Origin of the sequence: Pseudomonas sp. FSL R10-2189, assembly GCF_009600325.1 — a bacterium.
GTDB lineage: Bacteria > Pseudomonadota > Gammaproteobacteria > Pseudomonadales > Pseudomonadaceae > Aquipseudomonas > Aquipseudomonas helleri.
Genome location: NZ_WIVZ01000001.1, coordinates 171,102 through 228,772, shown reverse-complemented (window position 1 = coordinate 228,772; position 57,671 = coordinate 171,102). Strand labels below are relative to the sequence as shown.

Here is a 57,671-nt window from a genome sequence, read left to right as displayed (position 1 = left end):
TTATGCCGGTGGAACAACACAGGGTTTAGTGTGGGCCTCCTTGGTTCAAGAACTTATTCAAGCAAGGTCATCGACACTCTCTGGCATTACTGTGAATAAAAAACACTATTAAAGGCGGTTTATAAAACGCGCTCTTGTCAGCGCATTTAAGCCTTTATCGACTTAGTGCCGCACATTTAATGAGGCTGGCACCTGCTTCGCTCAATATTTATCTGAACGCGAAGACACTCAAGCAACTGATAACAACAATGAAACATCACTTGAGGCATTGGAATGAATAGATTGAAACTTGCTGGGCTCACACTCGCCGCCACGTCCCTGATGGGTCTTGCCAATGGGGCCTCGGCGGGCGCCACGCTGGACGCCATCCAGAAGAAAGGGTTTATCCAATGCGGTGTCTCCGATGGTTTGCCGGGCTTCTCGGTACCGGATGCCCACGGCAAGATTTTGGGCATTGACGCTGACGTCTGCCGCGCGGTGGCGGCCGCCGTGTTTGGTGACGCCAGCAAGGTCAAATTCAGCCAGTTGAATGCCAAGGAGCGTTTCACTGCCCTGCAATCGGGCGAAATCGACATCTTGTCGCGCAACACCACCATGACCAGCTCCCGCGATGCAGGAATGGGCATGAAATTCCCCGGATTTATCGCCTATTACGACGGCGTTGGTTTTTTGGTCAACACAAAGCTCGGCGTAAAAAGTGCCAAGGAACTGGACGGTGCAACCCTGTGCATCCTCGCCGGGACCACCACCGAGTTGAACGTTTCGGACTACTTCCGCGCCAATAAGCTGAAGTACAGCCCGATCACCTTCGACACCTCCGATGAAAGCGCCAAGTCGCTGGAGTCCGGCCGCTGTGACGTACTGAGTTCCGACAAGTCCCAACTCTATGCACAGCGCAGCAAACTGGCCCACCCGGAGGAGTATGTCGTCCTGCCAGAAACCATTTCCAAAGAGCCCTTGGGCCCAATCGTGCGCAACGGTGACGACGACTGGCTGGCCATCGTGCGCTGGGTGGGCTACGCCATGCTCAACGCTGAGGAAGCGGGCATTACGTCGAAGAACGTGGAAGCTCAAGCCAAAACCAGCAAGAACCCCGACGTAGCCCGCCTGCTGGGTGCCGACGGCGAATACGGCAAAGACCTCAAGCTGCGCAAGGACTGGGTGGTGCAGATCGTCAAGCAGGTCGGCAACTACGGCGAAGTCTTTGAGAGAAACCTGGGCAAAGGCAGCCCTCAGCAAATCGACCGTGGGCTGAACGCACTGTGGAACAACGGCGGCATTCAATACGCACCGCCTGTGCGCTGATTGCTATGCGTGTTGTCGCCCGGCGGTTGATCGCCGGGCGATGTTCTGTTGCTTTTTTCCGGGGCATTCCATGCAAAACCTAATCGACGCACCCAAGCAGAAGCTGCGCTTCAGCGATCCCAAAGTGCGTGAGTGGCTGTTTCAGATCATTACGATTGTGGCGGTCGTTTCACTGGGCTGGTACCTGTTCAATAACACCCAGACCAACCTGCAACACCGAGGGATCACCTCGGGTTTCGAGTTTCTTGAGCGCAGTGCCGGTTTCGGTATCGCGCAGCATTTAATCGATTACAAAGAATCGGACAGCTATGCCAGAGTCTTTGTCATCGGCTTGCTCAACACCTTGCTGGTGACGGTGATTGGCGTGGTTCTGGCCACCCTCCTCGGCTTCATCATCGGCGTGGCGCGTTTGTCCCCCAACTGGATGATCAACAAGCTGGCGACGGTGTATGTGGAGGTGTTCCGTAACATTGCGCCGCTGCTGCAAATCCTGTTCTGGTACTTCGCCGTGTTCCTGAGCATGCCGGGGCCGCGCAATAGCCATCACTTCAATGACACCTTCTTTGTCAGCAGCCGTGGCCTGAACATGCCCGCGGCGCTGGCCGCTGACGGCTTTTGGCCCTTTGCATGCAGCGTGCTGCTTGCCCTCGTCGCTGTCGGGTTGATGGTGCGTTGGGCCAACCAACGCTTTGAAGCCACCGGCCAACTGTTTCATAAGTTCTGGGCCGGGCTGGGCATGCTGCTGGTGATTCCCGGGGCATGCGCGCTGATTTTTGGCGCGCCGCTGCAGTGGGAAATGCCCGAGCTCAAGGGTTTTAATTTTGTCGGTGGCTGGGTGCTGATCCCGGAACTGCTGGCGCTTACCCTGGCCCTGACGGTGTACACCGCAGCGTTTATCGCCGAGATCGTGCGCTCGGGCATCACCTCGGTCAGCCACGGCCAGACCGAAGCCGCACGCTCCCTGGGCCTGCGCCCCGGGCCGACGCTGCGCAAGGTGATCATCCCGCAATCCCTGCGGGTGATCATTCCGCCGCTGACCAGCCAATACCTCAACCTGGCAAAAAACTCGTCATTGGCGGCCGGGATCGGCTATCCGGAAATGGTCTCGTTGTTTGCCGGAACGGTGCTCAACCAGACCGGCCAGGCCATTGAAGTCATTGCGATCACCATGAGCGTGTACCTGGCGATCAGCATCAGCATTTCTTTGCTGATGAACGTTTACAACAAGCGCATTGCGCTGATCGAACGCTAAGGAGACGGCCATGGCGACTCATCATTTCAAACCCGACCTGCCGCCCCCGAACACAGTGTTCGGCCCCCTCGCATGGATGCGCACCCACTTGTTCAGCGGTGCTTTCAACACCCTGCTGACGTTGCTGGCGTTCTACTTGTTGTACCTGACAGTGCCGCCGCTGGTGCAGTGGGCCATCCTTGACGCGAACTGGACAGGCAGCACCCGCGCCGACTGCACCGGGTCAGGCGCCTGCTGGGTGTTCATTCAGCAGCGCTTCGGGCAGTTCATGTATGGCTACTACCCCGCTGACCTGCGCTGGCGCGTCGACCTGACCGTCTGGTTAGCCATCATCGGCGCAGCGCCGTTGTTTATCTCACGCTTTACGCACAAAGCCATTTACGGCCTGGGCTTTCTGGTGGTGTACCCGGTTCTGGCCTTCACCCTGCTGCATGGCGGCTATTGGGGCCTGACCAGCGTGTCGACCAGCCAGTGGGGCGGCCTGATGCTGACACTGGTGATCGCCACCGTCGGCATTGCAGGCGCGTTGCCTTTAGGCATCATGCTGGCATTGGGGCGCCGCTCGAACATGCCGGCGATCCGGGTGGTGTGCGTGACCTATATCGAGTTCTGGCGCGGCGTGCCATTGATCACGGTACTGTTTATGTCGTCGGTGATGCTGCCGCTGTTCCTGCCCGAAGGCATGAACTTCGACAAGCTGCTTAGGGCGCTGATCGGCGTGATTCTGTTCCAGTCAGCCTACGTGGCTGAAGTGGTGCGCGGCGGTCTGCAAGCCATCCCCAAAGGCCAGTACGAAGCAGCCGCGGCGATGGGCCTGGGTTACTGGCGCAGCATGGGCCTGGTGATTTTGCCGCAAGCCTTGAAGCTGGTGATTCCGGGCATCGTGAACACCTTTATTGCGCTGTTCAAGGACACCAGCCTGGTGATCATCATCGGTCTGTTTGACCTGCTCAACAGCGTCAAGCAAGCCGCCGCCGACCCTAAATGGCTGGGCATGGCCACCGAAGGCTATGTGTTTGCCGCCCTGGTGTTCTGGATGTTCTGTTTTGGCATGTCGCGCTACTCCATGCATTTGGAACGCAAGCTCGACACCGGTCATAAGCGTTAGGAGTTCTGCGATGAATGAAGCAATCAAACACCCTGTCAGCCCTGCCGGGATTATCCAGATGCAGGACGTCAACAAGTGGTACGCCCAGTTCCACGTGTTGAAAGACATCAGCCTGAACGTCAACCAGGGCGAGCGAATCGTGCTGTGCGGCCCGTCGGGTTCGGGTAAATCCACCACCATCCGCTGCCTTAACCGCCTTGAAGAGCACCAGCAAGGGCGCATCGTGGTCGATGGCGTGGAACTGACCAACGACCTCAAACAGATCGAAGCGATTCGCCGTGAAGTGGGCATGGTGTTCCAGCACTTCAACCTCTTCCCGCACCTGACCATTTTGCAAAACTGCACGCTGGCGCCGATGTGGGTGCGCAAGATGCCCAAGCGCCAGGCCGAAGAAATCGCCATGCATTATCTGGAGCGCGTGCGTATTCCGGAACAAGCCCACAAGTACCCCGGCCAGTTGTCTGGCGGTCAACAGCAGCGCGTGGCCATCGCCCGCGCCTTGTGCATGAAGCCCAAAATCATGCTGTTCGATGAGCCAACGTCAGCACTGGACCCGGAAATGGTCAAAGAGGTTCTGGACACCATGATCGGCCTGGCCGAAGACGGCATGACCATGCTCTGCGTCACCCATGAAATGGGCTTTGCCCGCACCGTGGCCGACCGGGTGATCTTCATGGACAAAGGTGAAATCGTCGAGCAGGCAGCGCCTGATGCCTTCTTCGATAACCCGCAAAATGAACGGACCCGGCTGTTCTTGAGCCAGATCTTGCATTGATTCCATAGGCTGCAGCCTGCTGTAGGAGCGAGCTTGCCTCGCGATCTTTTAAAGATCAAAAGATCGCGAGACAAGCTCGCTCCTACAAGGGCTCGGTCTATTTGACGTTTATAGGCTGACCAGCCGATAGCACAGTGCTACTTTTCGCATCACTGCCGCATAATCCTGCCCGATTTTGAGTCACGCCCTGATCGGGATGATCGTGTTCGGGCGCAAAAAAGTGCGCCCGTTTATACAGGAGCGACAAAGGCTTAATACAGTGCGCCAATCTGCCATACACGCCCAATAGAGGGCGCACATCCTGCAACAGGATAAATCGCTAAACCTCTAATAACTCCAAGGAAGACGTTGTGATCAAACCCCTCGCACTCGCTGTCAGCGTTGCCGGCGCCCTGCTGTCAACCCAAGGCCATGCCTATAACTACGGCGAACATGCCGCAACTACCCTCGATAAGCTGATTAACGAGTACCCTGGCCGCTACCGGGGCACGGCCAACTTTGCCGGTGCCGCCGACTGGATGCAAAGCCAGATGGGCGATGCGTACAGCATCAGCCGTCAGGATTTTTCCTGGGGGGCCGGTAACAGCCGCAGCTCGCAAAATGTGGTGGCCTACGCGGCGGGCACTAAACCGCAATACGTGGTGGTCGGTGCGCATTTCGACACGTACTTTGGCCGCCCGACCCTGCAAGGCCTGGATGACAACGGTTCTGGCGCCAGCGTGCTCACCGAAATCGCCCGTAACCTCAACGGCGTGCCGCTCGAATACGGCCTGCAAGTGATTGGCTTTGGTGCGGAAGAAGAAGGCCTGCAAGGCTCCAAAGCCTTCGTCAACAGCTTGAGCGCCAGCCAGCGCGAGAACATGCTGGCCATGATTAACCTCGACAGCCTGATTACCGGCGACATGATGTACGCCCACTCCGGCAAAAACAGCGTCAGCAATCCGGGCCTGGCCTCATTGCGTGAGCACGCGTTCAAGCTCGCCAAAGAACTCAACATCAACCTGTTCAGCAACCCTGGCCTCGATGCCGCTTACCCGGCTGGCACCGGTTGCTGCAGTGATGGCGAATCGTTTGAAAAGCTGAATATCCCGGTGCTCTACGTCGAGGCCACCAACTGGGAACTGGGGGATCTGGACGGTTACACCCAGACCGATAACCCGGCCATTCCTGGCGGTTCGACCTGGCATGACCCGAAGAAAGATAACGAAGCCGTGCTCACCAACGCCTTCGGCCAGGAACGCATCGACCAGCGCCTGCGCGACTATTCGCGACTGCTAAGCCGTCTGGTGCTGGAGTTGACCAACGCTGACTTGATGGCTTCCACCGCCTCGGGCGGCGCGGTCGCACGCGCTCAACAAGACAACCTGCAACGCCAGCATCAGGCCCAGGTCAATCTGCTGGATCGCCGCTGGTTGACGTTGCAAGCGGCCAGCCGCGACGTCGGCAGTTTTGATGGCGAAATCGGTATCGATGGCGAATATAGCGCAGACAGCGGCCCGTTCAACGAAGGTCGCCGTCTTGGCTTGCATGCGCTGGGCGACTACCAACTGACTTCCAGCCTGAGCGTAGGCGCCAGCCTGAGCTACCTGAACGGGCGCGACAAACTGGAACGCGGCGGCAAACTCGACAGCGAAAGCTGGCAGGCAGCGGTCTACGCCTTGCTCAACGATGGCGGCCCACTCTGGCTGGCCGGTGACTTGAGCGCTGGCACTACCCAGTTCGACAGCAAACGTAATCTGGTGATTCAGGCCAACGGCGGCCCTGTGCTGCTGAGCCAGAAACTGACCGGCAAGACGGACGCACTCAGCCTGGGTGCCCGCGTGATCGGCGGCTATGACTTTGATTTCGGCGCGCTCAAAAGCGGCCCGTTCGCAGGCCTGGATTACAGCCACTACCGCATCGACAAATTCCACGAAAAACAAGACCTGCGCACCGCCCTGAGCTACGAAGAGCAGAGCTTCGACTCTGTGCAAGCCAGCCTCGGTTGGCGTGCCCGTGGCACGTTCGACCTGCCGGCCGGTATGAGCCTGCAACCTTACGGCGACATCGCCTGGGTAAAGGAAATGGGCGACGGGCGTCTGGATGACATCCTCCTCACCAGCCGCGCCGACGGTCAGGCACGCGGCGCGCGCCTGGGCAGCGTCGACAAGAGCTATGGCCGTGCCCAGCTCGGCAGCCAACTCGCCATCACCCCGCAACTGGGCCTGTATGCCGAGATCAATGGCCGCCTGGGCAACGATGAAGGCAGCCAGACCGGCTACTCCATCGGCGCCCAATGGTTGTTCTGATCCATTGCGGTTAACCGGAGGCGCTCAGGCGCCTCCGGTTTGCAGGCCCGCGTTCGACCTCAAACGGCAATGACGCTACGCCCCAATAAATACGAATAGATCTCATGTGCATGAAGCGCCCTGACTGAGATAGACTGCGGCCCGCTAAACGTCGACAAACACTCGACCGGGCCTGTCTCTCGCACAAGGATCGTCATGTTCAAACGCGCATTCCCCTTCACGCTTGCTGGCCTGCTGCTGACGGGCTGCCAGTCCACTGCCACGGATACCCGCGCGACTACGCTCACTCCCACGCAGGAAAATGAACAGGCCCGGCAACGCGCACTGTACGAAGTGCTGATGACCAGGGTGCTGCGCCCTGCAGGCAATCTGGCCAATACCGAGGGCCGCACTGGCAGTTTTAATCTGAAAATCACCCTGGATGAACATAATCGGGTGATCGGTTGCGATACCCAGATCAACCGCAAATTCGACCCGAAACTCTACCCTTACAACGCAAAACTGGCCAAAGACCTGCTGCCAATCTGCTGGACGGCCGTACTCCCCGAATTGCCATCGTCATTAATCAACCCAAAGAAGCGCACGGCAACAGTGGTTGCGCCGATAGCGGTTGGCCCACTGACCGGGATGAGCGACGAGCAACGTCTCAAACGCGACGAGGCAGTGCTAGGCAAGGCGCAAGACGATTTTCTGTACCGGCAACTGTTCGCACCGCTGCCTGTCGACAGCATCGGTGTCGCAACCTTGATCGTCATGACCGACAACAGTGGCCATGTACAGGAATGCGCGGCCAGCCTTGCCCCTCATCTACTGCGCCGAGCCGAGTTCAAGCAGGACGATGTTTTACTCCGCGCCCTGATCGCCCGCTGCAAACAGACCGACATGAGCGCCATGCCGGGCTTCAAGGCCACGGATTTGACCAGCCTGGTGCACCGAATTGAATACACGTCCTGGAAGGCGGGCTTGAAAGCTGACACAAACCCTGTCGCGCACTAACACGCTAAAGCCATGGTCAGTGGCGCGTAGTGAGTCATCCGCTGCTGAACACCACAGTGTCGCCTCGGTGGCCCTTTACCAAGAGCCATAAGGCACCCCGTATTTTTCGATGTAGGCTTTTGACGTTTCGCCAAGCGGGAAATGATGGCCTTCGGACTTCCCGCCATAAGGTCCTTCTTTCACGACTTCGCCCTGAACCCTGGCCACTTCGATTGGGCTGACGCAAGGGCCAGTAATCCACACCTTGGCAATACCGCCGGGAGCCAGCCCTACGGTCACGCCTTTACGGTAACCGGTGATCCATTTGGTATCAAACTCACAAAAGGCTTTCTCCGGTTTGACCATGGCCTGCTGAATGGCCTCAGGGATCACGATATAAGCCTCGTAAGTTTGCGGCTCCACCAGTGATTGCCAGCGCACATAGATCAGGCGTGGTACAGCAGCCCCGTAAACATACTTGCCTGCGCCCCAACCGGGGTAGCTGGGCCAGCCACGAGGATTACCTTTGAGTTTTTTAGGCGTCTGAATAGCGGCTACTCCACTCATGGCTCGCCTGAATACACGGTCTCGCACATCCACCGCATCTGCGGTTTCGATCCACACTTCCATATAGTTGGGGGCGAACAGTCCAAGCCTCCAGCCATCATAGGGCAACCCGTTGTTGCCCTTGACACAGCCCACCATCAACCCAAATACACCGCACATCACTAGCAGCTTGAATTTACTCATTGGGATGCACCACCCGTGTGCGGCGGCCCTTTACCAAGAGCCATAAGGCACCCCGTATTTTTCGATGTAGGCTTTTGTTTCTGGCTCTAACGGCAAGGCATATTTGCCATTAGTCTGGCCGCCAGAAGGCCCTTCCTTAACGACTTCGCCCTGAACCCTCGCCACTTCGATTGGGCTGACGCAAGGGCCTGAAATCCACACTTTGGCAATACCGCTGGGTGCCAGTCCAACCGTCACACCTTTGCGATAATCAGTGATCCATTTGCCATCGAACTCGCAAAAGGCTTTCTCAGGCTTGACCATGGCCTGCTGAATGGCTGTGGGGATCACGATATAAGCCTCGTAGGTTTGTGGCTCTACCAATGATTGCCAGCGCACATAAATCAGGCGTGGTACAGCAGCCCCGTAAACATATTTACCTTTACCCCAACCGGGATAACTTGGCCAACCGCGAGGATTCCCTTTGAGGTTTTTAGGAGTCTGGATAGCGGCTACTCCGCTCATGGCTCGTTTGAATACACGGTCTCGCACATCCACCGCATCTGCGGTTTCGATCCACACTTCCATGTAGTTGGGAGCGAACAGTCCAAGCCGCCAGCCATCATAGGGCAACCCATTGCTGCCCTTGGCACAGCCCGCCATCAACCCAAGTACACCGCACACCCATAGCAGCTTGAATGTAGTCATTGGGATGCTCCGCACGTGTGCGGCGGCCCTTTACCAAGAGCCATAAGGCACCCCGTATTTTTCGATGTAGGCTTTTGACGTTTCGCCAAGCGGGAAATGATGGCCTTCGGACTTCCCGCCATAAGGTCCTTCTTTCACGATTTCTCCCTGAACCCTGGTCACTTCGATTGGGCTGACGCAAGGGCCCGAGATCCACACTTTGGCAATACCGCCGGGGGCCAGCCCTACCGTCACGCCTTTACGGTAACCGGTGATCCATTTGGCATCGGCGGCACAAAAGGCTTTTTCAGGCTTGACCATGGCCTGCTGAATGGCTTCGGGGATAACGATGTAAGCCTCGTAGGTTTGTGGCTCCACCAATGATTGCCAGCGCACATAAATCAGACGTGGTACTGCCGCCCCATAAACATACTTGCCTGCGCCCCAACCGGGGTAGCTGGGCCAGCCGCGCGGGTTGCCCTTGAGGTTTTTAGGAGTCTGGATAGCGGCTACTCCACTCATGGCTCGTTTGAATACACGGTCTCGCACATCCACCGCATCTGCGGTTTCGATCCACACTTCCATATAGTTGGGAGCGAACAGTCCAAGCCGCCAGCCATCATAGGGCAGCCCATTACTGCCCTTGGCACAGCCCACCATCAGCCCAAACACAGCGCACACCCATAGCAGCTTGAATTTACTCATTGGGATGCACCGCCCGTTTACCGCCCGCAGCCGGCCGATTGATAAACAGCACCTCAATGTCGCTGTTGTGCTTGCCCCAGGCGGCATTCCAATTGCCCGATAAGTGGACGTATTTGCGCTGTAGTAAGGCTATCTCTTCATGGGTCAGTCCGGGAAAGCTGTCGCCGACGGCATACGCTTGCAGCTTGATGGCAATGTCGTGCAGATCAGCAGGAAGAGCCAAGGCAGGGTTTCGATCATCAATGGATACGAAAGGAACCCCGTTTCGTATCCCCAGCTCGCGCATGGCCCGCAAGTAAATCAGTGACAACTGCCCATGCACTTGCCGCTCACTGCGAAGGGCGGCGTACACGCGTTTCTCGGCAAACATGTCACGGCGTTTGTTATAAGGCAGAACCACCGCCCATGTGTCGACACTCCAGCGCTGCAGATAGGGCTCCAGGTCTGGCAGCATAACTCCCAGCAACTGCCTGGCTCGGTCATAAGCGATCGTGGAGGTTTCCGGCATGTCGACAGGCACCTGACTGCTCTGGGGTTTACTCAGCAGCACTTTTTCAGTGGCCAAAGGCAAATAACCGCCACCAATATCGGAGTGGACGCCGGGCAGCTCGACGTCATTGTCGGTACGAACCAGTGAGAAGTTATGACGATATTCGTGGCGTGCCACAAATTGCACCACATGGCGTGCAATGCCGGGCGCAAGGTACAGGTCAAGGCCCGGGTTACTGGCGTTGTGCGGGCTAAAGTCGCCGCTTAAAGGGGCAACCACCCCAGGTACCGTATCAAACAGACCGATAAAGTTGAGATTGAAATCTGTTCGGTGGCGCCATTTGAAGCTGGCCACCAACAAGGGAGAACCGGCGGGCAAGGCTTTGGCCAGCAGACTGTCTGCCCCCTTTACCAAATCATTGGCGCAATGCCGTGCGGCAGCAGCGCCACGGCTGAAACCAAACAGGTCGAAGACGATTCGCCAAATGGTCAGACCGGGATTGTTGTCTTGTAGTGTTCGAAGCTGTTCCAAAATCAAGGCAGGTGCTTGCTCAATTCGCGCCACAATCCCTGAGCTGCCTTGACCGCTGCCCTGGCTATAGCGCGAGTCAGCCTGCCCGGTGACTGTACCGATACCTTCGAGATAGACCTTTAAAAAAGCCTCTTCCGCTTCCTGCGGCAATTGCGTATCCGCATGATCCGGATACAGCTCATAAAGCCGCGCCACATTGGTGACATCGTTGCCATAGCTGTTATCCGGCGAGTTCCCTTTACCGTCAAAACCAAAGCTCGCGCAATGCTGACGAATATCCGCGCCTTCCTGTTCACCTATGCCCAAGCTAATGGCCAGGCACCCTTTCGCCGCTTCGCTGTTGCCCTGGTTATTCCCGGTGCCATCGAAGAACAAGCCCACATGCAAGGTGATGCCGGACTCCAGTTCCTCTTCTTCGTCCTCTTCTTCCAGCTCGGGATTGGCACTGGCGGGGGCTGTTTTTTTAGGTGCCGGCGATTCGGGCCACTGAGCCAAATACTCCATGTAACTCTGCTGAGGCCCTCTGGCATCTCCCAACACTTGGCCTCTGATGTATTGGTCAGGGATCAGTCGCGGCGCAGGGCGGCAGAGGCACTGGCACAAGTCGCCTTCCAGCGCGGCTTGCCGCCCTCCCAGTGATTCATCATGGCGCGGACCGCACAGCACGATAACGCCTGTGCTACCACACACCGGGCACTCGATGCTGTCACCTTCGCGGGCCAGAATCTGGTCGTTGATTGTCATCAGCTCCCAGCCCGTCACCACCACGCCGCCCACCGTGGTCCTGGACCCGACGGTGATGTTCATGCGCTTCATACGCAGGCACCGGGCAAGTCGTTAGCGTTGTTGTGTAATAGAGGCATGTCGGCATCCTGGTGGAGGAAAGTTGAGTGCCCACTAACTGTCAAATTGCCAGTTAGCGGCGCCCAGCCAGTATGCCGAGGGGGTGGGGAACGGCCCTGTCAGAAGGATCCGTTTGGTTTGTAGTACGCGTAGCTTTCCGAAGATTTCCCCCCCAGCCATATGCCTGCATCCATGACTGATGGGTTTTCAACCGCCATAAAAAAACCCCGCGCTTCTTTCGAAGGCGGGGTTTTTCAAGCTTGGTGGCTTAGTGCGCGTAAGTCAGTAGCAACTCGGTCGGCACTTTGAAGTCCAGGGACATCATGACGCTCAGGGCGGTGATGGTGAAGATCGAGAACACGAACAGCTTGCGTGCCCAGACCTTGTCGTCGACGGCTTTGTAGCCGGTCCACGCCATGTACAGCCAGTACATGCCCATCGCAGCTGCCACGGCCATGTAGCTCATGCCGGCGTAACCGCCGAGAGTGAGCATCAGGGTCGCGATCAGGAACGCGAGGATATAAAGCAGGATGTGCTTCTTGGCCACTTTGATCCCGCGCTTCACTGGCAACACCGGAATCGATGCGGCCAGGTAATCATTGAAGCGGAAGATCGCGATAGCGTACGAATGCGGCATCTGCCACAGGCTGAACATCACCAGCAAAGTCAGTGCGGCCATGTCGAAGTGATTGCTCACGGCGACGTAACCAATAACCGGTGGCATTGCACCCGACAGACTGCCGATAAGCGTGCCGTGAACCGACTTGCGCTTAAAGTACAGGCTGTACAAACCAACGTAGATCACGAAGCCAATCGCGGCGAACAAGGCCGCCAGCGGGTTGGCCACGCGATACAGCAGCACAAGCCCTGCAACCCCCAGCAAGGTGGCGTAAAGCAACGCCACCTTGGCCGAGATGAGGCCTTGCACCAGTACGCGGTTTTTAGTGCGGTCCATCTTGATGTCGATGTCACGGTCGATGCAGTTGTTGAACACGCAACCGGACGCCACCACCAAGGAGGTACCAATCACCGCGGCCAGGAACAGGGCAAGATCAAAATGCCCCTTCGAGGCCAGGAAGAACCCACCTGCCACAGAAAGCACGTTACCGAAAATGATCCCCGGTTTGGTGATTTGGATAAAGTGCTTAAAGGACATCGGGTTTACCTCACTTCGCCATCATTTCAGCGTGGATGCTGAACATAATCCACAGGGACAAGCCCACCAGCAGAACAATAACCAGCGCCGAGAAGACCAGCGCTGCAACGCTGTTGCGTTGCTCCGGGGAGCGGTCCATGTGCAGGAAGTACACCAGGTGAACAACAACCTGGATCACTGCGGTCAACAGAACGATCGCCAGAGTGGTCGATTTGGCGAGGATCGGGTTCATCACCAGCCAAAACGGAATTGCGGTCAGGATCACCGACAAGATGAAGCCAGTTGCGTAGGACTTCACGCTGCCGTGGTTCGCGCCGTCAGAATGTGCGTTAGCCATTTACAGAGTCCCCATCAGGTAAACAACGGTGAATACGCAGATCCACACCACGTCCAGGAAGTGCCAGAACAAGCTCAGGCAGCTCAGACGCGTTTTGTTGGTCGAAGTCAGGCCGTGTTGGTTGACCTGATACATCATGATCGCCATCCAGATCAGACCGCAGGTCACGTGCAGACCGTGGGTACCGACCAGGGTGAAGAACGCCGACAAGAAGCCGCTACGGTGCGGACCGTAACCTTCGGAGATCAACAGGTGGAACTCGTTGATTTCCATGCCGATGAAGCCGGCACCCAGCAGGAAGGTAATGGCCAACCAGCCAAGAACGCCGCCTTTGTTGCCTTTGTAGAACGCGAGCATGGCAAAGCCATACGTGATCGAACTGAACAACAGCAGTGCGGTTTCACCCAGCACGTACGGCAGTTCAAAGATGTCGTGGCCCGACGGGCCACCCGCTACGTTACCTACCAGTACTGCGTATACCGCGAAGAGCGATGCAAAGATGATGCAGTCGGTCATCAGGTAGAGCCAGAAACCGAATACGGTAGTCTCGCCCGCGTCGTGATGGTGGTCATCGTGCCCATGGTCATGGGCGTGTCCAGCATTGGTCGCTATGTTCGACATGGTTTATGCCTGCCCCAACTTGGTTTCAACACGGTCGGCCGGAATTACTTTGGCGGCCAACAGACGCTTGTGCTGCTCGGCTTCGATGCGCTCGATGGTTTCCACCGGCACCATGTAGCCTTGGTCATCACGGGCAGCGTGTATAACGAAGTACACAACGGTGCCAGCGAGGCTCGCGATAGCCAGCCACCAGATGTGCCAGATCATTGCGAAACCGAACACGGTCAGCAGTGCGCCCATTACCACACCGGTAGCGGTGTTGTTAGGCATGTGGATCGGCGAGTACTTGGCCGGAGCCTTGTAAGCAGTACCGTCTTCTTTGGCTTCGGTGAATGCGTCAATACCGTGAACGGTTGGCACAACAGCGAAGTTGTAGAACGGAGGTGGCGACGAAGTCGACCATTCCAGGGTGTGGCCATTCCATGGATCGCCGAATTCGCAGGCGTTCTCTGGCTTGTTACGGTCACGAACCGAGACGTACAGCTGGATCAACTGGCAAGCGATACCCACAGCAATCAGGGCAGCACCAACCGCAGCAACGTACAGGTAAGGCACCCACTCAGGGTTGGTCGTGGCGTTCAGACGACGGGTCATGCCCATGAAGCCCAGTGCATAGAGCGGCATGAAGGCGATGAAGAAGCCGATGATCCAGAACCAGAATGCAGCCTTGCCCCACTTCTCGTTCAGTTTGAAGCCGAACGCTTTAGGGAAGTAGAAGCTGAAACCAGCGATGTAGCCGAATACAGCACCACCGATGATCACGTTGTGGAAGTGAGCAATTACAAACAGGCTGTTGTGCAGAACGAAGTCAGCACCCGGGATGGCCAGCAGTACGCCGGTCATACCACCGATTGCGAAGGTCACCATGAAGCCCAAGGTCCACATGACCTGGCTGGTGAACTGCAGACGGCCGCGGTAGATGGTGAATAGCCAGTTAAATAGCTTCACACCCGTCGGGATGGAAATCAGCATCGTCGCCAGACCGAAGAAGGCGTTGACGCTTGCACCCGAACCCATGGTGAAGAAGTGGTGCAGCCAAACCATGAAGCCCAGTACCGAGATCGCACCGGAGGCGTAAACCATCGAGTGGTGACCGAACAGACGCTTGCCAGTGAAGGTCGAGATGACTTCAGAGAAGATCCCGAACGCCGGCAGAATGAGGATGTATACCTCAGGGTGACCCCACGCCCAGAACAGGTTCACGTACATCATTGGATTGCCACCAAGTTCGTTGGTGAAAATGTGGAAATCCAAGTAACGGTCAAGCGTCAGCAGTGCCAGGGTAGCGGTCAGGATCGGGAACGAAGCCACGATCAGAACGTTTGCCCAGGTGCAGGTCCAGGTGAAGATCGGCATGTCCATCAGTTTCATGCCTGGAGCGCGCATTTTCAGCACGGTCGCCAGGAAGTTCACCCCGGTTAACGTCGTACCTAGCCCTGATAACTGTAGCGCCCAGATGTAGTAGTCCACACCCACGCCAGGGCTGTACTGCAGGCCCGACAGAGGCGGGTAAGCAACCCAACCGGTTTTGGCGAATTCGCCGACGCCCAGCGACAGGTTGACCAGTACCACACCGGATACCAGCAGCCAGAAGCTCAGGGAGTTCAGGAATGGATAGGCAACGTCACGCGCGCCGATCTGCAGCGGCACTGCAAGGTTCATCAGGCCGGTGAAGAATGGCATCGCCATGAAGATGATCATGATCACACCGTGAGCGGTGAAGATCTGGTCATAGTGTTCAGGCGGCAAGTAGCCAGGTGAACCCTCGGTGGCCATGGCCAACTGGGTACGCATCATGACGGCGTCGGCAAAGCCACGCAGAAGCATGATCATGGCAACGATGATGTACATCACGCCAATTTTCTTATGGTCGACTGACGTTAGCCATTCGGACCACAGGTAGTTCCACTTCTTGAAATACGTGATTGCAGCGACGAGCGCCAATCCGCCGAGCAGAATCATAGCGACGGTAACCATCACTATCGGCTCGTGGAACGGTATGGCGTCCAGACTTAATTTACCAAACATCGTTTACTCCTCTGCCCCGGCAGCTGAATTCGAGGTGTTGTCCAAACCTTGGGTCCCGGACTCTTCTTTCTTCTCGTGCTTCACGAACTTGCCTGGGTTCATCCCTTCATACTTGTCGATGATGAGCTGGAACAGGTTCGGAGTAACGGTGGAGTAGAGCTCTACAGGGTTGTTCTCGCTTGGTTTTTCCAACGCCGCGTACTCAGCGTTATCAAGCTGTTTAGGTGATGCTTTGACTTCAGCTACCCAGGCGTTGAAATCTTCCTCGGAAGTCGCGATCGCCTTGAATTTCATGCCAGTGAAGCCAGCGCCGCTGTAGTTGGCCGAAATGCCATCCATCTCTGCGTTTTTGTTGGCAATCAAGTGCAGCTTAGTCGTCATACCCGCCATGGCGTAGATCTGACCACCCAGACCTGGAATGAAGAACGAGTTCATCACAGAGTCAGAGGTAATGCGGAAGTTAACAGGCGTGTTGGCTGGGAACACGATCTTGTTAACGGTAGCGATACCTTGCTCCGGGTAGATGAATACCCATTTCCAGTCCAGTGCTACCACTTCAATGGTGACCGGCTTGACGTCGGACTCAAGCGGACGGTAAGGGTCCAGCGCGTGGGTCGACTTATACGTAATCACGCCCAGGGCGATGATGATGAGAATTGGCACAGTCCAGATCACGACTTCGATCTTGGTGGAGTGCGACCATTTTGGAGCGTATGTGGCGTTTTTGTTCGACGCGCGATACTTCCACGCGAAGATCAGGGTCATCAAGATGACCGGGACCACGACCAGAAGCATCAGCAATGTTGCAGTGATGATCAGATTCCGCTCTTCGATCCCTACCTGCCCCACCGGATCGAGCAATGTCCAATTGCAGCCTCCCAGCAGCAACGTGCCGAAAAGTGGCAATAAGCCAAGGAGTCTGGGGTACCTTTTTTTAGTCATCTCACGACCTCTAAAACAGCTTGCACAATGCAGTTGGTTTTTTTCGCCAACACTTCACCCTACCAAGGGTTGGCTCTTTTCCGGGCTTGAATAAATGCCTGCTCATCACCTTCAGGTGAATACGCAATCCCGGGTTAGCAGTGATTTCTTATTCGATACGTGGTCAATCGCCTTACTACAGACAATTCCATTTGTGGCGGAACTTAGAAGGGTTGCCAGTACCTGGGAGTCGCATGTGACGCCTGTTGTGAACTGCCCAGACGACCGCCGACTACCCGCTTGGGCTCGGAGGTGAGCAGGCTGGACGTTCAGTGGAGGCGATTGTAGTTAGGAAGCTCTCTACAAACCATGTCTCATCCAGAAATAATTCTTCTCGACTCCAGTAACAATCCCTCACTATTGTTGCCCATTACGCAGGCATATGCCTCCTTAAAATGCATGTAGCACGTCAAAAGCCCGCAGCTGATATGCCCCTTTTTGGCGCACGCACAGGGCAGGTGAATCCCCCCAAACGCCCAAGTGAAGAGGCTTACAGCCGATTCCCATGGAGACGCCCAAGGGCAATTTCAATCATCTGATCCGCAAAAAAAACGATCAGGGGATAAATCGCTCCGAACGTAATTCGTGCTCGCCTGTCCTACAGGAATCGCTCTCTGCGACACTTTTAGCGTGACAATATGTCGCACAAGTCAGCTATCACTTTAGTGTGCCGATTCACATCCTGTTGACATTTTTGCGCGGACAAAAAAACGCCCCGCATTCTCAGGAAAAGTGCGGGGCGGATCAATCCAAACGTGGCGTTTTAGCCGTGTTTTTTGCGGTTCCGGTAGATTCCCAACGGCACCAGCACGCTGGTCAGCACAAAGGCCACCAGCGCCCATTGCGCCAGCGACAGCCCGAACACCGGCGGGTATGGCGTAGAGCAGAAGCCCTCAACCTGAAAGCCCAGCGGGAACACCGTCGCCAGCGGCAGGCCGTCAACGATCGGTTGCAGCACGTCAATGCCGCAGCTCACCGCAGGGTTGGCCAGGATAAACACGTGCCGCCCGGCCGCTATCACCCCGCCTATGGCACTGAGCACCACCAGCACTTCAAAAATGGTCAGGCTGCGCCGTGTCGGCATCGCCGCGCCGATAAAGGCAAAGATCGCGATCAACAGCAATGCGTAGCGTTGCAGGATGCACAGCGGGCAAGGCGCCTCACCGAGCACGATCTGCATGTACAACGCGCCACCAATCAGCGCCAGACAGATAACCCCGAGCAAGACCAAAAAGCGCTTCTCGCGGCTCAGTCGTATCATTTCATCCGTCATCCTGCTTCCCTTTGCCAGGTTATTTTGGAGTTAAGCCGCAGCCACTAAGGCGCGCAGTTTACACCCAGAACATCGACCTGAATGTAGGAGAACTGTGTAGGCAAGGTGTCGCAGAAGGATTAATAGATGATTAAGTCGTCGTACACAAACCCGTAGTCGCTGCCGAAGGCTGCGAAGGGTTGCGGAGCAAGCCGTTATCTCAAAGCCCCCGCAACCCTCTTTATCGCCGGCAACGACGTATTCAACCCCGCCGCTTACTCCAGCGCCGCAGCCGGCCCAAAGAACTCATAACGGCTTTGTTGCTCAGGTACGCCCAGCGCCTTCAAATGACGCTTAACGGCGCTCATAAAGCCTTTAGGGCCCAGGAAGTACGCATCGACATCGCGCTCCTCGCCCAGCCATTCGCCCAGCACCTCTTCCGTCAGCAGCCCCACATGGTCAGCCAAAGGGTCTGCCTGCTCATAGCAATAAAAGCGCTGCAATTGCGGATGCTGCGCGGCCAGTTCTTCGATCCAGCCGCGGAAGGCATGCACCTGTGCATTTCGCGCACAGTGAATAAAGCGGATCGGCCGTTGCGTGGCCAGTGCCGCCTCAAGCATCGACAACGTAGGTGTGATGCCCACCCCGCCGCTGATCAACACCAGAGGTTTTTCGCTGGCAGCCAAGGTGAACTCACCTGCAGGCGGAAACAGCTCAACGATGTCACCCACTTGCAGGCGGTCATGCAGGTAGTTCGACACCACACCGCCCGGCTCGCGTTTGACGCTGATCCGGTAGCGACCCACTTTGGCCAGCGCCGACAGCGAATAGTTGCGACGCACTTCCTGGCCATCGATGTTGAGCTTGATGCCGATGTACTGGCCAGGTTCAAACTCAAGGATCGGCTGCTCATCTACCGGGCGGAAGTAGAACGAAGTGATTTCTGCGCTTTCCTCTAGCTTGGCGGCCAGCTTGAATGCCCGGCCACCGCGCCAGCCACCCGGTGCAGCGGCTTTTTCGTCGTAGATGGCGGCTTCTGCGCCAATCAAGATATCCGCCAGTTGGTTGTAAGCGGCGCCCCAGGCGGCCAGCACCTGCGGGGTCGCAATGTCGCTGCCCAGCACTTCTTCAATGGCCCGCAGCAGGCAACTGCCGACAATCGGGTAGTGTTCCGGGAGGATTTGCAGCGCAACGTGTTTGTTGATGATTCGCGCCACCAAGTCGCCCAGCTGATCCAGTTGGTCAATGTGCCGGGCGTACATCAAGACGCCATTGGCCAAGGCGCGCGGCTGGTCACCGCTGGCCTGGTTAGCCTGATTGAACAGCGGACGCACTTGCGGGTATTCGGTGAGCATCATGTTATAGAAGTGTGTCATCAACGCCTCGCCACCACTTTCGAGCAGCGGCACAGTGGACTTAACGATGGCACGGTCTTGAGCAGTAAGCATAAAGTTGACTCCTGAACACGTAGGGAAAAATGGATTACCGTTTAACCATCAGTTTTCGTGCCAACCTTAAAACCCTCTAAAATCAAATACTTAAAAACAATGTAGTCACTATGACACACCATGTTCTATAGTCACTTCGACTACACGAGGTCAAAATGACTGCAAAATTGCTTCTCACAGCCCTGCTCCCGCTGGTAGCGGACTTGTCCCGCGACCTGCCCGAAAGCGAACGTTACCGGCGCTTGTTGCAAGCCATGCGCGCTGTGCTGCCGTGCGACGCCGCGGCCCTGCTGCGCCTGGACGGCGAATGGCTGGTGCCGTTGGCGGTAGACGGCCTGAGCCTGGATACGCTGGGGCGGCGCTTTAAAATCAGCGAGCACCCGCGCTTTGAAATCCTGCTCAGCAGCCCCGGCCCTACGCGTTTTCCCAACAACTGCGAATTGCCCGACCCGTATGACGGACTGGTCGACGGGCTGGCCGAGCACTTGGAGATCCACGACTGCATGGGCTGCCCGCTGTTCGTCGACGAGCGCCCCTGGGGCCTGCTGACCCTCGATGCGCTGGACCCAAAACGCTTCGAACCCATTGAGCTGGATGCCCTGCAAGCCTTTGCCAGTCTGGCTGCCGCCACGGTCAATGTGGCCCAGCGTATCGAGCGCCTGGCCCTGCGGGTGGCCGATGAGCAGCAAAAAGCCGAGTTGTATCGCCAGGCTCATCCTTTGCCCAATAAAGAGCTGATTGGCCAGAGCGCCGCCCATAAACACCTGCTCGAAGAAATTGCCTTGGTCGGCAACAGCGACCTGACGGTGTTGATCACAGGCGAAACCGGGGTCGGCAAAGAGCTGGTCGCCCAAGCCATTCATGCCGCCTCGCCACGCGCCGACAAGCCAATGATCAGCCTGAACTGCGCCGCCCTGCCCGACACCCTGGTCGAAAGCGAACTGTTCGGCCATGTGCGCGGCGCCTTTACCGGAGCCACCAGCGACCGCCGTGGCAAGTTTGAACTGGCCAATGGCGGCACGTTGTTTCTGGACGAAGTGGGCGAGTTGTCACTGACAGTGCAAGCCAAACTGCTGCGCGTGCTGCAAAGCGGGCAATTGCAGCGCTTGGGCTCGGATCAGGAACACCACGTCGATGTGCGCCTGATTGCCGCGACCAATCGCGACCTGGCAGAAGAAGTGCGCAGCGGTCGCTACCGCGCCGACTTCTATCACCGTCTGAGCGTCTACCCGCTCAACGTGCCCGCCCTGCGCGAACGCGGGCGCGATGTGCTGCTACTGAGCGGCTTCTTTCTGGAGCAAAACCGCTCACGCATGGGCCTGGGCAGCTTGCGCCTGAGCACGGATGCCCAGGCCGCGCTGCTGCATTACTCATGGCCGGGCAATGTGCGCGAACTGGAACACCTGATCGGCCGCAGCACCCTCAAGGCATTGGGTAACTGCAAAACCCGGCCGCGCATCTTGACCCTGACCGCCGCGGACCTGGACTTGCCGACGCCGCAGGATGGCCCTGCAGTGGCAGAGCAAGAACCGCTACCGCCGGTCATCGGTGACTTGCGCCAGGCCACGGAGAACTACCAGCGACAGTTGATCAGTGCCTGCCTTGAGCGCCATCAACACAACTGGGCCAGCGCCGCCCGCGAACTGGGCCTGGACCGGGCGAACCTGGGCCGAATGGCCAAGCGTTTGGGGTTGAAATAACCCCCCTGTAGCCGCTACCGAGGCACGAGGCTGCGATGCTGCGATGCTGGTCGCAGGACCTCCGCCTGGGGTCGCTACGCAACCCATCGCAGCCTCATTCTTCGACAGCGGCTACAGGTTGAGATCGCCTACAGGATTCGGCGTTCGGGTCGATAACCCTGTATTGCTGCCCTTATCTCAGAAGGTATTTATGTCATCCACCCACGCCCGCGCCGACTCGATGTCTTTGCTGCTGTTCACGTTGCGCAGCGGCAAGCTGATGGCGATCAATCTGTTGAAGGTCAGCGAAATCATTCCGTGCCCGCCGCTGACCAAAATGCCCGAGTCGCATCCCCATGTGAAAGGCATTGCGGTGTTGCGCGGGACCTCGCTGTCGGTCATTGACCTGAGCCGCGCCATCGGTGAACAACCGTTGCTCGACCCCGACGGCGGCTGCCTGATCGTGACCGATGTCAGTCGCTCCAAGCAGGGCTTGCACGTGCAAGCGGTGAGCAAAATCGTGCATTGCCTGAGCACCGACATCCGCCCGCCGCCCTACGGTTCAGGCAAGCGCTCGTACATCACCGGCGTCACGCAAGTGGACGGCGCTTTGGTGCAGGTGCTGGACATTGAGAAAGTGATCCATGGCATCACGCCCGCCCGGATTGAACCGAACACTGAAGCCCTCAGCCGTGAAGACGCGCAATTGCTGGCCAAGGCGCGAATCCTGGTGGTCGATGACAGCCAGGTGGCGCTGCAACAATCGGTGATCACCCTGCGCAACCTCGGTCTGCATTGCCACACGGCCCGCAGCGCGAAAGAGGCTATTGAGCGCTTGCTGGAGCTGCACGGCACGCCTGAACAAATCAATGTGCTGGTGTCTGACATCGAAATGTCCGAGATGGACGGCTACGCCTTCACCCGCACCGTGCGCGAAACGCCGGACTTTGCGCATTTGTACGTGCTGCTGCACACCTCGCTCGACAGTGCGATGAACAGCGAAAAAGCCCGTCTGGCCGGGGCCAATGCGGTGCTGACCAAATTCTCCTCGCCGGAACTCACGCAATGCCTGATCCTTGCCGCCCGTACCGTGGCCGAGCAAGGCGTCTGAGTTCAATGAGTGACCACTGTTTGCTGCTGCGCAAAGACCTGCGCCAGCCTCTGACACCCGTGCCGTGGCCGCAGGGCATTGCGCTGAGCGCCCTCACCCCGGCGCTGCTGCCCCGCGTGCACGCCTTGCTGGAACAGGGCTATGGCGCAGGTCAGGGTGACCTGCAACCGCTGGAGCGCTGGCAGCACGACCTGCAACATGACGCTGAATACGACCCGCAGCTGTGTTTTGTCAGCCTGCTCGACGGCCAGGTGGTCGGCGTGGCCCTGGCCTGGACCAGCGCTTACCTCAAGGACCTGGTGGTACACCCGCGCCTGCAAGGGCGCGGCTTGGGCGGCGCACTGCTCAATCAGGTGTTCAGTGCGTTCCAGCAGCGCGGTGAAGCCTGTGTCGACCTCAAGGTCATGGAACACAATCACCCCGCCCGCCAGCTTTACGCCAAATTCGGCATGCAACTCATCCGGCGCGAAGCGCTGTAAGCGCTAACGCCGCGTCTGCCAGAACTCTTGCGCCAATGAACGCAGGCTGACAGCCAACTCTGCCACATCACCGGAGCTGCGATGGCTGTGCTGCCCGGCAAGCACAGTGACATCCCCGGCACTGCGAATACCCGCGATGTTGCGATTGATGTCTTCGCTGACCACGCTTTGCTCTTCCACCGCCAAGGCGATTTGTACGCTCATCTGGGTGATTTTTTTCACCTGTTGAGTGATCTCGTCCAGTGCGCTGCTGGCCAACTGCGCCTGGCTGACGCTGTTTTCAGCATGCTGGCTGCTTTGCTGCATCACCTGCACGGCGGCCCGGGCGCCGTCTTGCAAGGTGAGGATCATCTGCTGGATTTCGTTGGTTGAGTGCTGCGTGCGCTGCGCCAGGCTGCGCACTTCGTCAGCCACCACGGCAAAGCCACGCCCCTGATCACCCGCCCGGGCGGCTTCAATCGCCGCATTCAGCGCCAGCAAATTGGTTTGCTCAGCGATGCTGCGAATCACCTCCAGCACCGATGAAATGTCGCTGCTGTGGCCTTCCAGGTGGTGGATCACCTCGGTTGCCCGAACCAGCTCGCCTGCCAGGTGCTGCACCGAACTGCGGCTCTGCATCACCAACTCATGCCCTTCACGGGTTTCGTTTTCGACCCGGTCAGCCGCTTGCGAGGCTTGCTGGGCATTGTTCGCGACTTGCGCCACGCTGGCGCTCATTTCATGAATCGCCGTGGCCACCTGATCGGTTTCATGTTGCTGACTAAGGGTGCTGGAGTGGCTGCTTTGGAGGTGCTGCACCAGCTCACTGGCATGCCCGGCCAAGCGTTGCGACGCATCACCGATACGTCCCACCATTGCGCCGGTCTGGGCTTCAAGCATCTGCAGGGCAAATGCGATCTGCCCCATCTCATCTCGCCGCCCGGTATAGATGTGCTGACTTAGCGGGTTATGGCCGACGTCTTGAGCGCGGCGGGTCAAGGCGTTAAGTGGGCGCAGCAGCCAGGCAATCGCCACCGAGCTCAACAGGCTGCCGGTCAACCAAATGACCACGCCGGCCTGCCAGTCGATAGACGGCAGCAAAACGGTGCCCAGCGCCGTCGCCCCGGCAAACACGGCGCTGACAAACAGCGCCAGCTTGCCCGCCAGCCTGACCCGCGGCAGACGCTGCCATAGCGGCGTGCGCCCCGAGCGCAACTCGGCGTAATCGGCCTCGGCCAGTTGCACACACTCGGGGCTTGGGCAGGTACGCACCGATTGATACTCAACGATTTCGCCGTTTTTCATCACCGGCGTGACGTAAGCGCTGACCCAATAATGGTCACCATTTTTGCAGCGGTTTTTCACCATGCCCATCCATGAGCGCCCGGCCTTGAGGGTCTGCCACATGTGGCTGAAGGCTGCAGACGGCATATCGGGGTGGCGCAGCAGGCTATGCGGGTTGCCGAGCAACTCGCTCAGCGAATAACCGCTGACTTTGATGAAGTCATCATTGGCGTAGGTGATGGCACTGTTCAGGTCAGTGGTAGAAAGGATGTTGGCGTCGGGTGCGAAATCAACAGCTCGGCCGGTAATCGGTAGATTGATTTTCATGACAGCACGCTCAGTTATTAGGGAGTAAGAGTCGGCGGGGCGTCGACTTTATGCTCCCCAATTAACCAAATACTGATCTAGCGCATATCAAAAGGCATTAATACGGCCTATCCGACCAATAGTGGCACAAAGCCACATTTTGTAGCATCAATCAGCGTTTGCCCATGGAGCGACGAGTACCGGGAGGCGCTGCGCCAGGGGTTTTGGTATGGCCGTGACCTTCACCTTTTTTGTAATGGGTCTGGCCTTTGGAATTGGCTTTGTTCTTGGCAAATTCAGCAGGCTTGAACGGAAACGTGAACGCAGGGATCACCGGCTTTTGTGCGGTATCGACAGTCGATTCGTTTTCAGTGGGTTCGGCGCTCACGGCATCAGGAGCAGCCGGTTGTGCAGGAGTTGTCATGAAAGCTCCGGAGTACGGGGGAGTGATCGGCCAGTTGGCGCAAGACGCGCAGTATACCTGCCCGATCAACCCGCCGAGCAGTCACCGGTAGGAAATAGTCAGCACGCCGCGCTTGCTGGCCAACACGTTATCACTGGCTAGTGGCTCGTTTTTAAGCGCTTCAAAGGCCGTGGAAAAGAGCGGCTCGCTGCCACCTGCGCCTCGCGAGGCCATATTCACCGCAATGACAACACCGGGCTCGACCTCTATCAGCTTGATGGACTCATCCGTGCCCATCTCGCTGGCCGGGGCGATCTCGTAGGAAGACTCCACAATAGCGCCCTGGAAGTGAATCATCCCGCTTCTGACAACCGACTGCGCCTCAGCTTCACTAGCCAACAACATCAACGCACACGCAGCACAACTTAGCGCCATTTTCTTCATCGTTCACGCCCCCTGAGCGGGAACGCTGGAGCGCACCCTCTACAAAACTATCGACGTGGGCAGCTCTTTCTTGACGGTTATCACACTATTTTTATGTTGCTGTCCGTAATGTCAGTTTGCAGTCACTCTGCTGACCGGATTCAACCGCTATAACCCTGACTTCCCCCTTTCCACGCACACGGCCTGGCATGCGCATTCAAACCAAACAAATAGTCCTCGGCACGCTGGTGATTGCTCTGCTCGGCGCAGGCCTCTGGCTACTCAAGCGCCCGGCTTCGCACACCGCTGTCGCATCTACCGCCGTGCCGGTGCGGGTCATTCAAGTGGTGCAGCAAGACGTACCGCGCACGGTCAGCGGGATTGGCGCCGTGCTGTCGCTTCACAGCGTGGTCATTCGCCCACAGATTGATGGCATCCTCACCCAGTTGCTGGTTAAAGAAGGGCAAGCGGTACAGGCCGGTGATTTGCTCGCGACCCTGGATGACCGCTCAATCAAGGCCAGCCTGGACCAGGCCAAAGCCCAACTGCAGCAAAATCAGGCGCAGTTGCAAGGCGCACTGATCGACCTCAAGCGCTACCAGTTGCTGAGCGTCGACAACGGTGTGTCCAAGCAAACCCTCGACCAGCAACAGGCGCTGGTCAATCAGCTCAAAGCCACGGCGGCAGGCAATCAAGCGGCAATTGAAGCGGCGCAGGTGCAACTGTCGTATACGCAAATTCACTCGCCGGTCACTGGCCGTGTGGGGATCCGCGCTGTGGATCCGGGCAACTTCCTGCGGGTCAGTGATACCCAGGGGTTATTTTCGGTGACCCAACTCGACCCGATTGCCGTCGAGTTCTCCCTGCCCCAGCAGTTGCTGCCCACCCTGCATGAACTGCTCAACGCCAAGGATCCGGCCCTGGTCAAAGCCTTTATTGGCGACGCGGACCACAGCGGTACGCCGTTGGGCGAAGGGCGCTTGAGCCTGATCGACAATCAGGTGTCAGCCGCCACCGGCACCATCAAGGTCAAGGCACAGTTCGATAACCCGACCCATGCGCTCTGGCCGGGGCAACTGGTGAATGTCGAGATTCAAACCGGGCTGGATCAAAACGCCCTGGTCGTCCCCCCGCCCGTTGTGCAACGCGGGCTGGACACTTACTTCGTGTACCGGGTCAATGGCGACCAGGTCGAAACCGTGCCCGTGCAGGTCCTCTATCAGGACACGGAGTTGAACATTGTCAGCGGCGTCAAACCGGGCGATACGCTGGTCAGCGACGGCCAGTCGCGGCTCAAACCCGGCTCAAAAATTGAAACCCTGAGCGAGCCCGCCCTGGCTAACACCGAACACGCCCAGCCGGTGCAGCCATGACCCGCAGCCGCTCACTCTCGGCCTGGTGCGTCGATCACCCGATTGCCACCGTGCTGCTGACCTTTGCGTTAGTGCTGTTGGGCTTGATTGCCTTTCCACGCTTGCCCGTTGCGCCGCTGCCCGAGGCGGAGTTCCCGACCATACAAGTGTCGGCGCAACTGCCCGGTGCCAGCCCGGACACCATGGCCTCATCGGTCGCAACGCCCTTGGAGGTGCAGTTCAGCGCCATCCCCGGCGTAACCCAAATGACCTCCAGCAGTGCACTGGGGTCAACCACCCTGACCCTGCAATTTACCCTCGACAAAAGCATCGACACCGCTGCTCAGGAAGTCCAGGCGGCGATCAACACCGCGTCCGGCAAGTTGCCCAAAGACATGCCCACGCTGCCGACCTGGCGCAAGGTCAACCCGGCGGACAGCCCGGTGCTGATCCTCAGCATCAGTTCGTTGCAAATGCCCGGCACTGAACTCAGCGATTACGTCGAAACCCTGCTCGCCCGGCAAATCAGCCAGATCGACGGCGTGGGGCAGATCAACATCACCGGCCAGCAACGCCCGGCGATCCGGGTCCAGGCCAGCGCTGACAAATTGGCCGCCATTGGCCTGACCCTCGCCGATATTCGTCTGGCGTTGCAGCAAACCAGCCTCAATCTGGCCAAGGGCGCGCTGTACGGCCCATCGAGCATCTCGACCCTGGCGACCAACGACCAATTGTTCAATGCCGACGAGTACGGCCAGTTGATCGTGTCATACAAAGACGGCGCCCCGGTGCAGTTGCGCGACGTGGCGCGGGTGATCAACGGCTCCGAGAATGATTACGTGCAAGCCTGGTCGGGCCACCAGCCAGGGGTCAACCTGGTGATTTCGCGCCAGCCGGGGGCCAACATTGTCGAGACCGTCGACCGCATTCAAGCTGCCCTGCCCGGCCTGCAAGCCATGCTCCCGGCCTCGGTCGAGGTCACGGTGCTGAGCGACCGGACCCAGACCATCCGCGCCTCGTTGCATGAAGTGGAAATCACCCTGCTGATCGCGGTGCTCCTGGTGGTCGCGGTCATGGCGCTGTTCCTGCGCCAATGGTCTGCCACGTTGATTGTGTCTGCCGTGCTGGGGGTGTCGCTGATTGCCAGCTTTGCCTTGATGTACGTGCTCGGGTTCAGCCTGAACAACCTGACGCTGGTGGCGATTGTGGTGGCCGTGGGCTTTGTGGTCGACGATGCGATTGTGGTGGTGGAGAACATCCACCGCCATCTCGAAGCAGGCGAAAGCATGCGCGATGCAGCGATCAAGGGCTCCAGCGAGATTGGTTTCACCGTGGTATCGATCAGCTTCTCTCTGGTGGCGGCGTTTATTCCGTTGCTGTTTATGGGCGGTGTAGTCGGGCGACTGTTTAAAGAGTTCGCCCTGACCGCCACCTCAACTATCGTTATTTCCGTGCTGGTGTCACTGACCCTGGCGCCCACCCTCGCCGCGCTGTTTATGCGCGCGCCGGTGCATCACGCCGACGCCAAACCCGGCTTTGGCGAGCGGTTGCTGGCCCTATATGACACCGGCCTGAAACGCGCACTGGCCCACCAGCGGCTGATGCTGGGCGTGTTCGGCGTGACGTTGGCGATGGCCATTGCCGGCTATGTGCTGATCCCCAAGGGCTTCTTCCCGGTGCAAGACACCGGTTTTGTGCTGGGCACCAGCGAAGCCGCTTCGGATATCTCGTTCTCGGACATGACCCAGAAACATTTGGCGCTGGCCAAGATTGTTGGCGCCGACCCGGCGGTGCAGGCGTTTTCGCATTCGGTGGGCGTGACCGGCAGCAACCAGACCATCGCCAACGGGCGCTTCTGGATTGCCCTCAAAGACCGCGGCGAGCGCGATGTGTCGGCCAGCGAATTTATCGACCGTATCCGCCCGCAACTGGCCAAGGTGCCGGGCATCGTGTTGTACCTGCGCGCCGGGCAAGACATCAACCTGAGCTCCGGGCCAAGCCGCAGCCAGTACCAGTACGTGCTCAAAAGCAACGATGGGCCGACGCTCAACACCTGGACCCAGCGCCTGACCGAAAAACTGCGCACCCTCCCGGCTTTTCGCGACCTGTCCAATGACCTGCAACTGGGCGGCAGCATCACCCACATCAGCATCGACCGCAAAGCCGCCGCACGCTTCGGCCTCACCGCCACCGATGTCGACGAAGCTCTCTACGACGCGTTTGGTCAGCGTCAGATCAATGAGTTCCAGACGCAAACCAACCAGTACAACGTGATCCTGGAAGTCGACAGCAAGCAGCGTGGCAAAGCCGAAAGCTTGAACTACTTCTACCTGCGCTCACCCTTGACCGGCGAAATGGTGCCGCTCTCAGCGGTGGCCAAGGTGGATGCGCCCACCAGCGGCCCGCTGTCGATCAGCCATGACGGCATGTTCCCGGCCGCCAACCTGTCCTTCAACCTCGCCCCCGGCGTGGCCTTGGGTGACGCGGTGCTAATGCTCAATCAGGCGAAAAACGAGATTGGCATGCCAAGTACCATCAGCGGCAATTTCCAGGGTGCTGCGCAAGCCTTCCAAAGCTCGCTGGCCAGCCAGCCGTGGCTGATTCTGGCCGCGCTGGTGGCGGTGTACATCATTCTGGGAGTGCTGTACGAAAGCTTCGTGCACCCGCTGACGATCATCTCGACGCTGCCCTCGGCAGGGCTGGGCGCGCTGATGATGCTGTGGATATGTGGCCAGGACTTTTCGATCATGGCGTTGATCGGGCTGGTGCTGCTGATCGGGATCGTCAAGAAAAACGGCATCCTGATGATCGACTTTGCACTTGATGCCCAGCGCACCCGCGGGCTGAGCCCTGAAGAGGCAATCTATGAAGCCTGCCTGACGCGTTTTCGCCCGATCATCATGACCACCCTCGCCGCCCTGCTGGGCGCCTTGCCGCTGATGCTCGGCTACGGCACCGGCGCTGAGTTGCGCCAGCCGCTGGGTATTGCCGTGGTCGGCGGTTTGCTGGTAAGTCAGGCGCTGACGCTGTTCACCACGCCCGTCATATACTTGTGGCTCGAACGGATGTTCCATCGATCCCAACCCGCCCGCTCAATGGCGACGGATCACTGAGGCAGGTTATGCGCGTTCTAATTATTGAAGACGAAGAAAAAACCGCTGACTACCTGCATCGCGGGCTGACAGAGCAGGGCTACACGGTGGATGTCGCACGCGATGGCGTCGAGGGGTTGCACCTGGCGCTGGAAAGCGATTACGCGGTGATTGTGCTCGACGTGATGCTCCCGGAACTCGACGGCTTTGGTGTGTTGCGCGCCTTGCGTGCGCGCAAGCAAACACCGGTGATCATGCTGACCGCACGCGAGCGGGTTGAAGACCGGGTGCGCGGCCTGCGCGAAGGCGCTGATGATTATCTGGGCAAGCCGTTTTCGTTTCTGGAACTGGTCGCCCGGCTGCAAGCCTTGACCCGACGCAGCGGCGGCCATGAGCCAGTGCAGGTGACGGTCGATGACTTGTGGATCGACCTGATCAGCCGCAAGGCCAGCCGCGCCGGAAGCCGCCTGGACCTGACCGCCAAAGAGTTTGCGCTGCTCAGCGTACTGGCCCGGCGCCAGGGTGAAATCCTCTCTAAAACGGCGATTGCCGAGATGGTCTGGGACATCAACTTCGACAGCGATGCCAACGTCGTAGAGGTCGCAATCAAGCGCCTGCGGGCCAAGTTGGACGGGCCTTTCGAACACAAATTGCTGCACACCATTCGCGGCATGGGCTATGTGCTGGAGCGTCGCGGTGTTTAACCGCCTGAACTCCATCGCGATGCGCCTGAGCGTATTGTTCACGCTGGTGGCCTTGCTGGTGTTTGTGTTGATTGGCGGGGCGCTGTACCAGCAAGTCGACAAGGGCATCAGCATGCTGCCCGAAGCCGAACTGGACGCACGGTTCAGCGTGTTGGAATCGTCGATCAATCGCTTCGGCAACCCCGATCACTGGGCCAAGATCACCTCCAAATTCACCTTGCTCAGTGAAGAAGACAAACGCATCCGCTTTTGGGCCATCAGTAATGACCCCCATTACGAATATGGCTCGCCTGACGCGCAAATACGCGCGTTCGCCCAAGGCCCGACGGGCGTGCGCGACCTGCAATTGCCCGGCGAGGCGTACCCGTTCAAGGTGTTGATCAGCCAGATCCCGGCCAAGGAACAACGCCCGGCGCTGCGGTTTCTGATCGGCATCGATACCGAGACCTTTCGCCAAACCCAGCACCACCTGCTGATGGCACTCATCAGCCTGGCGATCATTGGCGTTTTGCTGGCGTCTGCCTTGGGTTATTGGGTGGCGCGCATCGGGCTAAAGCCGCTGATCACGCTGTCTGACAAAGCCCAGAAACTTGAGCCGCCGCGTTTGTCCGGGCGCTTGCACCTGTCACCGCTGCCGCCTGAACTGGATCACTTGGTCAATGGCTTCAACTCAACCCTGGACCGGGTTGAACAGGCGTATACCCGTCTTGAGTCGTTCAATGCCGACGTGGCCCATGAACTGCGTTCACCGCTGACCAACCTGATTGGCCAAACCCAGGTGGCACTGACCCGCGGGCGCTCGGCGGAGCATTACTTTGAAGTGCTGCAATCCAACCTCGAAGAGCTGGAGCGTCTGCGCAGCATCATCAATGACATGTTGTTTTTGGCCAGTGCCGACCAAGGCAGCAAAGCCAGCAAACTGACCCGCGCCTCGCTGGCGGATGAAGTGGCCACCACCCTGGACTATCTGGAGTTCATTCTCGAAGACGCCCACGTTGCGGTACGGGTCAGCGGCGATGCCCAGGTCAACATCGAGAAAGCCCATCTGCGCCGGGCGCTGATCAACTTGCTGAGCAACGCCGTGCAGCACACCGCACCCGGGCAGCAGATTGATGTACAGATCGAGCAAAACGCGCATCAGGCAAGCATCAGCATCAGCAACCCGGGCGAACCGATTGCCGACGAGCATTTACCGCGCCTGTTCGAGCGCTTCTACCGCGTGGACGCGTCACGCCACAACAGCGTTGCCAACCACGGCCTTGGCCTGGCCATCGTCAAAGCCATCGCGCAGATGCATGGCGGCGAAGTGTTTGTGCGCACTGGCGAAGGGCGCAATACCTTTGGGCTGCATTTGCCAACATGATGAAATTTAAAATATGCGTTATCCCGATGACTGAATGTTTCGATTCAGTTAAGTAACGAAGTTTTCCAGCGCACTTTTATTTATTAGCGCCAAAACAACAACTTAGACAGTCACTTAACGTCACCTGGGCATTTACCGCGGGCATCGCCGTACGAACTTATACCCAAGTCACGACTACTAACATCACGGAAAAAACCAAACTAGAAGCATTACAAAATCGGCAAAAGCTTCAGACACCTATCAGAAGCACCAGTAGAAATACCCTATGCCTGTCGATAGGCTTTTAATTTGCCCCACTCATTAAGAGCCATTTTCACCATGAAAAAAATATCAAATAAGACACCTGATTATAATTTATCCACCTGGATGACCGACCTCGGCAGCAGTCTCGACAATTTAAAACTACACCAGCTCAGCCTCCCCTCTACACACAATGCAGGGATGGATAAAAAAGGGATATCAGGCCCTGTAGAGGGCTGGGTAACTTGTCAAAATGATACTTTTCCTTTCCAGATCGCACAGGGTGCACGTGTGTTCGATTTGCGTGTCAACGCAAGAGTTTACAATGGAACGTTATATGGCTTCGATTTTTTCCATGGTCCCTTTTCATCTAACCGATCTGTGCTTGGGCTCATTAAGGACTGCAATGAATTCTTCAAAACCGACTACATCTCGAAAAAACACGAACTCATTATTTTACATTTTCAAGAATTTAAAAACTTTCGACCCAGCGACTATGAGCGCTTGCTAACACAACTGACTCAAGGGTTTTCAGGCACTGACAGTTCAACAAAAATTGTGCCCAGATCTGCCTCCAACTTAACACTCGGGGACATTCGCACCCGCTACGCAGGCCACAACATTATCATCGCGACGAACGCGTTTGGCGCACAGCCTGCGATCTGGAGTAACATCCCACACTACTGGGTAGGCAAGGACATTCCCTCCGAGCAAGAACTTGATATCTATATTGATAAGAATACCGTTGAGACCTATAAACCCAAGCTATGGTCATTGCAAGTCGTCAGGTATAAAAAACTCTATGGCGCCATGGACATTTCAGACTACATCAACAAAAAATTCGAGCCTCACGCTCAAGCATTAATTAACAGCAACATCATTAATGTGGATTTTATTGAAAACTCTTCCATTGTCCCCTACTGCATCAGCGCCAACCTGTATAAATCTGAACGACTGAATGACAAAGAGCCCCCGTCTCAGCCCACCGTTTACAATGAATTCTGGCATGGCGGGTGGAGCACCTATTTCATAAACTTCAATGCCTCTACTGACAATTTTGATGTTGACCACTACCTCTACTCACTCAATGGTGGAGATGAAATCAAGCTTGATAACCTTCGCACCCCGCAGCAACAGCTAGAATTCGAGGTTCGCAAAGGTCAAGAGTACGAATTAAAACTGTATGCCGTCGACGTGGCCGGTAACCGCTCTACACCGCTGGTCAAATCTCTTAAAGGAATGGATCCGCCAACAGGGAGCGATAAACCGTTACCCCCTGACATTGTTTATTCCCAACGTGACGGAAAATATGCGTGCTCAATGCTTATCAAGCACTCAATCTATAACGCCGACCACTATATTTTTGAAATATATGCAGAGAAAGACGTCGTAGACGGCAAACCCGTGGGAGAGCCAATTTTATGGAATATTGCCTCTCGCTGGGCATTAGGTGTGGTGTTTACCAACCTCCCCAACTATGACGCCTGTCTGATAACCGCGCATGCAGTAAACAGTTTCGGCCTGACTAGCGATTACGCCATCAAGCGCATTAACGCCTATCAACCCAGTGTGACGCCTCCGCCCCCGCCGTCCAATCTGAATACTTCATATGACCCGATCACTCAGCAATTAACGGTTAATTTTGACGGAGGGGAAATTTACCGCACCCACACGTTGATCATTAAAACGGATACCGAAAAAACCTATGAATCTTTCTACAGCGGCAACACTATACCCGTGAATCGTTCATGGGACTTTACCCTGACTCTGTTCGCCGTAGACCAAGAGGGTAATCATTCCACCTCAATCACCTACACTGGTAGTACAAAAGAAACCAGCAGCCACGCAGCAATCAGTATCAATGGGCAAACAGTACTTCGTCAGGAACTCACGACTGGCGTTACCACCTGGAAGGGCAGCCATAACATTGTCAAATATAAAATCCACCTTTACGACACCAAAGATGTTCAAGGTGGGGAAAGCGGTGTGGACGGAAAAATTATCGGACAACCGCTTCGAGAAGCATTTTATTCAGGCAGCGACCTGACCTATATATTTGATAACTTAACTCCCCTCAAAAATTATCATGTGTTCGTCTGGGGTATTAATGCTTACGGAACCGTGGGAGAAAGAGCCTACAATTCCAACTATACCTATCTGCATGGTGATCCAGCCTGGGACCAGGAATACCCAACCGTGCCTTCTAACCTGCTAGGCCGCTATCGCTACCGGGAAGGCAGACTCTACGTTTTTTGGAACGCCTCTTCGGACAATACTGGAATATCGCACTACGAAGTCATCATTAACAACCAACTCTACAAGGTACTGGATCCTCCCGTCCTGGGCGCTTTTCAATTAACTGTCTCACTGGCTAAAGATATCAACTATCAAGTGCATGTTTATGCTGTTGATACCAGTGGCAACCGATCCAGAACAGCCGCGTACCATGGAGACACCTCCAACAAGGACACGCCTTCTTATCGCCCGACCAAAGAGTCAATTGTGTTTACCTACGCTCATCTCGGCATTGCAACGTTCGCTTGGGAGTACATACATTCCTCAGAGGCCATAAATTTAATCGTTGAAGAAAAAGACACGGGCACCAAGCAACATGTACGAGTGTCCGGCACAACCACCAAAGCTTCGGTACCGAATCTCGTGCCGGGCAAGGCGTACAACATTGAGCTATATGGCACAAACAGTTACGGCGTTTCAGGCGAATCCACCCTCAACACATTTGTGATGCCAAGGACTTAACGCCATAAGCTCTAGAGACAGCCGGGTGTTGCCCGGCTGTCAATCCACGCCTGTTTGTTACTTAAACCGCAACAGTCCTTGTACGGATTCACGCTGTTTCATTCACCGCTGGCACTATAGATTTAGCCCATCACACAACACTTGCTCTGCAAGAAGGTACTGAAATGTCCACCAGTATGGGTATGGCTAGCGTTTTCGTTTTGTCGTCTATGATGTTGTCGCCTCTGGCCATGGCAGAAGAATCCCCTGCGTTCATCGCCAAGAACGAGGCCCGCGCAGCGGCTTTTGAACAGCGTCAAACCGAGCTCGCAGCCAGCCATCAAAATGATGTCAAATCCCAGCAAACACAGGTCAAAGTCAGCCCGGCAGATGAACCAAAAGACAGCTGATTTCACGTGCAAATATTTCCCGACCCAGTCAGTCTGATGACACGTATGTGACTGATTGTTTCAAAAGCCGCTATGATAGCGGCTTTTTTTTGTTTTAAAAAAAGGCGTCTCGACCATGAAGCGCCTAAAAATAAGAACTGAATTTTCAAAGAAAATAAAAACTGCCGTCACTTTAAAGGAGCAACCGACTGATGAAACAAGCGCTAAAGCTCAGTCCTCTATTCATCGCACTGACTGCAACGATCCCGTTGTTTGCACAGGCAGATGACGACACGTCCAAAGAGGGGTTCATCGACGGCTCGACCCTCGACTTGCATCTGCGTAACTACTACATGAACCACGACATCCACAGTCCGGACACCCATGACGGTAAGGAGTGGGGCCAAGGCTTTATTGCCAAGTTCGCTTCGGGTTATACCCCTGGTGTGGTCGGTTTTGGTCTGGATGCGTACGCCATGCTCGGCCTCAAACTCGATGGCGGTGGCGGTACCAGCGGCAGCAGTATCCTGCCGATTGGTGGCGGCAACGGTAATGCGCCCACCGACTTCTCGTCGGGTGGTGCGGCGCTAAAAATTCGCGCGTTTGATACCGAGCTGAAAGCCGGTGACCTGTTCATCACCAACCCGGTGATCGCAGGCGGTGAAACCCGCATGTTGCCGCAGACGTTCCAGGGCATCAGCCTGACCAACCACAGCTTTGCGGGCTGGATGCTGGAAGGCGGTCAAGTCACCTACGACAAGCCCTACAACCAGAGCGGCATGCGCCGCCTGACCACCACCTACGGCAATCTGAATGACCAGACCACCAAGCACCTGACTTGGGCTGGCGTAGCCTTCAGCGGTATCCCGGGGGTCACCAGCAACCTGTATGCCTCGCAGTTGCAAAACGTCTGGAACCAGTACTACTACGATCTGGACTACACCCATTCGCTGAGCAACGGCATCACCCTGAACCCTGGTTTCCACTACTACCACACGCAGGACACGGGTAACGCGCTGCTGGGAGCCATCAACAACAACACTTTCAGCCTGCACTTTGCAGTGGGGATGGACGGGCACAAAGTCACCGCGGTGTACCAACGTGTCAACGGCAACACGCCGTTTGACTACATTAACCAGGGCGACAGTATTTACCTGGATAACTCGCAGCAGTATTCGGACTTCAACGGCCCGAACGAACGCTCGTGGAAACTGCAATACGAGTATGACTTTGCAGGCCTCGGCATTCCTGGCCTGACCACCAGCGCCTCGTACTCACGCGGTGAAGTGGACCTGACCAAGGCGGACCCGAACAGCATCGGTTACAGCAACTGGTACAACCCCAATGGCAAAAACGCGTTCCACTGGGAGCGTGACCTGAGCGCCAAATACGTGGTTCAGGAAGGCAAGGCCAAAGACTTGGGCTTTACCCTGCGCTGGGCAACCAACCGTGGTAATGCGGCGTATGAAACAGTCGATCACAATGTCGATGAATACCGCGTGATTGTTGACTATCCTCTGAACATCTTCTAAATCGTGACCTTAAGGCCAGCTTTTTAGCTGGCCTTAAACCTCAAGGGCTGTACCTTAGGAGCAGGCACGATTTATAGCCTTGAGGGTAAAGCCATTAAGTATTCCGCGCGCACTCCTGTCATTACCCGCCGCACACTGATCAGGGCAACGACATTTTCGGCCTTGGTCATTCTCGGCATCGTCAGCTATTTGCTGGTCCGGGAATACCGCAACACCGAAGAAGATGCCAGGCGTTCCGCCCTGAACATCGTGCAACTGATCAATCGTGACATTCGCAACACCTTCTCTATTTATGATTCCGCACTGATTAACCTCATCGACCTGCTGCACACCCAGGCCTTGGCGACGCTGCCTGCCCAGACCCGGCAATCCCTGCTCTTCGACAGAACCAATGAAGCACCCTCATCTTTCGGTTTTTTTGTGCTGGATGCTCAAGGCAAGCTGATTGCCCGCTCAAAACCAGTCGTCAGCATCCCCCCGAATGCCACCCAACAGCCTTGGTTCAGCGTGCAACAAAACAGCACCCGCGATGAGCTGTTCATCAGTCACCCCTATCTCGCCAGTTCAGACAGCCCCGAATGGATCATCTATCTCAGTCGCAGGCTGGTGGCTGAGGACGGGACTTTTGCCGGGGTCGCTGTCGGAAAACTGAAAATATCGTATTTCCAGAATCTGTTTAGAGGCCTGGACATTGGCCCCAGCGGCAATATCAGCTTGCTCGACACGGATGGCACGCTGATGTTGCAGTACCCGCCGACCAGTAAAATCTCAATCGGCCAAGACCTCAGCCAGGCGCCCAACTTCCGGCGTTTTTTAAATGAGCGCTTTGGCAGTTTTATCGCCATGTCCGGTATTTATCATCACGAGCGCCTGTACACCTTCGCTCAGGTGCACGACCTGCCCATTATCGTGGTGGTGGCGATAGCGGCCTCGAGCATTTTCAGTAATTGGCAGCACACGGCGTTAGTGATCGGCAGCGTCACGCTGCTGTTATGCCTGGGCCTGTTGTGGCTGACCTGGCTGCTGATTCGCGAATTGAATTTGCGCCTTCATGCCGAGCGTGATCTCGCTGCCTTGGCGTCAACCGACCCGCTGACCGGGCTGGCCAACCGCCGTACACTGGACCGGGCCCTGGATCTGGAATGGCGCCGGGCGCAACGCACAGGCTGCCCGCTGTCGCTGGTGATGATAGATATTGACCACTTCAAGGCTTTCAATGATCTCTACGGCCATCAGGCAGGGGATGAAGCCATCCGCCAGGTCGCCGCCGTGATCAAGGCCCATGTGCGACGCCCTTCTGACTTGGCGGCCCGTTACGGGGGCGAAGAGTTTGCCGTGGTACTGACCGAAACTGAGGCCGCCAATACGCGCCTGCTGTGCGAGAAACTCCGCCTCGCCGTCGAGCAAATGCCCCCGATGTTGCCGGAGCATAAAAAGCTGACCATCAGCCTGGGCTCGTGCACCCGTTATGCCAAGCCGGGTGAAACCCAGGACGCGTTGTTGAGCGCCGCTGACAAGGCGTTGTATCAAGCCAAAAAAGCCGGGCGCAACCGGGTCGTGAACATCAATGAGACGGGGTTGAATGCGGTGAAGCCGCCATTGGTGTAGGCAAGAGCCCTGACCTTTGTAGGCAGTTGCGATCTTTAAGATCAAAAGATCGCGAGACAAGCTCGCTCCTGCACATTTACGTTAGACACTAGTCCAAAAAAAAGACCACCCGAGGGTGGCCTTCAAAAACTAGAGAATGAAGTTTTACTTAAACTGCCGCAACCGGACGCATGTACGAGATCGGTGCAGTGCTGGCGTCTTCAAAGGTCACGACTTCCCATGCATCGGTCTGCTCAATCAGCTTGCGAAGCAGCTGGTTGTTCAGGGCATGGCCAGACTTGAAGCCTTTGAACTCACCAATCAGGCTATTGCCCAACAGGTAGAGATCGCCAATGGCGTCGAGGATTTTGTGCTTCACGAATTCGTCTTCGTAGCGAAGGCCGTCTTCGTTCAGTACACCATCGGAGTCGACTACGATCGCGTTTTCCACGCTGCCGCCGAGTGCGAGGTTGTGCTTGCGCAGGTACTCGATGTCACTCATGAAGCCAAAGGTACGCGCGCGGCTGACTTCTTTTACAAACGAAGTGCTTGAGAAATCCACGCTTGCACTTTGGGTGCGGTTACGGAAAACCGGGTGATCGAAATCGATCTCGAAGCTCACCTTGAAGCCTTCGAAAGGGACGAAAGTAGCGCGCTTGTCGCCATCTTCCACTGTCACTTCACGCAGGATACGGATGAACTTCTTCGGCGCGTCCTGTTCTTCCAGGCCGGCAGATTGAATCAAAAACACGAAAGGTCCGGCGCTACCGTCCATAATCGGGACTTCAGACGCGGAGAGTTCGACGTAGGCGTTATCGATCCCAAGGCCAGCCATGGCCGAGAGCAAATGCTCTACCGTGTCTACTTTTACGTCGCCGTTGACCAACGTGGTCGACATCGTCGTCTCGCCGACGTTTTCCGCGCGAGCAGGAATCTGCACCACAGGGTCAAGGTCTGCACGACAAAACACGATGCCGGTGTCCACAGGCGCAGGCTTGAGGGTCAGGTAGACCTTCTCACCGGAGTGCAGGCCGACACCTGTGGCACGGATAATATTTTTCAGGGTGCGTTGTTTAATCATGGCATTGGCCGCTTCAGCGCAAATTGCGAACTGGTATCAACAAAGGCTGGCGATAATAGCAGACCGAGCCTTTGCTGAACACCAATCACCTGAATCCCCCTGATTGATTTCATTAATCAGCCTGACGACGCAGGAATGCCGGGATGTCCAGGTAGTCCAGATCATCTTGCGGATTCAGCTTCGCAGCCGCTGTTGCGCCATGTTGAGCCTGATTACGCATCACGGTTGGGCGATCCAGATCACGGTAGTTAACCGCTGGCAGCTCCTGACGCTCGACACGCGGTTCTTGACGCGAAGGCGCTGGCTGGGCCGAAGCCGTTGCGTACGATGCCTGAACGGTGTTGTCGATAACCTTGACCGGCTTCTCGATTTTCGCGCCCAGACCGGTAGCAACCACGGTCACGTGCAGTTCGTCGCGCATGTCCGGATCGATAACCGTACCGACCTTGACCATTGCGTGTTCAGAAGCGAACGCTTCGATGATGCTGCCCACGTCGGAGTACTCACCCAGAGACAGGTCAGGACCGGCCGTGATGTTTACCAGGATGCCGCGAGCGCCTTCCAGGTTCACGTCTTCGAGCAACGGGTTACGGATAGCCGCTTCGGTCGCTTCACGTGCACGGTTAGGACCGCTGGCGCAGCCAGTGCCCATCATTGCCATGCCCATTTCGCTCATCACGGTGCGCACGTCGGCAAAGTCGACGTTGATCATGCCCGGACGCTTGATGATGTCGGAGATACCGCGAACGGCACCGGCCAGTACGTCATCGGCCTTGGCGAAAGCCGACAGCAGGCTGGCGTCTTTACCGAGGATGGTCAGCAGTTTTTCGTTCGGAATCGTAATCAACGAGTCAACGCTTTCGGACAGCAGACGAATACCTTCGTCAGCGATCTGCATGCGCTTGCGACCTTCAAACGGGAACGGACGTGTCACCACCGCAACGGTGAGGATGCCCATTTCCTTGGCCACTTCGGCAATGATCGGCGCAGCACCGGTACCGGTACCACCGCCCATGCCCGTGGTGATGAACACCATGTTGGTGCCCTGCAACACTTCAGCGATGCGCTCGCGGTCTTCCAGAGCGGCCTGACGACCGACCTCAGGATTGGCGCCTGCACCCAGGCCTTTGGTCACACCGGTGCCCAATTGCAGGATGGTACGCGCGCCAATGTTCTTCAGCGCTTGTGCGTCAGTGTTGGCGCAGATGAATTCCACGCCTTCGATGTTGCTCTTAACCATGTGGTTAACAGCATTGCCACCGCCACCACCAACACCGATAACTTTGATTACCGGGCTCTGCGGGATGTTGTCTACGAGTTCGAACATGGTCCCTCTCCTTACATTCTCTAGTTATTTCGCCTACTTCTACTGCTTTTGAATCTTTTACTGCTCAAGCTTTAAAAGTTGCCCTGAACCCAGCGCTTGAGGCGCTCGAACACAGGGGCTTTTTGTTCTTCACTGCTGTAGCTGTCGCGGTTGCTGATACCCGATATGGAAATACCGTCTGACTGCTTTTGCAGCCCGTACAGCAACAAGCCCACAGCGGTGGAGTAAATCGGGTTGCGCACAACGTCGGACAAGCCTTTGAAGCTGTGCGGTACGCCCAGGCGAACCGGCATGTGGAAGATCTCCTCCGCCAGCTCGACAGCGCCTTCCATTTTCGAAGTGCCACCGGTCAGCACGATGCCGGCCGGGATCAGGTCTTCGTAGCCGCTGCGACGCAGCTCTGCCTGGATCAATGTGAACAATTCGTCGTAACGCGGCTCAACCACTTCGGCCAGGGCCTGGCGGGACAGCTCGCGCGGAGGACGGTCGCCCACGCTCGGTACTTTGATGGTTTCACCCGCGCTGGCCAGTTTGGCCAGTGCGCAGGCGTAACGGATTTTGATTTCTTCGGCATATTGGGTCGGGGTACGCAACGCCATCGCGATGTCGTTGGTGACCTGATCGCCCGCAATCGGGATCACCGCGGTGTGACGAATAGCGCCTTCAGTGAAGATCGCGATATCCGTGGTGCCACCGCCGATGTCGACCAGGCACACGCCCAGCTCTTTCTCGTCATCGGTCAATACCGAGTAAGCCGACGCCAGTTGCTCGAGGATGATGTCATCCACCTCAAGGCCACAGCGACGCACACATTTCTCAATGTTCTGCGCAGCATTTACCGCGCAAGTCACCACGTGCACTTTGGCTTCCAGACGTACGCCCGACATGCCCAGCGGCTCACGAACGCCCTCCTGGTTGTCGATCACGTAGTCCTGCGCCAAGGTGTGCAACACACGCTGGTCTGCCGGAATGGCCACTGCCTGGGCAGCGTCAAGTACGCGCTCAAGGTCAGCCGTGCTCACTTCACGATCACGGATGGCAACGATGCCGTGGGAGTTCAGGCTGCGGATATGGTTGCCCGCAACGCCGACGAACGCCGAGTGGATCCGGCAACCGGCCATCAGCTGCGCTTCTTCAATCGCGCGCTGGATCGACTGCACGGTGGACTCGATGTTGACCACCACGCCCTTCTTCAGGCCCCGGGACGGATGCGTGCCAATACCGACGATTTCGATCGTGCCGTCTTCACCAACCTCGCCTACCAGCGCCACCACCTTGGAGGTACCGATATCGAGACCAACGATCATTTTGCCGCTTTGCACATTTGCCATGGGTCCTGCCTCTTCTTAATTCTTCGCGACAGCGGGTTGGGCTATCGTGGGTGCCACAGGTTCCCGCCAGCCGACGGCCAATCCGTTGGCATAACGCAAATCAATGCGCGCAATGTTTGTAATCTGTTCTTTCAGCGTTTTTTCATAGATGGCTATGAAGCGACGCATTTTTTCTACCAAGTGATCGCGCCCCAACAGCAGCTCGATCCCAGGCCCTGCACTGCCGGCTCCGGTGGTCAGGAACCAGCTACCGCGCTCACGCAATTCCAGCCGGGCAATTGAAAAACCCATCGGACGCAGCATCTGGCTCAACACCTGATACTGCTGCATCACTTGCTGCTGGGCCCGTTGTGGGCCAAACAGCTGCGGCAAATGTTCGTAGTTGGCCAGCTCACGCGGGGTGAACGCCTGGCCCTGGTTATTCAGCAATGCTTCATCGCCCCAGCGCGCAACCGGCAGTTGCTCTTCAAGGCGAATCACCACTTGGTCCGGCCACACCCGACGGACTTCGGCGTGAGCAATCCATGGCATTTGTTCCAGCTCAGTGCGCATGCCTTCCAGATCGACCGTGAAGAAACTCGCAGCCACATAAGGAGCAATACGCTGTTGCACGGCCTGCTGACTGATGTAGGTCAAGTCACCCTGCACATTGATGTTGGTGATCGGGCGGTCCGCGTACGGCATCAGGCGTTGTGCGCCTTCGTACGTACCGAACCCCAGGGCCACCAGCAACACAGGCCAAAACAGCACTTTCAAAAAGCCAAAATTGGCTTTTGGCACACGCACCGACATCGGCTCTTTAGCCACCATCCGGCTGGCACCCCGTGGCACCGGCTTGCGGCCGGGGACAGGTTGCTGATGACGAAGCGATGCGCCTGGCATGGTCTTAACCTCGTGACTCAACACTGGCGGCCAGAATCGACAGCACCAGTTGTTGGAAATCCAGGCCCGCCGCCTTGGCCGCCATCGGCACCAGGCTATGGTCGGTCATGCCCGGCGCGGTGTTGACCTCAAGCAGCCAGAACTGGCCATCGACGTCTTGCATCACGTCCAGACGGCCCCAACCGGCAATCCCGATCGCCTCACAGGCTTTGGCCGTGAGTTCCATCAGCTCTTGCTCTTTGTCGCTATCAAGGCCGCACGGAATCCGGTACTGAGTATCCTCAGACACGTATTTGGCGTCGTAGTCGTAGAACGTATGCGGCGTGCCCAGTGCGATAGGTGGCAACACTTGGTCACGCAGGGTGGCGATGGTGAACTCAGGACCGTGGATCCATTGCTCAACCAGCACTTGCGAGTCGTACTTACTGGCGTCAGTCCAGGCGACGATCAATTCGTCTGCACTGTTCACTTTGGCCATACCGATACTTGAACCTTCATGGGCCGGTTTGACGATCAAAGGGAAGCTCAGTTCCTTCGCCGCAGAAATACAATCGGCTTCGCTGCTCAACACGGCGTGACGCGGCGTTGGAATCCCCAGGCTGTGCCACACCTGCTTGGTGCGCAGCTTGTCCATGGCCAAGGCCGACGCCAGAATGCCGCTGCCGGTGTAAGGAATGCCCAAGCATTCCAGCAGGCCTTGCATGCTGCCGTCTTCACCGCCACGACCGTGGAGGATGATAAAGGCGCGGTCGATTTTTTCAGCAGTGATACGGCTGATGAAGTCATCGCCCACATCGATACCGAAGGCATTCACACCTGCGTCCAGCAGTGCCTTGAGAACGGCATTACCCGATTTCAGGGACACTTCACGTTCAGCACTTTTGCCGCCAAAGAGCACCGCTACCCGGCCGAAATCGGCGGGGGCGATGGTCGAAAACAGCGTGGCGTAGGCAGCAGTCATTTCAGTTTCCCCTCGTTGGCAGCGATCACAGCGCCGGCGAACAACGGACTTTTAATCAGTTGCGGTGCCAGACGGCCGATATCGCCCGCCCCTTGGCACAACAGAATGTCGCCCGCACGCAGCAGCGGCTTGACGATCGGCGCCAGCTCAACGCCGCGCTCGATGTAGATCGGGTCCAACTGGCCACGCTGACGGATGCTGTGGCACAGCTGACGGCTGTCCGCGCCCGGAATCGGCTCTTCGCCCGCCGGGTAGACTTCCATCAACAGCAACACGTTGGCGTCGGCCAGCACTTGCACGAAATCGTCGTACAGGTCGCGGGTCCGGCTAAAGCGGTGCGGCTGATAGACCATGACCAGGCGGCGCTCAGGCCAGCCACCGCGCACGGCTTTAATCACTGCAGCAACTTCGGTCGGGTGGTGACCGTAGTCGTCCACCAGCATCACGCTGCCGCCGTCGACTGGCAGTTCGCCGTAGACCTGGAAACGTCGACCCACGCCCTGAAAGCCCGACAAGCCCTGAACGATGGCTTCATCGCTGATGCCTTCATCGGAGGCAATGCAGATGGTGGCCAAGGCATTCAGCACGTTGTGGTTGCCCGGCATGTTGACCGACACATCCAGCGGCTCGCGGTCTGGGCGCAGTACGGTAAAGAAGGTTTGCATGCCCTGCTGGCGCACATTGATTGCGCGCACGTCAGCGGCTTCGCTGAAGCCGTAGGTCACGGTTGGACGTTTAACCAGCGGCAGGATTTCACGCACCACCGGATCGTCCAGGCACAGCACAGCCAAGCCGTAGAACGGCAGGTTGTGGAGGAACTCGACGAAGGTTTTCTTCAGTTTGTTGAAGTCGCCTTCGTAGGTCGCCATGTGGTCGGCGTCGATGTTGGTGACGACCGCAACCAGCGGTTGCAGGTGCAGGAAGCTGGCATCGCTCTCGTCAGCTTCAGCGATCAGGTAACGGCTGGTGCCCAGCTGGGCATTGGTGCCTGCTGCATTCAGACGGCCACCGATCACGAACGTCGGGTCCAGGCCACCGGCCGCGAACACCGAGGCCAACAGGCTGGTGGTGGTGGTTTTGCCGTGCGTGCCGGCAACGGCGATGCCGTGGCGATAGCGCATCAGCTCAGCCAGCATTTCGGCCCGTGGCACTACCGGAATGCGGCGCTCAAGCGCACTGGCGACTTCCGGGTTGGAGGTGTTTACAGCGCTGGACACCACCAGTACATCGGCGTTGGCAGCGTTCTCGGCACGGTGGCCGATAAAGATGTGCGCGCCAAACGACTCAAGGCGTTCGGTGACAGCCGATGCATTGAGGTCAGAACCCGACACCTGATAGCCCAGGTTCAGCAATACCTCAGCGATCCCGCACATGCCCACGCCGCCGATACCGACGAAGTGGATACGACGGATGCGGCGCATTTCCGGTTGCGGCATGGCTTTTTGATTCTCAACCATTGGCCACCTCCAGGCAGATGTCGACAACGTTACGGGTGGCATCAGGTTTGGCCAGGCGACGCGCGTTGGCCGCCATGCTGTTGAGTCGTTCCGGTTGCATCAATACCTCTGTCAGGCGAGCCGCCAGTTCGGCCGCGCCAGTTGTTGCTTGCGGCATCAGGAAGGCCGCGCCCTCCCGTGCCAAAAAGTCAGCATTACGGCTCTGATGGTCGTCAATCGCGTGGGGCAACGGCACCAGCAGCGAAGGCAGACCGGCCGCAGCCAGTTCACTGACGGTCAGCGCGCCTGCGCGACAAACCACCAGGTCGGCCCAGCCATAAGCGTGGGCCATGTCTTTGATGAAGGGCTGAACATCCGCCTCGACACCGGCCGCGGTGTAACGCTGGGCGGTGATTTCATCGTGTTGTTTGCCCGCCTGATGAAACACTTCAGGGCGCAGCTCAGCCGCTACGTTGGCCAAGGCTTCAGGCAGTAATTTGTTCAGGGGCTCGGCACCCAGGCTGCCGCCCAGCACCAGCAAGCGCGCCTTGCGCCCTTCGAGTGCAGCGCGGGGCGCCAGGGTGAACAGCTCGGGGCGCACCGGGTTGCCGGTGGTGCGCAGTTTGTCGGAGGCGGCAAATGTCTGCGGGAAGGCTTCACACACACGGCTCGTCATCGGCACCAACAAACGGTTGGCGGTACCGGCCACGGCGTTCTGCTCGTGAATGATCACCGGCACGCCGCAAGTTTTGGCCGCCAGGCCACCAGGCCCGGTCACATAGCCGCCAAAGCCGAGCACGCACACGGGCTTGAGCTGGCGGATGATTGCGCGTGCCTGGAACAAGGCCTTGAGCAATACAAACGGTGCCTTGAGCAGCGACAGTTTGCCTTTGCCACGCAGGCCGGTGACGTTGATCCGGTGCAGGGTAAAGCCTGCCGGTTCAACCAGTTCGTTTTCGATGCCTCGCGGTGTTCCGAGCCAGTGCACGGTGTAGCCACGCGCTTCAAATTCACGCGCGCAAGCCAGCGCCGGGAACACATGCCCGCCGGTGCCGCCCGCCATGATCAGCACATTAGCGCCCATGGTTCGGCTCCTCTGCGAAGTCGCTTTCTTTGAAGTCGGTCTCTTCGCTGCCCAGGTGGGTTCGACTCTCCCACTCGATGCGCAGCAACAAACCCATACACACACAGCAAATCACCAACGAACTGCCGCCATAACTGAGGAATGGCAAGGTCAGGCCTTTGGTAGGCAGCAAACCGACGTTAACCCCGATGTTGATCAGGAACTGGCCGATCCACAGGAACGACAAGCCGTACGCCATGTAAGCCGAGAAGTATTGTTTGGCGCGCTCTGCCCACATGCCGATGTACATGCCGCGCACACAGACGAACACGAACAGCGCCACGGTCAGCAACGAACCGACCACGCCGAGTTCTTCAGCCAATACCGAGAACACGAAGTCGGTGTGCGCTTCAGGCAGGTAGAACTGCTTTTGTACGCTGTTGCCCAAGCCCACCCCGAACCACTCGCCGCGACCGAACGCGATCAGTGCCTGGGTGAGTTGATAGCCCGAACCAAACTGGTCGGACCATGGGTCGGTAAAGGTAATCAGACGCGCCATCCGGTACGGCTGTGCTTGAACCAGCACGAACACCGCGCCCACCGCCAACGCCACCATCAATGCGAAGCGGAACAGGCCCACACCGCCGAGGAACAACATGGCCGCCGCAGCGCCCATCATTACGACGGTGGCGCCGAAGTCAGGCTCCATCAGCAACAGACCAGCCATGGGCAGCAACACGATGAAGGGTTTAAAAAACCCCATCCAGCTGTCGCGCACTTCCTTCTGCTGACGCACCAGGTAGCCGGCGAGGTAAATCACCACAAACACCTTGGCGATTTCCGAAGGCTGCACGTTAAAGAAGCTGAAACCGATCCAGCGCATCGAACCGTTGACCTCACGGCCAATGCCCGGCAGCAACACCATGACCAGCAAGCCGAACGCACCGATCAGCAGCATGAAGCCCATACGCTGCCAGGTCGCAATCGGCACCATCATGGTCATCACGCACGCACCCAGACCGAGCACGATGTAAAACAGGTGCCGGATCATGTGGTACAGCGTGTTACCCGACTGCAATGCCGCCACTTCGGACGATGCCGAGGTGATCATCACCAGCCCCAGGCCCAGCAGCGCCAGACAACCGGCCAGCAGCGGGAAGTCGAGGTCAATGCCACGGCCCGTGATCAAGGGCGAAGGGTAAGGTTTCAGGAAACCGAAGATCATGCCAATGCCTCCACTGCACGTGCAAAGAGGTGGCCGCGTTCTTCGTAATTTTTGAACATGTCAAAGCTGGCGCACGCGGGCGACAGCAGTACCGCGTCACCTGGGCGAGCGTGTGCACGGCTTTGCGCAATGGCGTCGTCCAGCGATGTGGCACGAATTTGCGGAACCGCATCACCCAACGCATCAGCGATCAGACCGCTATCGCGGCCCATCAACACCACGGCGCGGCAGTGCTTGGCGACGGAATCGCGCAGGCCGCTGAAATCAGCGCCCTTGCCGTCACCGCCGGCGATCAGGATCAGCTTGCCGTCCATGTCCGAACCCAAGCCTTCAATGGCGGCCAGGGCAGCACCGACGTTGGTGGCTTTGGAGTCGTTGTAATAGCTCACGCCGTCCAGTTCGCGGACCCATTGGCAGCGGTGCTCGAGACCGGCAAACGTGCGCAGGCTCGACAGCATGGCGTCGAACGGCAAGCCCACGGCATGCCCCAGCGCCAGCGCAGCCAGGGCGTTGGCCTGGTTGTGCGCGCCACGGATTTTCAGTTCACGCACGGGCATCAGGTTCTGAAATTCGAAGGCCAGGTATTTTTCGCCCTGTTCTTCGCGCAGGCCGAACGCCTTGAAATCGGGAACGCTCAAGCCGAACGACCAGCACGGCAGGCCTTCGCCCATCAGCGGACGGGTCAGCGCGTCCTGACGGTTGAACACCACTTGGCGAGCGCCACGGAAAATCCGGTGCTTGGCCAAGTGGTACGCCGGCAGGCCGCTGTAGCGGTCCATGTGGTCTTCGCTGATGTTAAGCACGGTGGCGACTTCGGCGCCGAGATCGTTGGTGGTTTCGAGCTGGAAGCTCGAGAGTTCCATCACGTACAGCTCGATGTCATCGCTGAGTAGGTCCAGCGCCGGGGTGCCGAGGTTGCCGCCCACGGCCACACGCTTGCCGGCCGCCGCGGCCATTTCGCCCACCAGCGTGGTCACAGTGCTCTTCGCGTTGGAACCACTGATTGCCACGATGGGCGCTTTTGCGTTACGCGCGAACAGGTCGATGTCGCCCGACAGTTTCACCCCACGGGCAGCGGCCGCTTGCAGCGCAGGCGTCGCCAGAGCCAGGCCGGGGCTCACGTAGAGCTCGTCGGCGCGGCACAGGAACTCGACGTCCAGCTCGCCACAACGCACGTCCACCTGCGGATAGTCACGGCGCAGCGTGGCCAGCTCCGGGGGATTTTCCCGCGTGTCTGCCACGGCAAACGACACACCCCGGCTCGCCAGAAAGCGTACCAGGGACATGCCGCTCTTGCCGAGGCCGACAACGATGCGGAAGTGGTCAGAAGCGATCAGAGACACAGGTTCTACCTCAGCTTCAGCGTGGCAAGGCCGATCAACACGAGGATCACGGTGATAATCCAGAAACGGACGATCACGCGTGGCTCAGGCCAGCCCTTGAGTTCAAAGTGGTGGTGAATCGGCGCCATACGGAACACCCGCTTGCCAGTCAGCTTGAACGACGCGACCTGGATGACCACCGACAGGGTTTCCATCACGAACACACCGCCCATGATGAACAGCACGATTTCTTGACGCACGATGACCGCGATGGTGCCCAGCGCAGCACCCAGTGCCAGTGCGCCGACGTCGCCCATGAACACTTGTGCCGGGTAGGTGTTGAACCACAGGAAACCAAGACCGGCGCCAATCAGTGCGCCGCAGAACACAATCAACTCACCGGCGCCCGGGACATACGGGATCAGCAGGTAGTCAGCGAATTTCAGGTTGCCCGACAGATAGCAGAAGATACCCAGCGCGCCGCCGACCATCACGGTGGGCATGATCGCCAGGCCGTCGAGGCCGTCAGTCAGGTTGACTGCATTGCTCGAACCGACGATCACAAAATAGGTCAGCACGACAAAGCCGATGCCCAGTGGAATGCTGGCATCTTTAAGAATCGGCAGGATCAGGGTGGTTTCGACGGCGCTTGGCGCGGTTACGTACAGGAAGATCGCCGCAGCCAGACCGAACACCGATTGCCAGAAGTACTTCCAGCGGCTTGGCAGCCCGCGCGAGTTCTTTTCGATGACCTTGCGGTAGTCGTCAACCCAGCCGATGGCGCCAAACAGCAGGGTCACCAGCAACACGACCCACACATAACGGTTGCTCAGGTCAGCCCACAGCAAGGTGCTGATGGTTATGGCCGACAAAATCAACGCACCGCCCATGGTCGGGGTGCCGGATTTGGACAGGTGTGATTGCGGACCATCATTACGCACCGATTGGCCGATCTGACGGTTTTGCAAGGTGCGGATCATCCACGGGCCCAGGCACAACGACAACGACAGCGCGGTCAGTACGCCCAGAATCCCGCGCAGGGACAGGTACTGGAAGACTGCGAAGCCCTTGTAGAACTGTTGTAGATACTCCGCTAGAAGCAGCAGCATTAATGTTTCTCCCCGCAGGAACCGCACAGTGCCGCAACGACGTTTTCCATCGCTGCGCTGCGCGAGCCCTTGATCAAAATAGTGGTGTTTTTTTCGTGCTCAGTGCGAAGTGCCGTGATCAGGTCAGCCTGATTGGCAAAGTGACGAGCCTGGTGTCCAAATGCAGCGACGGCATGAGCCATCAGCGGTCCCACCGCATAGAGCGCTGAAACCTTGTCGGCGGCATAAGCGCCTACTTCACGATGTCCTTGCTCCGCCCACTCACCCAACTCGCCTATGTCTCCGAGTACCAGGACGGTACGACCGGAAAAGGCGGCGAGTATATCAACGGCAGCGCACATTGAGGTGGGGTTTGCGTTGTAAGTGTCATCAATAATTCGCAGGCCTGTGCCAGTCACTTGCGCGACCGCCCGCCCCTTGACCGGCTGCACGGCTTCAAGGCCGGTTTTGATGCCGAACAACGACACACCCAGCGCATGGGCGGCAGCCGCGGCGGCCAAGGCGTTGGCCACGTTATGGATGCCCAACAGGTTGATTTGAACCGGCTCGACACCTTGCGGGCTGTGCAAGGTAAAACCTGGGCAACCCCGCGCATCCAGGCTCAAATCGCTGGCGTAAAAATCTGCTTCAGGGTTTTTCAGCGAGAAGCTGAGCACCTGGCGACCGGCGGCACGGGCGTGCCAGATGGCAAAAGCCTTGTCATCGAGGTTGAGCACAGCGACGCCGTCTGCGGCCAGGCCTTCAATAATTTCACCTTTGGCCTCGACGATTTTGTCAGGGCCGCCGAACTCACCCACGTGGGCGGTACCGGCGTTGTTCAGTACCGCAACGTGGGGCTTGGTCATGGCCACGGTGTAGGCGATTTCGCCGATGCGTGAAGCACCCAGTTCGATGACCGCCGAGGTGTGTTCCTGAGTTAGTTCGAGCAGGGTCAGCGGCACGCCCAAGTCGTTATTCAAGTTGCCCTTGGTCGCCAGCACCGGGCCGCGCGTGCGCAGGATGCAGGCAAGCATTTCCTTGACCGTGGTTTTGCCGCTGGAGCCCGTGATGGCCGCAACAGGCTTGTCGTAGCCGGCACGGTTCAGCGCGCCCAATTGGCCCAATGCGACACGGGTATCCTTGACCACCAGTTGAGGCAAGGCCGACTCAGGCACTTCGCGCTCAACAAGGGCGGCGACGGCGCCTTTTTCGGCTACATCATTCAAATAGTCATGGCCATCAAAACGCGGGCCAGTCAGGGCTATGAACAACTGGCCCTGGGCAATGGCGCGACTGTCGATGCTGACGCCGCTGAAAGACGCGTCTGCACCGACCACACGGCCGTTCAGAGTGGCTGCCACTTCGCTCAACAACAAAGGCTTAAGCATGCGCAGCCTCCCAGGCGTCCAGGGCTTTTTCAGCTTCGACCAGGTCTGAGAAATCGTGGCGTTCGCCGTTGATTTCCTGATAGTCCTCGTGCCCCTTACCGGCCAGCACGATGACGTCCTCGGCGTCGGCATTGGCGATGATCTGGGCAATGGCAGCACCGCGACCGGCGACAAAGGTCACCTTGTCAGCGTTGGCAAAGCCTGCACGGATATCGCTGAAGATCTGCGCCGGGTCTTCGCTGCGCGGGTTGTCGTCTGTCACCAGTACGGCGTCAGCCAACCGCTCGACCACTTCGGCCATGATCGGGCGCTTGCCGCGATCACGGTCACCGCCGCACCCGAACAGGCAGTGCAATTGACCTTTGGCGTGAGGACGCAGGGCTGCCAGTACTTTTTCCAGGGCGTCCGGGGTGTGAGCATAATCGACCACGACCAGCGGCTTGCTGCCGCCGCCCAGGCGCTGCATGCGACCCACCGGGCCTTCCAGCTTGGGCAAGACCTTGAGAATTTCATCAAGCGCATAGTCAAGACCGAGCAGCGCGCCAACCGCCGCCAGGACGTTGCTCAGGTTGAAACGACCGAGCAAAGTGCTGCGCAACAGGTGCTCGCCTTGCGGGGTTACCAACGTGGCGCGCACACCATCGTCATCGAACACCGCGTCACGGCAATACAGGTAAGCGCTGCTGTCTTCGAGGCTGTAACTGATCAGTTTCGAGGGGTGCTTTTCGTTCGCCAGTTGACGGCCGAACTCGTCATCCAGGTTCACCACCCGGCAGCGCAGATCTGGCCAGGCAAACAGCTTGGCCTTGGCGGCTGCGTAAGCTTCCATGGTGCCGTGATAGTCCAGATGATCGCGGGACAAGTTGGTCATCACGGCCACGTCGAACGCCAACGCGCTGACCCGACCTTGATCCAGCCCGTGGGACGACACTTCCATGGCAACGGCTCTGGCCCCGGCCTTTTTCAGATCGGCCAACATGGCTTGCACCGCAATCGGGTCCGGCGTGGTATTGCGCCCGCTTTGCAGCGCACCGTAAAAACCGGTACCCAGCGTGCCAATGATGCCGCAGTGCTGGCCCAGGTGATCAAGCGCTTGGGCGACCAGTTGCGTCACGCTGGTTTTGCCATTGGTGCCGGTAACACCCACCAGATTGAGGGCGTGGCTTGGTTCACCATAAAAGCGCCCGGCCAGGTCAGACAGTTGGGCGATCAAGCCTTTGACAGGGATCAGCGGTACATCGGTAATCGGCAACACCGAAGCGCCTTCGACTTCATAGGCCACGGCGGCTGCGCCACGCTGCAAGGCATCGGCGATGTGTTCGCGGCCATCGAGCTTGGCGCCCGGCACCGCGAGGAACAAATCACCGGCACGCACACTGCGGCTGTCGAGGGTCAACTCACGGATCATCACGTCGTGACCCGCGTTAGGGAAAATCTTGATCAGGTTCAGGGACATTAACCGCGCCCTCCTTTGGCTGCTGCAGCGGTCGCAGCTTGTTGCTCTGCTGCGGTCGGCAGGTTGTCCGGGGTCACGTTCATCAGGCGCAACGTGCCAGACATCACTTTGCTGAAGACCGGCGCCGATACCAGACCACCGAAGTAGCCCGCTTTGCTCGGCTCATCGATCACGACCACGATCGCGTAGCGCGGGTCACTCATCGGGCCAAACCCGGCAAACAGGGAACGGTAAGAGTTGACTGCGTAGCCTTTAACGCCGCCGGACGAGGTTTTACGCGCCGTACCCGACTTGCCGCCGACGTGATACGCCGGCACTTTGGCACGCCAGACACCACGCGGGTTTTCGATCACTTCCTGGAGCATGCCCTGCAAGGTCTTGGCGACCTGCTCCGGCATGACTTGCGTGGCTTGTACAGGCTTGTCCTTGTCGGCTTTGAGCAAGGTCAGCGGTGCCAGCTTGCCGTTGTTGGCCAATGCCGAGAACGCGTGAACCAACTGTATGGCCGTCACGGAAACACCGTAGCCGTAAGACAGGGTCGCGGTTTCGGCTTTGCGCCACTCACGGTAGTTCGGCAGGTTACCCACACGCTCGCCGGGGAAGCCCAGACCGGTGTCCTGGCCCAGACCCATTTTCGCCATCTGACGGAAAATCGCTTCGCCACCGATATCGAAGGCGACCTTACTCATACCCACGTTACTGGAGTTGATCAGGATGCCGGTCAGGTCCAGTACCGGGCCTTCAGTACGCGATACGTCACGGATGGTGTATTTGCCCAACTGCAAGGTACCCGGGTACACCTCAACCTTGTCGGTGGGTTTCCAGCGACCGGTTTCCAGTGCCGCGCTCATCGAGATCGGCTTAACCGTTGAGCCCGGCTCGAACACGTCGATCATGGCACGGTTACGCATCATCGCCGGTTGCAGGTTGCGACGGTTGTTCGGGTTGTAAGTCGGTTGGTTGACCATGGCGAGGATTTCGCCGGTCTTCACATCCATGATCACCAGGCTGCCCGCCTTGGCACCGTTTTCGACCAGCGCATTGCGCAGTTCGCGGTTGGCCAGGTATTGCAGGCGCAGGTCAATCGACAACGCCAAGGTCTTCCCTGCCTTGGCGTTTTTAGTGACTTGAATGTCTTTGATCAGACGACCGCGTCGGTCCTTGATAACCTGTCGCTTGCCCGGCACACCGGCCAGCCATTCGTCATAGGCCAGCTCGACACCTTCACGGCCTTTGTCATCGATATCGGTAAAGCCCACCATGTGCGCGGTGACTTCACCGGCCGGGTAGAAACGGCGGAACTCTTCAATGCCGTAAACGCCCGGAACCTTGAGATCGAGCACGACTTGCCCCTGCTCGGGCGTCAGGCCACGAACGAGGTAAATGAATTCTTTGTTGGCTTGCTGCTCAAGGCGCGCAGTCAGCACCTTAGGGTCTTGCCCAAGCGCGCGTGCCAATGCCGGCCAGTGATCTTTACCCGCTTGCATTTCTTTTGGGTTGGCCCACAGCGTGGTCACCGGCGTACTGACCGCCAAAGGCTCGCCATTACGGTCGGTAATCAACCCGCGGTGTGCCGGGATAGTGATGTGCCGCAAGCTGCGGGCATCACCCTGACCTTTCAAGAAATCGTGGTCGATCACTTGCAGGTAGATAATCTGGCAGGCGATCGCGCCTACCAGCAGCGCCAGCAAACCCAGCACCACGCGAAAACGCCACGGATAGAGCGCGCCTTCGAGTTTGATCATGGCGTCACCATCCGAACTTCTGCTGCACCGGGGATGTGCATCTTCAGTTGTTCGCTGGCCAGGGTTTCGATACGGCTATGGGCAGTCCAGGTGCTCTGCTCAAGGATCAAGCGGCCCCACTCTGCCTGGGCCTTGTCACGCACGCTCAGTTCCCCGTACAGGGTGTTGAGCAATTGGCGGTTCCAGTGCGCGCTGTAGGAAACGCCCACGGCTGAAACCAGCACGGCAACAAACAGCAGCAGCATGAAGAAGCTTCCGCCGGGGAGGGGTTTGGCGTAAAGCTTGTTCAACGAAGCTTCTCCGCAACGCGCATGACAGCGCTGCGCGAGCGCGGATTGGCTTTGAGTTCGGCTTCAGAAGCGAACTGCGCCTTGCCATGAATTTTGATCTTGGGTTCAAAGGCTTTGTGCTGGACAGGCAAGCCACGCGGCAGGTTGTCCGGTTCACCTTTGACCAAATCGCGCATGAACAGCTTGACGATACGGTCCTCGAGGGAGTGGAAGCTGATAACAACCAGACGGCCGCCGACTTCCAGCGACTCCAGCGCCGCTTCAAGACCGGCCTTCAGGTCTCCGAGTTCGTTATTGACGTGAATACGCAGGCCCTGGAACGTACGGGTCGCAGGGTGCTTGCCCTTTTCCCAAGCCGGGTTGGCAACTTTAAGCACTTCAGCCAGATCGCCAGTGCGCTCAAACGGCGTGATTTCACGGCGCTCGACCACGGCACGGGCCATGCGACCGGAAAAACGCTCTTCGCCGTACTCCTTGAACACACGGGTAATTTCTTCGTGGGAGGCGGTGTTGACGAACTCCGCCGCGCTAATGCCCGTATTCGGGTTCATGCGCATGTCCAGCGGGCCGTCATTCATGAAGCTGAAGCCACGCTCCGGGTCGTCAAGCTGTGGCGAAGACACGCCCAGGTCGAGCAAGACACCGCTGACCTTGCCGGCCAGGCCGCGCTCGGCCACTTCGGATCCCATTTCAGCAAAGCTGCGCTGCACAATGACAAAGCGGCCGTCTTCGGCCGCTAGCGCTTGCCCGGTCGCAATCGCTTGTGGATCTTTATCAAACCCGAGGAGACGCCCCTGGGGGCCAAGATGCTGGAGTATCAGGCGGCTATGTCCGCCGCGACCAAAGGTGCCATCCAGATAGCATCCATCAGGACGTACGGCGAGAGCCTCTACGGCTTCATCGAGCAGTACGGTGATGTGGTTGAAGTCGCTATCAATAGTCACAGAATTAAATCACGCAGTTCATCAGGCATCGCGCCCGGTTGTTGAATGGCTGCAAGGTCAGCGGCAGAAACGGCTTCCCAGGCATCCTCGTCCCACAGTTGAAACTTGTTCAACTGGCCCACCAACATCGCGCGCTTGTCCAACTTGGCATACTCACGCAAACGCGGCGGCACCAGAAAACGACCACTGCCGTCGAGCTCAAGATCGACGGCATTACCAATCAACAAGCGCTGTAAACGTCGGTTTTCTTCACGTAACGACGGCAACGCCCGCAGCTTGGTTTCAATCAATTCCCACTCATCGAGCGGGTACACACATAAGCAGGGATCCACCGCATCAATGGTCACAATCAGTTGCCCGGAGCTTCTCGAATTCAGCTCGTCACGGTACCGGCTCGGCATTGCGAGACGGCCCTTGGCATCGAGACTGATTGCGTTAGCTCCGCGAAACACGAGGCGGCACTCCAAATATTAGCGTTTTACGTCTGGAAAACCCACTTTATGCCACTTTTCGCCACTTGCGCACACTATAGGAATGCCCCTACCACACCGTCAAGGCGCGGCCCGAAGGAAAATCCTTACATTACGGAGATTTAGGTGGGTAAATAGACGTACAGCAATAAGCGAAAGCTTTTTTGGAGGGGCGATCCGCAGCTAATTCAATGCGCAGGACTTCAAACTTAAAGTGCTTTCTTAAGAGTGAGGTTTTTTTGACATTAAGATGAGCGGTTCTTCATGCAACTAAAGCGAGGGGGTGAAGCGAGCATTTCTACATGCCTATCTGCTTGCGAAACAAGCAGGGGGAAAAAGGTGGAGAGTCGATCTGTAAGCCGGGTTCTGTCGTGAACAGTCATTCGTCTACGATGGCCATCACTGGACATCTTTAGCAACCTACCCGGTCCCAGCGCGGGCCACGCCTTGGGACCCTATTTGGTCTTGCTCCAAGTGGGGTTTACCTAGCCACGAACTGTTGCCAGACGTGCGGTGCGCTCTTACCGCACCTTTTCACCCTTACCGGCGCCGAAACGCTTAGGCGGTTATTTTCTGTGGCACTTTCCGTAGGCTCACGCCTCCCAGGCATTACCTGGCACTTCGCCCTATGGAGCCCGGACTTTCCTCCCCCCTCTAATTTTCATAGAGGGCAGCGACTGTCCAATCGACTCTCCGGCGCGAAGGTTAACTGTACGCAGCGTATAGAACAAGCTTTAAAGCGTGCATTAGCGCCCGACAACCAAACTTCTGCGGCTATATTTAAAGCTCGATTATTAAATCAAGGCCAAATGCCACTACTCACTGCTCAGCTTTCTGCTTATCAAGCGCAACTTGGTACAACACATTCTTGCGCTCACCGGTTATTTCAGCGGCCAATGCAGCAGCACGCTTGAGCGGCATCTCTTTAAGCAACAAATCCAGAATGCGCATGGCTTCACTGCTGACAACTTGATCAGTCTCGGGAGCAGTCCAGCCAGCAACTAACACCACGCATTCGCCACGCTGTTGATTGCTATCTGCCTCGACAAAAGCGCGCAGTTCGGACAAAGGCAAGCCCTTGAGGGTTTCAAAGGTCTTGGTCAACTCCCGCGCCAACAATGCCGGGCGATCAGGACCAAACACCGACTCCATGTCTTGCAGGCATTCCAGAATACGGTGCGGCGCCTCGTAGAAAATCAGCGTGCGCGGTTCTTCCTTTACTGCTTCCAGACGCGAGCGACGGCCCACCGCCTTGGCGGGCAAGAAGCCTTCGAAGATAAAACGGTCAGAGGGCAAGCCAGCGGCCGACAAGGCGGCAATCAAGGCGCATGCCCCCGGCACCGGCACCACTTTAACCCCGGCCGCACGTGCCTGGCGCACCAGGTGGTAGCCCGGATCAGAGATCAACGGGGTGCCCGCGTCGGAGATCAACGCCACGTCCTCACCGGCGAGCAAGCGCTGAATGAAGCGGTTTCCTTCATCCCGCTCGTTA

48 protein-coding genes, 1 other RNA gene and 2 pseudogenes (2 of these 51 cut by a window edge) are annotated in these 57,671 nt (G+C 57.6%); 18 read left to right on the top strand and 33 right to left on the bottom strand.

Features of this window, described 5'->3' with window-relative positions; translation table 11 throughout:
- The 7 genes from GHO32_RS01055 to GHO32_RS01025 all read left to right on the top strand — a co-directional run.
- On the top strand, nt 1–112 hold the end of the coding sequence (locus tag GHO32_RS01055) for an FAD-dependent oxidoreductase (RefSeq protein WP_153335721.1). It extends 1,985 nt beyond the left edge of the window; 112 of the gene's 2,097 nt are visible here — the last part of the coding sequence; the start codon falls outside the window, past its left edge; the stop codon is at nt 110–112.
- 209 nt (nt 113–321) lie between these two features.
- Complete coding sequence (locus tag GHO32_RS01050; RefSeq protein WP_256665417.1) at nt 322–1,305, top strand: amino acid ABC transporter substrate-binding protein; 984 nt, start codon at nt 322–324, stop codon at nt 1,303–1,305.
- 70 nt (nt 1,306–1,375) lie between these two features.
- Nucleotides 1,376–2,557 carry an amino acid ABC transporter permease gene (locus GHO32_RS01045; RefSeq protein ID WP_153335723.1) on the top strand — a complete coding sequence of 394 codons (1,182 nt, stop codon included), beginning with the start codon at nt 1,376–1,378 and terminating at the stop codon, nt 2,555–2,557.
- 10 nt (nt 2,558–2,567) lie between these two features.
- Nucleotides 2,568–3,665, top strand: a complete 1,098-nt coding sequence (locus GHO32_RS01040; protein WP_153335724.1) for an amino acid ABC transporter permease — start codon at nt 2,568–2,570, stop codon at nt 3,663–3,665.
- A 10-nt stretch (nt 3,666–3,675) separates the two neighbouring features.
- Nucleotides 3,676–4,440, top strand: coding sequence for an amino acid ABC transporter ATP-binding protein (locus tag GHO32_RS01035; RefSeq protein WP_153335725.1), 765 nt, complete (start codon nt 3,676–3,678; stop codon nt 4,438–4,440).
- Nucleotides 4,441–4,790: 350 nt separating this feature from the next.
- Complete coding sequence (locus GHO32_RS01030) at nt 4,791–6,728, top strand: autotransporter domain-containing protein (protein WP_368668311.1); 1,938 nt, start codon at nt 4,791–4,793, stop codon at nt 6,726–6,728.
- Between the two features lie 195 nt (nt 6,729–6,923).
- Nucleotides 6,924–7,724 (top strand): hypothetical protein, encoded by an 801-nt coding sequence (locus tag GHO32_RS01025; protein ID WP_153335726.1) that lies wholly within the window; start codon nt 6,924–6,926, stop codon nt 7,722–7,724.
- Between the two features lie 75 nt (nt 7,725–7,799).
- Here the strand turns inward: GHO32_RS01025 and GHO32_RS01020 are convergent, their stop codons facing one another.
- The 11 genes from GHO32_RS01020 to hmpA all read right to left on the bottom strand — a co-directional run bounded on the left by GHO32_RS01020 (nt 7,800) and on the right by hmpA (nt 19,511).
- Nucleotides 7,800–8,453 (bottom strand): DUF2931 family protein, encoded by a 654-nt coding sequence (locus tag GHO32_RS01020; protein WP_153335727.1) that lies wholly within the window; start codon nt 8,451–8,453, stop codon nt 7,800–7,802.
- 30 nt (nt 8,454–8,483) lie between these two features.
- Nucleotides 8,484–9,140 (bottom strand): DUF2931 family protein, encoded by a 657-nt coding sequence (locus tag GHO32_RS01015; RefSeq protein WP_153335728.1) that lies wholly within the window; start codon nt 9,138–9,140, stop codon nt 8,484–8,486.
- Nucleotides 9,141–9,170: 30 nt separating this feature from the next.
- A complete protein-coding gene (locus GHO32_RS01010) occupies nt 9,171–9,824 on the bottom strand; it encodes a DUF2931 family protein (RefSeq protein WP_153335729.1) in 654 nt (217 codons plus the stop codon).
- The gene (locus GHO32_RS01005; protein WP_153335730.1) at nt 9,817–11,661 is read right to left on the bottom strand and encodes a phospholipase effector Tle1 domain-containing protein; all 1,845 of its coding nucleotides are present in this window, start codon (nt 11,659–11,661) and stop codon (nt 9,817–9,819) included. Before GHO32_RS01005 ends, GHO32_RS01010 begins: the two co-directional genes overlap by 8 nt.
- Before the next feature lie 295 nt (nt 11,662–11,956).
- The gene (gene cyoE / locus GHO32_RS01000; RefSeq protein WP_048367145.1) at nt 11,957–12,844 is read right to left on the bottom strand and encodes a heme o synthase; all 888 of its coding nucleotides are present in this window, start codon (nt 12,842–12,844) and stop codon (nt 11,957–11,959) included.
- A 10-nt stretch (nt 12,845–12,854) separates the two neighbouring features.
- Nucleotides 12,855–13,181, bottom strand: coding sequence for a cytochrome o ubiquinol oxidase subunit IV (gene cyoD / locus GHO32_RS00995; RefSeq protein WP_019408632.1), 327 nt, complete (start codon nt 13,179–13,181; stop codon nt 12,855–12,857).
- Nucleotides 13,182–13,802, bottom strand: a complete 621-nt coding sequence (locus GHO32_RS00990; RefSeq protein ID WP_048367147.1) for a cytochrome o ubiquinol oxidase subunit III — start codon at nt 13,800–13,802, stop codon at nt 13,182–13,184. It lies immediately after the preceding gene.
- A gap of 3 nt (nt 13,803–13,805) precedes the next feature.
- Nucleotides 13,806–15,830, bottom strand: a complete 2,025-nt coding sequence (gene cyoB, locus GHO32_RS00985) for a cytochrome o ubiquinol oxidase subunit I (protein ID WP_048367148.1) — start codon at nt 15,828–15,830, stop codon at nt 13,806–13,808.
- Between the two features lie 3 nt (nt 15,831–15,833).
- The gene (gene cyoA, locus GHO32_RS00980) at nt 15,834–16,772 is read right to left on the bottom strand and encodes a ubiquinol oxidase subunit II (protein WP_048367149.1); all 939 of its coding nucleotides are present in this window, start codon (nt 16,770–16,772) and stop codon (nt 15,834–15,836) included.
- Nucleotides 16,773–17,574: 802 nt separating this feature from the next.
- Nucleotides 17,575–18,084: a disulfide bond formation protein B gene (locus GHO32_RS00970; protein WP_048367150.1), complete on the bottom strand. Its 510-nt coding sequence runs from the start codon at nt 18,082–18,084 to the stop codon at nt 17,575–17,577.
- A 254-nt stretch (nt 18,085–18,338) separates the two neighbouring features.
- A complete protein-coding gene (gene hmpA / locus GHO32_RS00965) occupies nt 18,339–19,511 on the bottom strand; it encodes an NO-inducible flavohemoprotein (protein ID WP_153335731.1) in 1,173 nt (390 codons plus the stop codon).
- 155 nt (nt 19,512–19,666) lie between these two features.
- On the opposite strand from hmpA, the gene norR reads away from it, so the two are divergent.
- The 3 genes from norR to GHO32_RS00950 all read left to right on the top strand — a co-directional run bounded on the left by norR (nt 19,667) and on the right by GHO32_RS00950 (nt 22,780).
- Nucleotides 19,667–21,211, top strand: a complete 1,545-nt coding sequence (norR, locus tag GHO32_RS00960; RefSeq protein WP_153335732.1) for a nitric oxide reductase transcriptional regulator NorR — start codon at nt 19,667–19,669, stop codon at nt 21,209–21,211.
- A 190-nt stretch (nt 21,212–21,401) separates the two neighbouring features.
- Entirely contained in the window at nt 21,402–22,301 is a 900-nt protein-coding gene (locus tag GHO32_RS00955; RefSeq protein ID WP_153335733.1) for a chemotaxis protein, read from the top strand.
- Nucleotides 22,302–22,306: 5 nt separating this feature from the next.
- Nucleotides 22,307–22,780: a GNAT family N-acetyltransferase gene (locus GHO32_RS00950; RefSeq protein ID WP_153335734.1), complete on the top strand. Its 474-nt coding sequence runs from the start codon at nt 22,307–22,309 to the stop codon at nt 22,778–22,780.
- 3 nt (nt 22,781–22,783) lie between these two features.
- On the opposite strand, the pseudogene GHO32_RS27115 reads toward GHO32_RS00950, so the two are convergent.
- From GHO32_RS27115 to GHO32_RS00935, 4 genes and pseudogenes are all read right to left on the bottom strand, one after another.
- Nucleotides 22,784–23,779: pseudogene (locus tag GHO32_RS27115) on the bottom strand (methyl-accepting chemotaxis protein); the annotation flags it as partial.
- A gap of 309 nt (nt 23,780–24,088) precedes the next feature.
- Nucleotides 24,089–24,370, bottom strand: a pseudogene (locus GHO32_RS27110) (PAS domain-containing protein); the annotation flags it as partial.
- Between the two features lie 151 nt (nt 24,371–24,521).
- Nucleotides 24,522–24,773, bottom strand: coding sequence for a hypothetical protein (locus tag GHO32_RS00940; RefSeq protein ID WP_123751365.1), 252 nt, complete (start codon nt 24,771–24,773; stop codon nt 24,522–24,524).
- An 81-nt stretch (nt 24,774–24,854) separates the two neighbouring features.
- Nucleotides 24,855–25,196, bottom strand: a complete 342-nt coding sequence (locus GHO32_RS00935) for a hypothetical protein (RefSeq protein WP_153335736.1) — start codon at nt 25,194–25,196, stop codon at nt 24,855–24,857.
- A 188-nt stretch (nt 25,197–25,384) separates the two neighbouring features.
- On the opposite strand from GHO32_RS00935, the gene GHO32_RS00930 reads away from it, so the two are divergent.
- The 8 genes from GHO32_RS00930 (at nt 25,385) to GHO32_RS00895 (ending at nt 38,191) form a co-directional block, all read left to right on the top strand.
- On the top strand, nt 25,385–26,548 hold the full coding sequence (locus GHO32_RS00930) for an efflux RND transporter periplasmic adaptor subunit (RefSeq protein ID WP_153335737.1): 1,164 nt from the start codon (nt 25,385–25,387) through the stop codon (nt 26,546–26,548).
- Entirely contained in the window at nt 26,545–29,640 is a 3,096-nt protein-coding gene (locus tag GHO32_RS00925) for a multidrug efflux RND transporter permease subunit (protein ID WP_153335738.1), read from the top strand. Before GHO32_RS00930 ends, GHO32_RS00925 begins: the two co-directional genes overlap by 4 nt.
- Before the next feature lie 8 nt (nt 29,641–29,648).
- The gene (locus tag GHO32_RS00920; RefSeq protein WP_048367163.1) at nt 29,649–30,323 is read left to right on the top strand and encodes a heavy metal response regulator transcription factor; all 675 of its coding nucleotides are present in this window, start codon (nt 29,649–29,651) and stop codon (nt 30,321–30,323) included.
- The gene (locus tag GHO32_RS00915) at nt 30,298–31,686 is read left to right on the top strand and encodes a heavy metal sensor histidine kinase (RefSeq protein WP_153335739.1); all 1,389 of its coding nucleotides are present in this window, start codon (nt 30,298–30,300) and stop codon (nt 31,684–31,686) included. Before GHO32_RS00920 ends, GHO32_RS00915 begins: the two co-directional genes overlap by 26 nt.
- 318 nt (nt 31,687–32,004) lie before the next feature.
- Nucleotides 32,005–34,683, top strand: coding sequence for a fibronectin type III domain-containing protein (locus GHO32_RS00910; RefSeq protein WP_153337863.1), 2,679 nt, complete (start codon nt 32,005–32,007; stop codon nt 34,681–34,683).
- Nucleotides 34,684–34,847: 164 nt separating this feature from the next.
- A complete protein-coding gene (locus GHO32_RS00905; protein ID WP_048367167.1) occupies nt 34,848–35,072 on the top strand; it encodes a hypothetical protein in 225 nt (74 codons plus the stop codon).
- Nucleotides 35,073–35,263: 191 nt separating this feature from the next.
- A complete protein-coding gene (locus GHO32_RS00900; RefSeq protein ID WP_048389887.1) occupies nt 35,264–36,583 on the top strand; it encodes an OprD family porin in 1,320 nt (439 codons plus the stop codon).
- A gap of 162 nt (nt 36,584–36,745) precedes the next feature.
- The gene (locus tag GHO32_RS00895; RefSeq protein ID WP_256678605.1) at nt 36,746–38,191 is read left to right on the top strand and encodes a sensor domain-containing diguanylate cyclase; all 1,446 of its coding nucleotides are present in this window, start codon (nt 36,746–36,748) and stop codon (nt 38,189–38,191) included.
- A 148-nt stretch (nt 38,192–38,339) separates the two neighbouring features.
- Here the strand turns inward: GHO32_RS00895 and lpxC are convergent, their stop codons facing one another.
- The 18 genes from lpxC to rsmI form a co-directional block, all read right to left on the bottom strand.
- Nucleotides 38,340–39,251: a UDP-3-O-acyl-N-acetylglucosamine deacetylase gene (gene lpxC / locus GHO32_RS00890; RefSeq protein WP_048367172.1), complete on the bottom strand. Its 912-nt coding sequence runs from the start codon at nt 39,249–39,251 to the stop codon at nt 38,340–38,342.
- 112 nt (nt 39,252–39,363) lie between these two features.
- Nucleotides 39,364–40,578: a cell division protein FtsZ gene (ftsZ, locus tag GHO32_RS00885; RefSeq protein ID WP_048367173.1), complete on the bottom strand. Its 1,215-nt coding sequence runs from the start codon at nt 40,576–40,578 to the stop codon at nt 39,364–39,366.
- 71 nt (nt 40,579–40,649) lie between these two features.
- Nucleotides 40,650–41,909 (bottom strand): cell division protein FtsA, encoded by a 1,260-nt coding sequence (gene ftsA, locus GHO32_RS00880; protein WP_048367176.1) that lies wholly within the window; start codon nt 41,907–41,909, stop codon nt 40,650–40,652.
- Nucleotides 41,910–41,924: 15 nt separating this feature from the next.
- Nucleotides 41,925–42,791: a cell division protein FtsQ/DivIB gene (locus GHO32_RS00875; RefSeq protein WP_048367179.1), complete on the bottom strand. Its 867-nt coding sequence runs from the start codon at nt 42,789–42,791 to the stop codon at nt 41,925–41,927.
- A gap of 4 nt (nt 42,792–42,795) precedes the next feature.
- Nucleotides 42,796–43,752 (bottom strand): D-alanine--D-alanine ligase, encoded by a 957-nt coding sequence (locus tag GHO32_RS00870; protein ID WP_153335591.1) that lies wholly within the window; start codon nt 43,750–43,752, stop codon nt 42,796–42,798.
- Nucleotides 43,749–45,209 (bottom strand): UDP-N-acetylmuramate--L-alanine ligase, encoded by a 1,461-nt coding sequence (gene murC / locus GHO32_RS00865; protein WP_048367183.1) that lies wholly within the window; start codon nt 45,207–45,209, stop codon nt 43,749–43,751. Before murC ends, GHO32_RS00870 begins: the two co-directional genes overlap by 4 nt.
- The gene (gene murG, locus GHO32_RS00860; RefSeq protein WP_153335592.1) at nt 45,202–46,272 is read right to left on the bottom strand and encodes an undecaprenyldiphospho-muramoylpentapeptide beta-N-acetylglucosaminyltransferase; all 1,071 of its coding nucleotides are present in this window, start codon (nt 46,270–46,272) and stop codon (nt 45,202–45,204) included. Before murG ends, murC begins: the two co-directional genes overlap by 8 nt.
- Nucleotides 46,262–47,476: a putative lipid II flippase FtsW gene (gene ftsW / locus GHO32_RS00855; protein WP_048367186.1), complete on the bottom strand. Its 1,215-nt coding sequence runs from the start codon at nt 47,474–47,476 to the stop codon at nt 46,262–46,264. Before ftsW ends, murG begins: the two co-directional genes overlap by 11 nt.
- Nucleotides 47,473–48,819: a UDP-N-acetylmuramoyl-L-alanine--D-glutamate ligase gene (gene murD / locus GHO32_RS00850; protein WP_368668312.1), complete on the bottom strand. Its 1,347-nt coding sequence runs from the start codon at nt 48,817–48,819 to the stop codon at nt 47,473–47,475. The genes ftsW and murD overlap by 4 nt, the downstream gene beginning before the upstream one ends.
- A gap of 5 nt (nt 48,820–48,824) precedes the next feature.
- Nucleotides 48,825–49,907: a phospho-N-acetylmuramoyl-pentapeptide-transferase gene (gene mraY / locus GHO32_RS00845; RefSeq protein ID WP_048367188.1), complete on the bottom strand. Its 1,083-nt coding sequence runs from the start codon at nt 49,905–49,907 to the stop codon at nt 48,825–48,827.
- The gene (murF, locus tag GHO32_RS00840) at nt 49,907–51,274 is read right to left on the bottom strand and encodes a UDP-N-acetylmuramoyl-tripeptide--D-alanyl-D-alanine ligase (protein ID WP_153335593.1); all 1,368 of its coding nucleotides are present in this window, start codon (nt 51,272–51,274) and stop codon (nt 49,907–49,909) included. Before murF ends, mraY begins: the two co-directional genes overlap by 1 nt.
- Complete coding sequence (gene murE, locus GHO32_RS00835; protein ID WP_153335594.1) at nt 51,267–52,730, bottom strand: UDP-N-acetylmuramoyl-L-alanyl-D-glutamate--2,6-diaminopimelate ligase; 1,464 nt, start codon at nt 52,728–52,730, stop codon at nt 51,267–51,269. Before murE ends, murF begins: the two co-directional genes overlap by 8 nt.
- Nucleotides 52,730–54,475, bottom strand: coding sequence for a penicillin-binding protein 2 (locus tag GHO32_RS00830; RefSeq protein ID WP_048367191.1), 1,746 nt, complete (start codon nt 54,473–54,475; stop codon nt 52,730–52,732). Before GHO32_RS00830 ends, murE begins: the two co-directional genes overlap by 1 nt.
- Nucleotides 54,472–54,765 carry a cell division protein FtsL gene (gene ftsL, locus GHO32_RS00825; protein ID WP_048367192.1) on the bottom strand — a complete coding sequence of 98 codons (294 nt, stop codon included), beginning with the start codon at nt 54,763–54,765 and terminating at the stop codon, nt 54,472–54,474. The genes GHO32_RS00830 and ftsL overlap by 4 nt, the downstream gene beginning before the upstream one ends.
- Nucleotides 54,762–55,709: a 16S rRNA (cytosine(1402)-N(4))-methyltransferase RsmH gene (gene rsmH, locus GHO32_RS00820; protein WP_371924511.1), complete on the bottom strand. Its 948-nt coding sequence runs from the start codon at nt 55,707–55,709 to the stop codon at nt 54,762–54,764. The genes ftsL and rsmH overlap by 4 nt, the downstream gene beginning before the upstream one ends.
- The gene (gene mraZ / locus GHO32_RS00815; RefSeq protein WP_048367195.1) at nt 55,706–56,161 is read right to left on the bottom strand and encodes a division/cell wall cluster transcriptional repressor MraZ; all 456 of its coding nucleotides are present in this window, start codon (nt 56,159–56,161) and stop codon (nt 55,706–55,708) included. The genes rsmH and mraZ overlap by 4 nt, the downstream gene beginning before the upstream one ends.
- 357 nt (nt 56,162–56,518) lie before the next feature.
- Nucleotides 56,519–56,872: RNase P RNA component class A (gene rnpB, locus GHO32_RS00810), an RNA gene on the bottom strand.
- Between the two features lie 126 nt (nt 56,873–56,998).
- On the bottom strand, nt 56,999–57,671 hold the 3' portion of the coding sequence (rsmI, locus tag GHO32_RS00805; protein WP_153335606.1) for a 16S rRNA (cytidine(1402)-2'-O)-methyltransferase. It continues 185 nt past the right edge of the window; only the last 673 of its 858 coding nucleotides appear in the window; its start codon lies beyond the right edge, outside the window; its stop codon occupies nt 56,999–57,001.

Bases quoted from the DNA above. Each gene is read 5' to 3' on its own strand.
- murG (WP_153335592.1), bottom strand. From the start codon at position 46,272: ATGGGCGCTAATGTGCTGATCATGGCGGGCGGCACCGGCGGGCATGTG.
- mraY (WP_048367188.1), bottom strand. From the start codon at position 49,907: ATGCTGCTGCTTCTAGCGGAGTATCTACAACAGTTCTACAAGGGCTTC.
- GHO32_RS01040 (WP_153335724.1), top strand. From the start codon at position 2,568: ATGGCGACTCATCATTTCAAACCCGACCTGCCGCCCCCGAACACAGTG.
- ftsA (WP_048367176.1), bottom strand. From the start codon at position 41,909: ATGGCAAATGTGCAAAGCGGCAAAATGATCGTTGGTCTCGATATCGGT.
- cyoD (WP_019408632.1), bottom strand. From the start codon at position 13,181: ATGGCTAACGCACATTCTGACGGCGCGAACCACGGCAGCGTGAAGTCC.
- GHO32_RS00925 (WP_153335738.1), top strand. From the start codon at position 26,545: ATGACCCGCAGCCGCTCACTCTCGGCCTGGTGCGTCGATCACCCGATT.
- GHO32_RS00920 (WP_048367163.1), top strand. From the start codon at position 29,649: ATGCGCGTTCTAATTATTGAAGACGAAGAAAAAACCGCTGACTACCTG.
- GHO32_RS01045 (WP_153335723.1), top strand. From the start codon at position 1,376: ATGCAAAACCTAATCGACGCACCCAAGCAGAAGCTGCGCTTCAGCGAT.
- GHO32_RS00905 (WP_048367167.1), top strand. From the start codon at position 34,848: ATGTCCACCAGTATGGGTATGGCTAGCGTTTTCGTTTTGTCGTCTATG.
- GHO32_RS00915 (WP_153335739.1), top strand. From the start codon at position 30,298: ATGTGCTGGAGCGTCGCGGTGTTTAACCGCCTGAACTCCATCGCGATG.
- cyoA (WP_048367149.1), bottom strand. From the start codon at position 16,772: ATGACTAAAAAAAGGTACCCCAGACTCCTTGGCTTATTGCCACTTTTC.
- murF (WP_153335593.1), bottom strand. From the start codon at position 51,274: ATGCTTAAGCCTTTGTTGTTGAGCGAAGTGGCAGCCACTCTGAACGGC.
- GHO32_RS00900 (WP_048389887.1), top strand. From the start codon at position 35,264: ATGAAACAAGCGCTAAAGCTCAGTCCTCTATTCATCGCACTGACTGCA.
- murE (WP_153335594.1), bottom strand. From the start codon at position 52,730: ATGTCCCTGAACCTGATCAAGATTTTCCCTAACGCGGGTCACGACGTG.
- GHO32_RS00990 (WP_048367147.1), bottom strand. From the start codon at position 13,802: ATGTCGAACATAGCGACCAATGCTGGACACGCCCATGACCATGGGCAC.
- GHO32_RS00940 (WP_123751365.1), bottom strand. From the start codon at position 24,773: ATGACAACTCCTGCACAACCGGCTGCTCCTGATGCCGTGAGCGCCGAA.
- ftsW (WP_048367186.1), bottom strand. From the start codon at position 47,476: ATGATCTTCGGTTTCCTGAAACCTTACCCTTCGCCCTTGATCACGGGC.
- GHO32_RS01025 (WP_153335726.1), top strand. From the start codon at position 6,924: ATGTTCAAACGCGCATTCCCCTTCACGCTTGCTGGCCTGCTGCTGACG.
- hmpA (WP_153335731.1), bottom strand. From the start codon at position 19,511: ATGCTTACTGCTCAAGACCGTGCCATCGTTAAGTCCACTGTGCCGCTG.
- cyoE (WP_048367145.1), bottom strand. From the start codon at position 12,844: ATGTCCTTTAAGCACTTTATCCAAATCACCAAACCGGGGATCATTTTC.
- GHO32_RS01020 (WP_153335727.1), bottom strand. From the start codon at position 8,453: ATGAGTAAATTCAAGCTGCTAGTGATGTGCGGTGTATTTGGGTTGATG.
- cyoB (WP_048367148.1), bottom strand. From the start codon at position 15,830: ATGTTTGGTAAATTAAGTCTGGACGCCATACCGTTCCACGAGCCGATA.
- GHO32_RS00830 (WP_048367191.1), bottom strand. From the start codon at position 54,475: ATGATCAAACTCGAAGGCGCGCTCTATCCGTGGCGTTTTCGCGTGGTG.
- GHO32_RS01015 (WP_153335728.1), bottom strand. From the start codon at position 9,140: ATGACTACATTCAAGCTGCTATGGGTGTGCGGTGTACTTGGGTTGATG.
- ftsZ (WP_048367173.1), bottom strand. From the start codon at position 40,578: ATGTTCGAACTCGTAGACAACATCCCGCAGAGCCCGGTAATCAAAGTT.
- lpxC (WP_048367172.1), bottom strand. From the start codon at position 39,251: ATGATTAAACAACGCACCCTGAAAAATATTATCCGTGCCACAGGTGTC.
- GHO32_RS00910 (WP_153337863.1), top strand. From the start codon at position 32,005: ATGAAAAAAATATCAAATAAGACACCTGATTATAATTTATCCACCTGG.
- GHO32_RS00870 (WP_153335591.1), bottom strand. From the start codon at position 43,752: ATGACTGCTGCCTACGCCACGCTGTTTTCGACCATCGCCCCCGCCGAT.
- GHO32_RS00970 (WP_048367150.1), bottom strand. From the start codon at position 18,084: ATGACGGATGAAATGATACGACTGAGCCGCGAGAAGCGCTTTTTGGTC.
- GHO32_RS00930 (WP_153335737.1), top strand. From the start codon at position 25,385: ATGCGCATTCAAACCAAACAAATAGTCCTCGGCACGCTGGTGATTGCT.
- GHO32_RS00950 (WP_153335734.1), top strand. From the start codon at position 22,307: ATGAGTGACCACTGTTTGCTGCTGCGCAAAGACCTGCGCCAGCCTCTG.
- GHO32_RS00955 (WP_153335733.1), top strand. From the start codon at position 21,402: ATGTCATCCACCCACGCCCGCGCCGACTCGATGTCTTTGCTGCTGTTC.
- GHO32_RS00935 (WP_153335736.1), bottom strand. From the start codon at position 25,196: ATGAAGAAAATGGCGCTAAGTTGTGCTGCGTGTGCGTTGATGTTGTTG.
- GHO32_RS01005 (WP_153335730.1), bottom strand. From the start codon at position 11,661: ATGAAGCGCATGAACATCACCGTCGGGTCCAGGACCACGGTGGGCGGC.
- murC (WP_048367183.1), bottom strand. From the start codon at position 45,209: ATGGTTGAGAATCAAAAAGCCATGCCGCAACCGGAAATGCGCCGCATC.
- GHO32_RS00875 (WP_048367179.1), bottom strand. From the start codon at position 42,791: ATGCCAGGCGCATCGCTTCGTCATCAGCAACCTGTCCCCGGCCGCAAG.
- GHO32_RS01050 (WP_256665417.1), top strand. From the start codon at position 322: ATGGGTCTTGCCAATGGGGCCTCGGCGGGCGCCACGCTGGACGCCATC.
- norR (WP_153335732.1), top strand. From the start codon at position 19,667: ATGACTGCAAAATTGCTTCTCACAGCCCTGCTCCCGCTGGTAGCGGAC.
- GHO32_RS01035 (WP_153335725.1), top strand. From the start codon at position 3,676: ATGAATGAAGCAATCAAACACCCTGTCAGCCCTGCCGGGATTATCCAG.
- GHO32_RS01010 (WP_153335729.1), bottom strand. From the start codon at position 9,824: ATGAGTAAATTCAAGCTGCTATGGGTGTGCGCTGTGTTTGGGCTGATG.